This window comes from Limosilactobacillus reuteri (assembly GCF_002254085.1).
Lineage (GTDB): Bacteria > Bacillota > Bacilli > Lactobacillales > Lactobacillaceae > Limosilactobacillus > Limosilactobacillus reuteri_K.
The window spans coordinates 115344-173014 of sequence record NZ_NGPY01000011.1; the positions used below are offsets into that span (position 1 = coordinate 115344).

A 57671-nucleotide genomic window follows, 5' to 3' on the forward strand; every position below is an offset into this window, starting at 1 on the left:
CAATTTTAGCTGCTGGGATAAGATCAGTCATCCCATCAACCATTCCGATTCCTGCCCGAAGAATTGGAATAATCGCTACCTTTTTACCAGCCAATTCCTTTTGAGTTGTTTTAGCAATTGGCGTTTCAATTTCAACATCCTTCAATGGCATGTCACGTGCAACTTCATAAGCCATTAAAGTTGAAATTTCCTTGACTGTTTCCCGGAAAAACTTTGTCCCAACATTTTTATCCCGAATCATTGTTAGCTTGTGCTGAATCAATGGATGATCTAACACTTCAAATTTACCCATGCCTATATACACTCCTTTGAATTTCTTCACTATTCTACCAAAAAAATCAAGTCATGACAAAGGATCTTAACAACTTTTTATGTTCTATTTTTTTAGTTAATCGGATACTTTGTGGTTAGTTCATGCACACCTTTTGCTACTTCTTGTAGACACTCTTCATCGGTTGGGTTGGTTAAAGCTGTACTGATTAATTCCGCAACTTTTTGCGCATCCTCTTCCTTAAATCCTCGGCTGGTAATAGCAGGAGTCCCAATCCGCAAACCACTTGTAATAAATGGACTTCGTGGGTCATTCGGAATAGCCTCTTTATTGGTTGTAATGTGGACACGGTCAAGGAGAGTTTGCGCATCTTTCCCTGTTAAACCAGTCTTCGTAAGATCCAGAACGAGAAGGTGATTTTCAGTTTTTCCTGAAACCACCCGAATTTGTTTACTAGTATTAAATACTTTTTCCATTGTTTGAGCATTTTTTACAACTTGTTGGATATATTCCGCATATTCCGGTTGCAAATCTTCATAAAATGCTTGAGCTTTCCCCGCAATTACATGTTCCAGCGGTCCGCCTTGGATCCCAGGGAAAACGGCTGAATTAATTTTCCGTCCTAACTCAGTTGATTTAGAGAGGATCATTCCTCCCCGTGGACCCCGAAGAGTTTTATGAGTAGTAGTAGTAACGACATCAGCAATTGGAAGTGGACTTGGATGGGCACCAGTTGCTACTAATCCGGCGATATGAGCCATATCAACCATTAAGTAAGCCCCAACTTCATCAGCAATCTTACGAAATGCCTGCCAATCAATAATCCGACTATAGGCAGAAGCTCCCGCAACGATTAATTGCGGTTTTACTTTTTTAGCTAAATCCATAATTTCATCATAATCAAGCTCTTCAGTATCTGGATTTAAGCCATAGCCATACGTCTTATATAATTTTCCACTAAAATTAACTGTTGCTCCATGAGTTAGGTGCCCACCAGCATCCATTCCCATCCCTAAAATCACATCTCCGGGTTTGAGGAGTGCTTGATAAACTGCCATGTTAGCTTGTGATCCGGAATGAGGTTGAACATTTACATATGCTGCATTGAATAATTTTTTAGCATAATCAATTGCCAATTGTTCAACTTGATCTATAAACTCACAACCACCGTAATACCGCTTATTAGGATATCCTTCAGCATACTTATTTGTTAGAACTGATCCCTGCGCTTCACGAACAGCATCTGAAACGATATTTTCGGAGGCAATTAGCTCAATCGTATCTTGCTGGCGTTGTTCTTCATTCTCAATGGCTGCCCATAATTGGGGTGATTTTTTACCATAGTTCATTTACAACATCTCCTCTGGTTATAAATAAAGAGGCTGGGAATCCGCCTCAGTCTCTTTATTATTTTATTGAGATTTTAATTAGGGAGTGGTACCTCTTCCACTAGATTCCCTTATTATTTTACCGCATTACTATCAAAGTGCATACCACCAGCAGACTTATTTAACCGATTCATATATGCGCCCCCTAAATCATGCGCTGGAAACGCTTGAGTGACAATCGCCTTAACATTAGGCTGATCATCAAATTGTCGTAACCCATCGAATAAACGAGCACTGGCATCTTGAACATTCTTTCCTAATGAAAATTGAATAGCATTCATCGGCAATACCTCTTGTTGGAGGACCTTTTCTTCAGCCATCATCCCAACATCAAATGGTTGTTGTCGTATCCATTCAACAACTTTATCCCAATCAGTATCTTCATCAACAATATATACTTGGGCCTTAGGGGCATAGTGCTTGTATTTCATTCCGGGAGCTTTAGGAGTTTCATTTTTGCCCACTTTATGATGATTAAGGTCAATGGATCCAATCACTTTTTCAATGTCCTTCTTTGTAACAGCACCAGGACGTAAAATTACAGGATGATCTGTTGACATGTCAAGGACAGTTGATTCAACTCCTACCCGTGTCGGACCATTATCCACAATTCCAGCAATCTTACCATGTAAGTCATGATAAACGTGTTGGGCAGTAGTCGGGCTTGGTTTACCAGAAGTATTAGCAGATGGTCCCACCATCGGAACACCAGCTTCTTCAATTAAATCAAGGGTTGGTTGACAATCTGGATAACGAAAGGCGACAGTTTTTAAACCACCTGTAACGGTTTTTGAAAGAGCACCCTTCTTAATTTTCAAGATAATGGTTAAAGAACCAGGCCAAAATGCATCCATCAACTTTCGGGCATTATCAGGAATCTCGGCAGCATACCTTTCAACCATTGCGATGGAGTTAACATGAACAATCAATGGATTATCACTTGGCCGCCCTTTTGCTAAATAAACATTCTTAACGGCTTTTTCATTGGTTGCATCAGCCCCTAATCCATAAACAGTTTCAGTTGGAAAAGCCACTAATTCACCGCGCTTAATCGCAGCTGCTGCTTGGGCAATCTCACCATGTCGAAAAATCTTCGTATCCATTCTTACTATCTTCCTCCTGCGTTTGAAAAATCCCATGCGTGTATCATCCTCATTTTTCCTGCCACATCATGTCGTGGGCATATCTGTGCGTGTTTATCAGTTTGATGTAGTAATTCTTGAATTGACTCTTCTTGATCATAACCAGTTTCGCCAAATATTTGACCAGTCGTAGTTAAATACTGCCCTGCTTGTTTAAATAAGCGATGATAGAAGCCCAAACCATGTTCACTAGCAAATAACGCCGCTGCTGGTTCATTTTCAAGGACAGCTTGATCAATTTTATCAGTATCGTCCGGGTCAATATAAGGCGGATTAGTCACAATTAAATCATATTGCTGATCAATATTTTCAAATAAATCGCTTTTAATTAACGGCAACTCCAGGTTAAACTTAGCCATATTTTCCTGAGCAACAGCAAGTGCAGCGGGTGAGATATCACTTAAACTTACATGCCAATTTGGCCGTTCAAGTGCAAGAGTAATGCCTATCACTCCACTCCCCGTTCCTAAATCAAGGACCTTCAATGGGCGAGATGGCATTTCTTGCAATACCCAATCGATTAACTCTGCTGTCTCAGCTTCTGGAATCAAAACATTTTTATTAACCTTAAAAGTTCGTCCATAAAATGGGGCCTGCCCAACAATATATTGAGCAGGCTCATGATTAAGCAATCTTGTTATGGCATCCTTCCACCAGTCTACTTCGTCAGCCGGCATCTCATCACGATTATGTAAAAGTAAGTGCGTCGCATCCCAACCATGTGATTGCTGAAGTAAAAACTGAGGGGCACTTGGATCAATATCTGTTCCTTGTAATTGTTCTTTTGCCCATCGCTGCGCCATAAAATAGTTGATCGGTACGAAACTACTCATTCCGTAATTGCTCCAGCTTTTGTGTTTGGTCGGCAACAATCAATGCTTCAATAATTTCATCGAGGTCACCAGCCATAATCTTATCAAGCTTGTTTAATGTTAACCCAATTCGGTGATCTGTTACCCGGTTTTGTGGGTAGTTATAAGTACGAATCCGTTCTGAACGATCACCTGTCCCAATCGCGTCTTTCCGCTTTTGGTCATAGGCACTTTGTTCTTGTTGTTGGTAATAATCATAAACCCGTGACTTCAAAATCCGCATTGCCTTAGCCCGATTTTGCTGTTGTGAACGTTCATCTTGCATTGCAACGACGATTCCTGTTGGCAAGTGGGTCATTCGAACAGCTGATGAAGTCTTGTTAACGTGCTGACCACCAGCACCGCTTGAACGGTAAACATCAACCCGGATATCTTTAGGATCAATATCCACATCTACGTCTTCAGCTTCTGGCATTACCCCAACCGTTGCAGTTGACGTATGAACACGTCCAGCGGATTCAGTAACAGGAACCCGTTGAACACGATGCGCTCCGTTTTCAAACTTAAGCTTGGAATAAACTTTATCCCCAGTAATCATTAAAGCAATTTCTTTAAAGCCACCGACTTCAGTTTCATTTCGATCTACAACTTCTACTTTCCAACCTTGTTTTTCAGCATAGCGAAGATACATGTTATAAAGGTCAGCAGCAAAGAGGCTTGCTTCATCCCCTCCGGCAGCTCCACGAATTTCCATGATAATATTTTTATCATCATTAGGATCTTTCGGAATTAGTAGGACTTCCAGCTCTTTTTCTAACTGTGCTTGTTCTTCCCGCGCTTCTGCTAACTCTTCTTTAGTTAAGGCGGTTAAGTCATCATCATTCGTTTCACGTAATAGTTCTTCATCATCACTAATCGTTTGGGTGACTTTTTTATATTGATTATATTTTTCAACGGTTTCACGCAAGCTCCCCTCTTCTTTTGAAAGCTTCATAAAACGTTGTGAGTCGGCAATTACTTCTGGATCACTGATCAATTCGTTTAATTCATCGTAACGATCAGCAACCGCTTGAAGTTTATCGAAAATTTCTTCCATTTCCATTCTTGGTTATTCCTCCTATTGTTTTAATTGGGGATGAAAATAGTGCTTCCGGCATACTGGGTAATACGATTCATTTCCCCCTATCTGGACTTGTTCTCCCTCATATACTGGCTTGCCATTATGAATCCGTAAATTCATCGTAGCTTTGTGAGGACAGAACCAACAAATTGTTTTCATCTCTTCAATTTTGTCAGCATAGATTAATAAATACTTTGAACCTTCAAATAATTCATTACGAAAATCATTTTTTAGGCCAAAAGCCATTACCGGAATATTTAGCTCATCAACAATTTTGATTAATTGTAAGACATGCTCTTTCTTTAAAAACTGTGCTTCGTCGATCAAGACACAATATATCTTACGGTCCATCTTATTAACGTAATCGTAAATATTGGTGTCATCCATAATTGGTTTTACCTTACGCTCTAAGCCAATTCGACTAGCAATGATCCCTCGACCAGAACGATCATCAACGCCGCTCGTCATTAAGACAACCGGCTTTCCTTGTTCTTCATAGTTATGAGCAACCTTCAAAATATCGATTGACTTACCAGAATTCATCGCGCCATATTTAAAGAATAGTTGTGCCACTACAATTGCCCCTTTTTGTTTGCATAGTACTCTTCATTATATCCAAAAATTTGTGTCATTTAAATACTTCTACATTAGGAAAGAGTTTTTTACATTGAATAACTTTAATCTTATAATAATTTCAGTTTAATAACTTTCTTTTTGTTATCGTAAAGTTTAGAATTAAACGGTAATTTTAATCATTACTATTGTATCACTTACAATTGACACGAAAGGAATACATATATTCATGACAGTTCGAAGTTCATTTGCCGAATTTGCCGGGCGGTCAAGCTATTGGTTCCTCCATACTTTTATGAACGGAGGAAGTTCTCTTCCAGGAAAACTAACCTTAAAGCTTGATCCAAATATTCTCCAAGCCTTTAGCAAAAAGTACGACCTTGTTATTGTAACAGGGACTAATGGAAAAACATTAACCACTGCATTAAGCGTACGAGTTTTGCGGGAAAAGTATGACCAAGTTCTTACTAATCCGACTGGTTCTAACATGGAACAGGGAATCGTAACTACCTTTATTACAGCTCCCCGTCCAAAGAAAAAGGGCCTGGCCGTCCTCGAAGTCGATGAAGCAAATGTAGTTAAAGTATGCAAATACATCACCCCAATCGCTTTTGTCTTCACCAACATTTTCCGTGATCAAATGGATCGTTATGGTGAAATTTACACCACTTATAACAAGATCTTAAAGGGTGTTAAACTAGCACCAAAAGCAACCATCATTGCTAACGGGGATGAACAACTCTTTAACAGTAAAGATTTGCCTAACCCAATCATCTATTATGGTTTTAACCATGAAGAAAAAGAACCTTTTAATGCCCCAGCTAATACTGATGGCCTCCTTTGTCCTAAATGTCAGCATATTCTAAAATATCGGATGCGAACTTATGCAGGTTTAGGTAACTACTTCTGTCCAAATTGTGGTTTCCATCGACCAGAATTAACGTATGCTGTTACTAAAATTGACAAACTTACTCCAACACATTCCACTTTTGAAATTGATGGGCAAAAATACACCATCGGAATTGGTGGTCTATACAATATTTATAATGCTCTTGCCGCATACTCGCTTGGCCGTTTTCTCGGAGTGAGCCAAACACAAATTAAAGATGCTTTTGAGTCAGACGAACGAGTATTTGGCCGGCAAGAAGTTATTAGTATCGATGGAAAACAAGTTACTTTGATCTTAGTTAAAAATCCAGTTGGCCTTAATCAGGTTTTAGATATGATCGAGACGGATGACAAGCCATTTAGTTTTGCTTTCTTGCTAAACGCTAACTATGCTGATGGAATTGACACTAGTTGGATCTGGGACGGTGACTTTGAGAAACTTACCCAGCATCAAATTCCGCAATACATGACTGGGGGAGAACGCTATAAAGATATTACCACCAGATTAACAATGGCTGGAGTAAAAGACATGTGGCATGAACCAGACCTTACCCAGGTAATTGATAAGATCAAGGAAATGCCGACTGAACATGTCTATATTCTGGCAACCTATACAGCCGTTCTGCAATTGCGGAAACAACTAGCAGAAAAAGGTTATATTAAAGGAGGAATGGACTAATGGCAAAATATCACTTACACCTCGCCCACCTCTACGGCGATTTATTAAATACTTATAGTGATGTCGGCAATATCATTGCCCTTCAATATTACGCTAAACAGATGGATGCCGATATTGATGTCAAAGTCATTAGTATCGACAACGAGTTTAATCCGCAAGATTTTGACTTAGCCCTTTTTGGCGGTGGTCAAGATTACGAACAACTTGTCGTTTCCAAAGATCTTCCAAACAAAAAAGCGGGGATTGACCAATTTATTAACGCTGGCAAACCGCTCCTTGCTATCTGTGGGGGGTACCAGCTTCTTGGACACTACTATATTGGTGCTGATGGCGAGAAGATTCCGGGACTTGGAATCCTAGATCACTATACTTTAAGTCAGGATAATCACCGGTTCATTGGGAATATTACCATCAAAAATGAAGAAAGTAACCAAGAATACCATGGTTTTGAAAATCACAACGGTCGCACATTCTTAGGAAAAGGTGAACGGCCGCTCGGGAAAGTAATTTCTGGTAATGGGAATAACGGTGAGGATCATACCGAAGGGGCAATCTACAAAAATACTTATTGCTCTTATTTCCACGGTCCCATTCTTACAAGAAATGGTGAAATTGCTAAAAAGATTCTTTTAGCAGCTCTTGAGCATAAATATCCCGATGCAGACTTAAGTACGCAAAAAGCCCTAAAAATTAAGCCTACATTTTAATTAAGGTGACAAACAGTGAATCAAACTATAACATTTGTATTTACCATTATTTTTTTGCTGGAAAGTTTTTGGGAAGTCCGTCTTTTCTCCCAACTTCAAGCACTAGCCATCCAAAATCCAACTAGAATCCCACCACGCTTTGCAAAAGTTATCCGTTTGGAGCGTCGTTGGAACTGGATATCTTGGATTCTAATCATCTTATTATTCCTTACTTCATCAAATTTCACGATTTTATGGGTAAGCCTAATCACATTGATTGAAACCTATGTTGTCTGGCGAATGGATAACATGAAAAGTAAGATGACTAGCGAAGATTAGAACACAAAAAGGGATGAGATTGAAGGAAAGTAAAAATTCCTTCTAACCTCATCCCTTTTATATTTTAAAAATTAATCTTTCCAGTAATAATCAACACAAGTGCAATCACAGCTGCTAAGGCAATAATCGTTGCCAACCATTTCTCTTTCTTACTCATCTTATTAGGAGCGCCAGCAAACAACGGTATTCCTAGTGCAAAAATAATCGCACTTGCAAATACATATTCAAGCCCTGAAGCGACTAGCATATAGACAGAATAGATAGAGGCTAGCGTAGCAATAACCTTAAAACCAAGACTCATCTTTTCGCTAATTGCTAACTTCAATCCATATAACGCAGAGAGCAAGTAAGCAACTAGTGTCATTGTCGCAGCCAAAGTATAGGCAATTGTATAGGCCATTTGAAGTTGCGGAAGCAGTAAAACGAGTAAGCATACTTGCATAATAATTGTATATACAATTAGTGCAAAGCCAGGAACACCATGGCGGTTAACAAGTTTAAATACTCGCGGCATATCCCGATCATAACTGGTTACGTATGCAATTTCAGGGCCAATCATAAACCAACTCAATAATGCTCCTAGTAGAGAAATTAGTAAACCTATTTTTATAATAAGGCTTCCAACTATTCCCAATGCTGTATGACTAAGCGCTGCTGCCAGTGGAACTGAAGTCTGGCTAAGTTCTTTAGCAGGCAGAATCCCCATTGGAATAATAGAGATTGAAATATAGAGGACCAATACAATTACAAAGCTAATAATCGTTGCTAATCCCACATCACGTGGCTGTTTTGCCCGACGTGACATTGAAACAGCCGCTTCAATCCCAACAAAGCACCACACAATAGTACTCATCGCACCACTAATCTGGTCTTTAAATGCTACATGCGTTTGATTAACAGCAAGAATGCTTGTCCAATCAGGAACATTAAAAATATGCGGCTGAAATGCAAAAACACCAACAATAACAACTAATAAAAGCGGTAAGATCTTAATAATCGTAATGACGGCATTGAGGATACTTGCCTCACGAACACCAAACCATGTAATCGCAGTGTATCCCCACAGAATAATCGAACCTCCGATAAAACACATTAACGGCGAAAGTTGATGCGTCCCGAGCATACTATTTAAGGTCTTAAAGAAAAGCGAGATAAAGGCAATGTTACCAAAGACTGCTCCCATCCAATATCCCCAAAAGGAATTAAAACCAATATAGTTGCCAAAGCCTTCCTTTGCATAAGTATAAATTCCACCGTTCATCTCTGGCTTGATAACAGAAAGCTTATAAAAGACTAATACTAACATCAAAATTCCGAAGCCACCAATTAGCCAGGCAATTAATGCAGCCATTGGATTTGCTTTCAAAATTAAATCAGTCGGACTATTAAAAATCCCACCACCAATAATCGTTCCTACAATTAAGGTGATTAAGAGGAAGAGATTTAATTTCTTTTCTTTCACCTTAATCACCTCACTTATAAATATTCTTAAAATGTGGAATAATTATACATTATTTACCTAGCCAATGGCAATGGTTCCATTAGCAACAAGCCAAATTGCAATGATACTTAAGATTAAGATCAACGCCATTGTCCACTTTTCAGCAGTTGTAACTTTACGATCATTTTCTTTACATGCTAAGTAGTAAATGTAGAATCCAGGAATAAAACTAATTGAAACTAGTAATACTTCTTGCCATCCAGCAAGGAACATACATGCGAACATGAATGCAGCAGAGAGCAAACCAATTGTAAATTGTCCCCATTCTTGGTGTGCAGAACTGTATTTCATTTGGTAAAGTCCAACAAATAAGTATGAGAATAAAATTGCTGCACTACATAAAGAATATGCGAATTCATAGGCTTTATCAGTGAAAAGCAATGAGAACAAGAAGATTGTTTGCAATACCGCTGTAATCATTAGGGAAGCAGTTGGTGCTTTTTTAGCATTAACCTTTCCCCAGATTTTTGGCATTGCCTTATCATCAGCAACTAACATTGTTGTTTCGGCTGGAAGCATTGTCCAAGAAAGCCAGGAAACAATTGTTGAAATAATCAAACCAACATTAATCAAAATTGAACCCCAACTACCAACTGTTGCTTGAAGAACATGACCGATAGCTGGTTGACCCATTCCAGCTAATTCTGCCCGAGTTAATGCACCATAAGGCAAAATTGAAATTAATACATAGATAACCACTAAAAGGCCAAAACTAATAAGAGAAGCTTCACGAGCGGCTGTAAGCGACTTAGCCCGGCTTGCCATAACAGAAGCACCTTCAACACCGATAAATACCCAAATTAATGTCATTAGGGTACCTTTCATTTGTTCCCAGACAGAACCAGTTGTGGTACCACGAGAAGCATTATTGGCAACTCGTCCCCAGAAATCTGCTGTAAACATTCCGGCCTTGAAGCAAACAACCATCATAATAATAAAGATAACTAATGGTAAGACCTTGCAGATTGTTCCAATCATGTTAACAAAAGAAGCACTTTCAACGCCATTGTTAACTAAGATTGTCAATAGCCAACAGAAGATGATGGCAATAATAATCGATGGTAAATTTTGACCACCTTTAAAGGTTGGGAAGAACGTTCCAATTGAACTCATCAACATGGTGGCAAAAGCAATATTTCCCAGCCATGCGGATAACCAGTAAGACCATCCAGAAATAAATTCACCTAATGGCCCAAAACCGGCACCAGCATATGAGAAAATCCCTGAAGTAAGATCTGGTCGCTTTTCAGATAAATTATTTAGCGAGAGAACTAACATCAAAAAACCAATTCCAACAAAAATCCAAGCTAACAGGGCAGGGCCTGGTGCCGCCGCCGCTGCCACATCACTAGTAATACCAAATATTCCGGTACCGATACATGAACTTACAATTAAGGCGATCAATTCGCCTCTACCAATACCTTTCTTTTGTTCATCCATAAATATCCCTCCTATGCAGTTTATGAATGCATGTGTTGAATGATTAAGTCATAAACCATTTTAGCATCATCATTATCTTTACTAATGATAATCAAGGTGTCATTTCCAGCAAGTGTGCCCACAACTTCCGGAATATCAAGTTCATCAAACATTCCAGCCAAAATCGTCGCATAACTAGAATTTAGTGCAGTTTTGATTACGTTCATAAATTGAACAGTTTCAATTGTCCGCACATTATCATGAATTCCTTGGTATAATCGTTCAAAATTATGTTCGGGTGTCACATGGAGTTGAACATAGTGGGTATGACCATCGCCATCATTTGCTTTAACGATATTCAATGCATGAATATCTCTTGAAATTGTTGCTTGTGTTGTTTCGAAACCCGCCTCAGTTAACAACTTAAGCAATTCTTCTTGTGTTTCAATTTTACGATCATTAACCACTTGTTCAATATATTTTCTTCTTGCCTTTCGATCCATTCGTGTTCCCTTCTTATCATGTTAATTACACTAAAATGATACAAGAAAAAGCAGCAAAATTATACCCTTTCTAGATTACTCAGATAAATTTGCTGCTTTCATTATCTTATTTATTTCTTGAGATCTTCACGAACAATTGGACATGACATGCACCGTGGACCACCACGACCTCGTGATAATTCGCTTGAACGAACCTCGTGAACGAGAATACCATGCTTACGCAGCAAATCGTTTGAGACATAGTTCCGATCATAAGTTACAACTACACCAGGGGCAATTGCTAGCGTGTTAGAACCGTCATTCCACTGTTCACGTGGGGCAATAATTGGGTCACCGCCACCAGTAGGAATTAAATCAATTTCCGGCTTATCAAGTGCCTTCTTCAAAATTTCTTTAAGATTTGTTTCATGATTAATTGAAATTTCACCATTATTACCTGGGTGCATAATGTATGCATCAACATGTCCACCATCACGTAAGATTGCTGGATGAACTGTAAATTGATCATAGTTAATCATTGTAAACACAGTATCAAGGTGCATCATTGCGTGATTGTGAGGAATATGGATAGCAATTACTGTATCATAATCAGACTTTTCAAAGAGACTTTCAGCTAATTCTGTAATAGCCTTTGCAGATGTTCGTTGAGAAATACCAATTGCTAATACATGATCGCTGAGAACTAATTCATCTCCACCTTCAATCCGGCCTTCAGGATAACGGTTTCGCCATACTTCAACACCCTTGTCAGCAAAACGCTTATTGTGCTTAATGATGTACTCAGTAAAGAGAGATTCGCGTTGACGTGCCTTAAAGGTCATGTGATTAATGGTAATTCCATCCCCAATACATGCTTGCTGGTCACGAGTAAAGTATGCATTTGGCATTGGATCCATATAGAATGGGTAATCCTTATCTTCTGCTAATTCGGCAAGCGAAGCATACTTTGTTTTAATTTCATCTTTACGTACACCAGCAATAATCTTGTTAACCATATCCTTAGTACTGAAACTAAGCAAGAATTCCTTTAAGCCATCATAGATTGCTCCAGCAGCATAACCAGATTCAGCGATGATCTTTTCAAGGAATTCATCTTTGATATTATCATCTGCCAGTGCGTCTGTTAATAAATCTTCAAGATACAAGACTTCTGCGCCGTTATCACGTAATGTTTGCGCAAAAAGGTCATGTTCTTCTTGAGCGATCGGTAAGTATGGAATATCATCTACAAGCATCCGGTGAAGAATTTCAGGATAAACATTTTCGATTTCCTTACCTGGTCGATGCAACATAACTGTCTTAAGCTTCCCAATTTCTGATGTAACATGAATTGGACTTTGCATACAATATCACTCCTTTTTTGAAGTATCACTTGGCTACAACTACATCATATTAATTTATGTAAACGTTGTCAAATGCCGTCAAATCAATATTTAGTGAATTATATAAAAAGAAGTTATTAATATAAATTATCAACAGTTTTTATACATTTTTTACCCCTAAAGCGCATATTCTGTGAAAGCGGTTATTCAATTGATTGCATATAAATTTCACAAAGTTTTTTCTCTTTCTGTTAAATAAATTGCAAAAAGTTGGTCACGAGCAGCTAAAAATTCTTGGTTTTTGGCACTTGGATGAACACGATTAGTTAATACAATAAAGCCTTGGTCAGTTTGACGATCTAACACCATCCAAGTTCCCGTAAACCCAGTATGGCTAATCAAAAGGTGATGATCTTTAGCATGAAATAGTTTCCATCCCAGAGAACGGCTATGCGGACCAGGAATTCGTGTTTGATCTGTAAAAAAAAGATCAATTGTTTCAGAAGTAAGAAGACCATTTAAATTATTTTCAATCAACGCATGACTAAAAATCTCCAAATCTTTCAACGATGCAAAAAGGCCAGCACATCCGCAACTTGCTCCCAAAATGTACCCTTTAGGATCATGGGTTGTTCCCCTAATCAAGCCACGTTTTGTTTGTACTTCTGTTGGCACGCAATTAGCTGGGGTAGGATTAAATGTTGCAGTTGGCAGATTCAATGGTTTGAGAACCTGTTCTGTAATAACATTTTGAACTGGTTGATCATAAATTCGTTCAATAATCCATCCTAAATACAAATAGTTTACATCCGCATATTTGATTTGGCGGTTCAAGCTATCCTCCACATGCATTTTCGTCAAAAAAGCATTCTTTAGTTCGGAGGCAGTCAATTCATTACGATGTGGAATATAACCAGCAATCCCCGAAGTATGAGTAAGCAGGTTACGGATAGTTGGTCGGTCATCGTTAAACTCAGGTAAATATTGCTTTATTGGATCATCTAAAGACAATGTTCCTTTCTGAATAAGCCGGGCAATAACCGGAACTGTTCCTACTACTTTCGTTAGTGAAGCAACATCATAGAGCATACCTGGTTTTAATATTTCAGTCTCGGGATAAACTTGGGCCATCCCTGTTACTTCCCTAATCGTATGTTGATGATCAAAAATCAAATAGCTAACTCCGGGAACAACTCCTTCTTTAACCATTTGGTGTAATTTAGTAATTGTTAAATCGTATTTATTCATCTTTTAATTCACTTCCTTAATAAGGTTTATTTTAACGTAAATAGGGCAAAGGAAAAATATCCAGAAATTTATTAAACAAAATCAGTCAATTATGACAAATAAGTCAAAAATGTTACAAAATCATTTCAAAAGGCGGTATAATAAAAGTGTAATGATGTTATAAAAATAAGAGAGATTGAGGGGGTCATTAAAATGATGAAGATGACAAATAAAGTTTTAGCAAGTTCATTAGTAATTTTAGCAGCCCTTGGACTAGCTGGGTGTACCAATAGCGTAGCAGCTCCAACAAAGACATCTACTTCTGCGACAAAAGTAAGTCAACAAACAAGCAAAAAGGCGGCCTCCTCCACTAGTAGCGAAAAGGCAAAGGATCAAACCTCTACATCTACACCTACTAGTGTACAGTCCACTTCTTCAACAAATACAAGCTCAACAAGCGCAAATTCAAAGGTAGCTAACAGTTCAGAAAAATCAACTAATCAAACGGTAAAAGCTCCTAGTTCATCTATAACTAGTAGTTCTAGCAGCCAATCAGCAACTACCAATTTCACTTCCTCAGCACAAACCGATCAACAAGTCCTAACGAGTTTCGCCAAGACAAGTGGCGTTCAACAAGATGGCAATCATTATTACATGACTAAGAATAATCAAAATAATAATTATCAAATTGAAGTTCGCAATAACCAAGGCGGCGATCCAAATGTAGCTCACCTTACTGGTACCTATCAATATGACCCCGCTACAAATCAAATCCATGAAATGAACCCAATCACCGGCAATTATGATAATTAATATTTTTAACGCAAAAAGGAGTACAGAAGTAATAAACCGCTAATGGTAAATTCCTTCTGTACTCCTTTATTAATTCATTTATTTAAAATAGCCTTTAAATGCAGCAAAGATTCCCTTTTTATTTCCAGTTTTATCATCATCGTTCGACTTAATTTGTTCGATTATTGATTCTGTCTCACCGTTGCCATGAGGGGTTACTGCTACTAACTTCTTTAAGGTAATAGTATAGGTCTGTTCTCCGACCGCAAAATGATGATCGGCAGGGAAACTATTCTCATCAAGCACATATCCCTCATCTTCAAATGACTTAATTTGTGGAGTTGGATCGTAGTTAAATTCTTCACCGGTTACCCCAGTAAGTTCCTCGGATGTTAATTCTGCACCAGTTTGGTCAATAAATTTAACCAGAATTTTAGCTGGTTGTGGAGTGTAACTGATCTTTTCATTTCGATCGCTCGCATTTTCATCAACCTGTTCAGCTGGAATAGCAGGTGCATCATACCCCGCGATTGGTGCTGGAATATATTCAGGGATCACTCCTTTGCTCCACTCTTGCCAAATGTCACTACCAAGCACTTCATCATGAACGCCAGAACGAGTAGCAATTGCTTCCTGAGTTACAACTTGTTGTGTTTGATCAGGCATTGTAATCTGGATAGTTCGCGTTACGTGATGTTCCTTCTTTAGGGGAGTAGTTTGGTGAGTGAGGTAAACGTAATATTGTTGTTCTGGACTACCAGCAAAGTACTTACCCTTTAATGCCCCTTTGTCAGCCTTAAATAGTTCGTATCCGGCACTTTCAAAATCCCATAGTTTATTATTGTATGTTTGTCCTTCTGTAACATTTAATCTCTGAGTTCGATTATCAATAATTCGACCGGAAGAAGGCTTAACAATTGGTAACCGATCATCAGGAACATCAACATAAAAGACGGTAATTTGTTGTATTTGTGAATTCTGTTTACTAATAATAATCTTGTATTCTTTTTCCTGCTCGCCGTCTTCGGCCATTAAGCGGGCATTTTGTGGCAATTCATTATCTACAATCACATATCCTTCATCAGCAAGACGGTCAGTTTCAACTGTTGGTTTATGACTGATCAAATCGCCAGCAAGTCCTGAAATTATTTGCTCATCAATTTCATTTCCAGCTTCATCGACATATTTAATCTTAACCTTAACTTGCTTTGGATGGTAGATAACATTAATATTGCTATCTTTTGAAGTTAATGAGATTGGTTCAGCATCAACATTTTTGACCGTATATCCTGGTACATGAGGTGCAGTCACTGCGGGAAGAGTAGCTTTACTCCAATCACTCCATGTTTGTTCATTGGCCGTTTTATCAGCAATTCCCAAACGCTGAATTTTTCCAATTTGCTTAATAATTTGCTTAGAACCATCTGGCATATTAAATGTAATCGTTCGTGTTACTTGGTGATCTTCGGCAATCTTTTCAATTTTATGAATAAGGTAAACATAATAGTCCTTAGTAGGTTGTCCTCCAACATATGCTCCTGATTTAGCACCTTGTTCATATTCATAAATCTCAAAGCCGTTTTCTTCACCCCAAAGTTGGTTATGATACTCTTCATCACCTTTACCGGTAAAAGTTTGGGTTTGATTTTCAAGAATTTTTCCATCACTTGGCTGTAAATCACCTTTTGCTTTATTAGGAACATCAACTAAGTCAACATAGTAAACATTAATTGTCTGTTTATTTTCAACCATCCTTACCTTTGCCGGCGAAGTAATTAACATATCATTATCTTCACTTCCATTAAGGAAATAGCCAATAATGACATTATAATCGCCAGGCGTTGCATCTACTAATTCAGAATTATCAACAATAAATGTTTGTTCAGGGCTAACCGGAAGCTCTTCATTAGTTGAAGAAAGGCCACAAACTTTTTCAACACCACCAAATGAATTCCAATCATCTTTTGCCTCTGCCTTAAGAGTAAATGATTTTGTAATAAGAAGTTGATGGATGACAATATAAGGAATAAAGTCAAAATTTTCAAAATCAAGATAAGTAGGTTGAACCGTAAACGCGGCAGCCCTCATTAACTTTCGTCCCGTCTTGTCAACATCGACTGAAAATCCTTTTTCTTGAATCGCACTTTGAATAACGGCCAGCTTAAAGAAGTATTGACCGCCTTGCCACATTACATTATCCTCATCAATCTCAAATGAAACTTCATCGTTAAAGTTACTGATTGCATATGATACTTCACCCAAAGTTGGCATCATTGCTTGAACATCTTCTGAAAATACCTCATCACCGTCTTCAGTTCGGCTAAGTGCCATGAATGGGATATTTTGATAGGCATCATGAGCAAAAACAGGCGTGCTTAAGCGGAAGTTTAATTGTGACATTGTGTGCTTATTAACTGTTAAATCGTAAAAGGCATACTCATTTAAATTAAATTGCTCTTGAGTATTAATATTTTCTAGATTTGTAATCTTAAAAGGAAATTCAACACGGTAAGAACTGTTTGGTAATAAAGAACCAAATACCATAATCGCTGTTACTTTTTCCCAACTAAAGTCATCACGCTGCTTAAGAGTATCAATCGTCGAATACTCTCCTTCGTGTCCTTGATAACTATAGGTAATATCAAATCCAGGAATTACATTCCCCTTTTCATCCTTGTATTCAAGACCGTCGAATTCATTAATCCGCGCCCCATCAAGTACAACTTGTGCCGTTCCTTGCTTTCCTTCAAATGTAGGCAGCGTATAGACAACTTCAACTGATTTGGTAGTTTCTGTATCATTCTTTAAATGACCATATCCACTAAAATCAGTAGCTGCGCGATAATTAACTAATGATGCCGTTTCACTCATTGAATTACGACTTACAAGCGAACGATCTTTAGCATGGCTTTCACTATTAGTTGCCTGTAAGTAAGTCCCATGCATTAAGCCACCTAAATCATCAATTAGTTGATATTCACCTAATGCTGGATTATTTTTTATTACCGGTTCTTGGCCGTTCAATTTTTGTTGTTGAGCCGCAAAATTTGGCGCTGCTTTATGCATTTTTTCCAATAATGGCGTTCTATTGAGTAAAGCAACGCTTGAAGCAGATTTTTCCCCTAATTTTACTTGTCCGCCAACAGTTTCAACCGGGGCAAGCTCAACACCAAGTACCTCATTTTTTTTGATCTCATCTGTATCAAGCATCTTTTTTCTCCCCCTTAAAGACTTTTATAATTCGATAACTATTATTTAGTATTGAGTATAATATACTTCATTCTTATTTCAATACTGATAAATTATTCAGGAATATATTTTTTAATATTTTCTACCTTTTTATCCTTGATATATCAATATTTTTCCACCGTTAATGATAATAGAAAAAGAACAAAAGAATAATTTTTCATATGAAAAAATTATCTTTTGTTCTTTTAAAAATAGTTTATTCTTTTATCATTAGATATTTAATTATGAATAGAAATTAATATTGTGGACCATCGCTAACATAGCCATTGTTTTCTTGACTATAGGCAGGAGTACTTGATTCTTGCGCAGGAGCAGTCGGCGTACTGTTACCAGAGGTCCTATTTCCACCGCCATTGCCACTATATCGTGGACGAGAAGTATTGTAGTTTCTTGAGCTTCCTCCATTATTCGATGAAGCTGCTGTTGTGCTGCTTGAACTTTCGCTGTTACTTTGCGCCGTGGAAGCAGTCGAGCTTGAAGACGAGGAAACCGTACTACTACTACTTGCTGAGGAAGCGACTGAAGAAGAACTAGAACTTATCGAACTGCTACTTGATGAACTTTCTTGAGTATTATCGTTGCCCTTAACCTTTAACTGCTTGGTCACCTTTTGATCACCACGTTCTGCAATAATATCATAAGTGCCAGCTACATCAAATGTATAAGTATGGTTAACTAGTGATTCGCCCTTACTTGCTTTAAACGTCTTAACAATCTCTTTGCTCTTATGTCCCCGGATTGTCAAAGTAGTTTGTGGAGAAACCTTAAACTTAACTTTTGCTTCTCCATTATCATTTAAAGTAACTTTCCGATCAAACTGAACTGAGACTTTTCCCAAATTATCACTGTCGGAAGCAGCGTATTCAACATTTTCGGTCTTATCAGTTTGAGCTGGCTTTGCTTCTTGGCGATGTGAATGAATGCTACCAAAAACTATTCCCCCAACACAAATTACCAAGACAGCGACCAATGTCCAGTTAAAAAAGACACGGCCCCCACTTACGAAATTATTACCGTTGCGGTTTTTCCGTAACTGAGAAAAATATTGAGCAGCTAAAATAATAATCGCAATAACTGCTAATACTATCATTAAATTCATTACTCGCATAATTAACTCACCAAATCCATCCTATTCTTTTTCTATTTACACAAATCCATCATAGCATCAATTAAACCTTTTCTTAACGCTTTTACTAAATTTGTAATATAAATAAAAAAGTCTGTTACTAAATGAGTAACAGACTCAATCATATTCACCCGCACGGGGATCGAACCCGTAACTCCGCCTTGAGAGGGCGACGTCTTAACCAATTTGACCAGCGGGCAATAACGTACAAATAAAAGTATACGTTAATTTTAATTTTTCGTCAACTTAAAATCAAATTAATTTAATATTCATTTTCAGTGTCAAGTAAAATTGATTCAGCCAATAGAATTTCGTTATAGAGTTCAAAAAGATAGTCACGACGATTCTCCTTTTGAGATACCATATCAAGGTACTGTCTTTCAGCTTGGAATGCCCATAATAAGGCTCGTTGCTCCAGTTCCTTTTCCTGCTCATTGAATTCTGGATAGCGACTTGCTTTAGCCCATTGATGCCAAAAATCTGCAAATGAATTGGCACTCTTTTGATCCCGCAAATCATAAACAACACTTTCTCTAATTTTTTCTGGAAGGTATATCTTTTCTACTGCCTTCAATCCCTCTTTAACCATCTCTTGCCGTAAACGCTGAATTTGTTTGCCAGCTTCTTTACTCGACATATCATGGTCAAGAATAAAACGAAATACGATTGAAGGTACCACCATACTCAAAATAATAACAAGCATTTCTGCTAACACAATCATATCAAACTGCGCAGAGCTTACGTTGTTAATAATCATATATACTAAGGCGAGTGTTACTGCGCCATGGACTCCCCCAAGGGCAAAAATTATACTTCCCTTATTACCCATCTTTGATAGTAGTCCATAGAAATAACGAACAAGAAGATTAGTAAGATAAAGTAAAATACCAATCACAATCCATTGCGAATTTGTATTTCCAATAATCAAGTCATCGCGAATGATCCTGACAACCAATAATCCTAAAATAACAAAGACGGTATTATTCAAGACTTCTCGAAGTAGCCTTAAAAGTACTAATCCGTTATGAAATTGCCGGGGTGTTATAAAGCGACTTCGGATACTTTCACTATTCTGCATTAAGCCTGCACAAACCACGGCAATAATCCCAGATACTTTTAATTCTTCAGCTATAAAGTAAATAAAGAATGGCGTACTAACAAATAATAATATTTGCGCATTATAAGCATCATGGTTAATTCGCCCTAAAAATTGACGAAAACTGATCATTACAAGGGCTGCCAAAATACCAATAATTATCCCGCCACCAGCTGAACGCAAAAAGTCAAAAAATGTTTGTTGATAGTTGAACTGCCCGTTTTTTACCCACAGTGCCATTGCAGTAACAAGGATAATACCAGAAGCATCATTAAATAATGACTCCATTTTTAGAATATTTTCTTGTCTTTCAGGGACAATCAACCCCTCCGAAACAGATTCGGTTGCAGTAGCATCAGTTGGTGTACTTAAAGCGCCCATCAGAAATGCCAGAGCTAGCGGAATTCTCAAAAGCGATACACTAAAACCGGCAAATACCGTTCCGACAATTACTAAAAGAACAGCCGTCTCAAGGATTTGTCGCAATCTTTTTCCAATCAGATTAATTCTCGTTGATTGCCCCTCAAAATAAATTAGTGGAGCTACTATATACATAAATACTTCTGTGTGGAAGGGAAGAATCCGACCATTCAAAAAAGGAACTAAGCCAATAATTAGGCCAACGAAAATACTAATATAATTAATTGAGAAGTGCGGAAAGAAGCTGGAAATAATACTACTTAAAACTGCCGCTACCATTAAAACAATCGTTGAAACAAGCACTACAAAACTCTCCCTTTATAGCAAATAAGCTGTGACACCTTTTGTCGCAGCTTAAATCGCATTATTCAAATGATAATTCTAATAAATATACTTTCTTTTCTGGAATATGACAGGTCGTCGCCCAAACATCATGGTAATTTTTCTTCGTTCCATTGGTCATTGAAAAATAACTATCAAGAAGGTCGCCATTCTTTGCCACAAAATCATTTGACAAACGATTGACCATAAAACGATCAACAGGAAAATAAAATGAAGCATCGGCTATCTTTAAGGAGTCATCAAAAAGAATCAGAACCGTATTAGTATAACGTGGTCTAATGCTTTTGATTAACTCTGGATGGTGCTTTAGTTTTGTTAAAACATAATAAATTGAATCAGAATTACTAGCCATATTCGTCCCCTCACTTGACTGTAATTATAACAAATAACTTTTTTATCAACAAAAGACCTGCTAGCTAATCTAGCAGGTCTTTTGTTAGAAGTTGGGCATACTGGTCTCGAACCAGTAAATTATGGATTCAGAGTCCACTGCCTTACCAGTTTGGCGAATGCCCAATAAAATAAACTTACAACGATATATACTATACATGGAAGTGGCTTAATAGTCAACTCTTTTTTATCATTTCTCTTCAGCACGTAATCGTTGGTGTTGACGGGCACAACGCCATTTTGTAATCAAATCGATAACGGGATGTTTTTTAGAGTCACACCAATAATCAACATCGGCCCAGATTTGTTTTTGTGTCCACTTGTCATAATCATGATGTAAGAAATTATAGTTTTTTAAGGCTGACTGCTTTTTCCAGATAGTTGCCATTATAAATTGGCTTCGTGTCCGTTGCACAGTTTTTTTAACCTGTGCCAGATCAACTGCTTCTACCCCTATTACTTTTGCCGTTCCAATTGGCGGAATGGGCTGACCACTTGGCAAGTATGGCGCTAAGGGAACATTGATCAATGCATCAAGAATCACCTCTTGCCAATCTTCTCGTGTCTCATAACGATGCATTAACCCCGGCTCAACATCATTAGCAATTAAATAATCACATGTTTTTCCCCAGCTTAGTTGAGTGTGAACCAAAAATGCTGTTGCCATTTTAAATACTCCTCCATCACTTTTATTAATATTTTACCGCAAAATCCTTTTACTTTGTGCAAAATATAACAAAAAAGAAGCTAAGAATTATATTCCTTAACTCCTTACTATCTGATTTAAGCTTGAACAACATTCTCTCCCGCAATCTTAGTTTTATTTAGCAACAAGGAAGAACTAACAACAGAGACAGAACTAAAGGCCATTGCTAGACCGGCAAGCTCTGGACTAAGAGTAAAGCCCATAAATGCAAATAGCCCTGCAGCAATTGGAATACCAATGACATTATAAATTAGCGCCCAGAAGAGATTTAATTTAATCCGGTTAAAGGTCTTCTTAGAAATATCAAGTGCCCGCACAACTCCTCGTAAATCATTTCGAACGAGGACAATTCCACCAGAGTCAATTGCAATATCAGTTCCGGATCCCATCGCAATTCCAACATCAGCTGTCGATAACGCAGGGGCATCATTAATTCCATCACCAACAAAGGCGACTTTTTTTCCCTTGTCCTGAAGTTCCTTAATTTGTTGAGCCTTATCATTCGGCATTACTTCAGCGATCACTTTATCGATATCAACTTCATCAGCGATTGCTTGAGCTACCCGTTTATTATCACCAGTTAACATCACAGTCATTAATCCACGCGCCTTTAGCTCCTTAATTGCATCTTTTGAACTCGGCTTCGGAACATCTTGAATAGCAACTAGGCCGATTATTTCCCCATCAAGGCCCACATAAACAACTGTTTTAGCTTCGTTCTGTAATTTTTCTGCACGTGATGCCATTTCCCGGGAAATATTCACATCAACCAAAAGCCGATTGCTACCAACAAATGCTACTTGACCATTATAATTTGCGCGCACACCCTTACCTTCAATTGCTTCAAATTTCTCTACCTTTACTAGTGAGATCTCTTTATCTTTCGCTTTTTGAAGGATTGCTGATGCTAACGGGTGCTCAGATGATTCCTCAAGACTAGCAGCTATTGTTAATACTTTTTTAGCATCGCCAACAATATCGGTTACAACTGGTTTGCCGACCGTAATTGTCCCCGTTTTATCGAACACAACCGTATCAATATTGCTTACTTCTTGAAGGACTTCACCATTCTTAATAAGGACACCCATCTTGGCACTTCTTGCAGTTCCAACCATTAATGCCGTTGGGGTTGCTAAACCTAATGCACACGGACAAGCAATCACAATTACTGAAACAGCAAATAATAATGCTTGAACAAATGTTGCACCAACAAAGGAATACCAAATCATAAAGGTTAGAATGGCAACTATCATTACTGCCGGAACAAAAATATTTGAAATTTTATCTGTTAAGTTCTGAATAGGAGCATGACTGGTTTGCGCTTTTTTTACTAAGTCAACAATTTGGGCGAGCATCGTATCGGATCCAACCTTTGTGGCCTTAAACGTAATCGTCCCATTATTATTAATTGTTGAACCAACAACAGTATCGCCAACTTTTTTCATTACTGGCATACTTTCACCAGTAACCATCGACTCATCCAAGGAAGTTACCCCTTCTAGAATCGTTCCATCTACGGGTACTTTTTCACCAGGCTTGACCCGAATAAGGTCGCCAACTTGGACTTGATCAAGTGGTACTTTGACAAATTTACCATCTTTTAAGACCTCAGCATCTTTTGCTTGAAGGCCCATCAATTTGCCAAGAGCATTGGAAGCATTGTTATGCATCTTCTCTTCCATCGCATCCCCCAGCAAAACAAAGACAGTAACAAAAGCAGCACTTTCAAAGTAAACCGCCCTATCAGTTATCATTGCAAAAATACTATAAAAATAAGCGACAGCTGTTCCTGTGGCGACCAGGGTATTCATATTTGCACTATGTTTCTTAAATGCAGCGATCGCACTTTTCCAATATGGAAATGCTGAAATTGCCATAATAATAGTGGTAGTAATTAATGCTATCCAATTATAGGCAGGCATCATCCAGTGAAAAGGCATCGCAAACATTTGTATTAACATTGGGATTGATAATACAAATGAAATCCAAAATCGCTGAATGTTTGTGAGCTTCATTACTTTACAACAACCTTTCCATGAAACATATCCATTCCACAAGCGTAGTTATAAGTTCCCGGCTTATCAGTTGGAATATCAACAGTAACTTCTTTTTTGCCGTCTAACTTCTCATCAATACCAAGTTCCTTAAAGACGACTTCATTCATACATCCCATGTTATCAGAAGGGATAAATTTTAATTGCGCTGGCTTTCCTTGTTTGAAAGTAACCGTTTCTGGTTTGTAGCCATGATTTTCTGCATTAACAACAACTTTTTTAGTTTGATCTTTTGAAAAAATATTCATTATTTAACAATCACCTTTCCATGAAACATATCCATCCCACAAGCAAAATTAAAAGTCTGGGCTTTATCTGTTGGAATATTAATCGTCGTAATCTTTTGCTTTGTTAAGTCCTCATTAACTCCTAGCTGTTCAAATACTACATGTGATAAACAAGCCGTCGAGTCATGCATATCAAAGTTAACTTGAGCCGGAATTCCCTTTTTCAAGATAACGGTTGATGGAGAATAACCACCATTAACGACAATCGTTGCAGTTTGTTCATCATTAACAATAGTTGACTTTCCCGCCGACTCTGTATGTTTTCCAAAGAACCACCAAACAATAAATGCAATTAAAATCAGTGCAATAACTATAGCGGCAATTCTCAATATTTCCACCTTCTTTTAGTTTACAACTGTAATCATATTATAGGTACAGCATACTATTAAAGTTTACAATTGTCAACAATAAAGAAAAATATTAAATAATGGACGTTTTACTCTTTTTTAATTAGAATTTGAATACTAGGGGGTGTGACTGATTAAGAAGTCTAATTTCTTATTAACCTTATTTTATTTATTACTCTTTGGCGGAATCATTTGGTTTTATCAAAATAATTCTACCTTTCAAGAACAATTTAATATCGGCATTCATAATGCACAAGTGCTTACTCAATCGTGGTTACACCGAATAACTGGTAAAGAAGTTGCAACCCCAACTAAACAAAACGCTGACCAGCAAACCGGGACTCAAGATACACCTGCTGATGCACGCTGGGAACAAAATACCGCAACGATCTATATTAATGTCAGTAATCCAGTATTAAAGAATGCAACAGAAACCGCAATTGCCCAATGGAATAACACGAAAGCATTCACATTTAAAATCGTTAATGATAAGAATGCAAATATTAGTGTTTCCGCTGTTAATGATCCAAATAACGGGGCAGCGGGGCTTACCAATACAAGCATGAATTCCGCAACGGGATATTATCTGCACGCAACAGTAGAACTAAATTCTTACTACCTATTGAATCCTGCCTTTGGATACTCACAAGAACGAATCGTTAATACTGCTGAACACGAATTAGGGCATACAATTGGTCTACAGCACACGAACAAGATTTCTGTGATGCAGCCAGCTGGATCATATTATCCCATTCAATCACGGGATATACAGGCTGTAAAGGCTTTATATTCACGAACTCCACAACCAATCATTGCTGAAGATAATTCCAACAGGTAGTCAAAATTAAAAGGTCGAGCTCACTTTTCATAGAATTGGTATGGTAAAATAAAATAGCAATTCTAATTGGAAAGAGTATTTTTATGTCAAATAAAAAAGTTTTAGGTACAGCAATGATTATTACTGCCTGTACCTTTTGGGGTATTTCAGGGCTTTTTGCGAAGGCCCTTTTTAATGTTAGTAGTTCGATTACATCAATGTGGTTAACGCAGGTTCGAATGGTTTCAGCTGGAATTATTTTAGTCTTATTAAGTCTAATTCGTGGGGAGAATCCCTTTCAAATTTTTAAGGATCTTCATTCTGCATGGATTATCTTTGCATATGGTGTTTTTGGGTTAGTTCCGGTTCAGTACGCTTACTTTATGGCTGTCCAATATGGGAATGCTTCGATCGCAACCATTCTCCAATTCATCGGGCCCTTTTTTATCATTGCTTATCAAGCTATGTTTCGACACCTGCCACCACGACGAATTGAAATTATTAGTGCAATTATCGCCTTTTTTGGTGTTTTTATTATCGCAACTCATGGTCAATTTAACCATTTAGCAATGACGCTTAGTGTTCTAATATGGGGATTAATTTCTGCAATTGGTGTTGCAACGAATACCTTAATTCCACAAAACATGCTTCGCGAAGGTCGGGTTCCCTCATTAATTATTACGGGATGGGGGCTACTATTTGCTGGATTAACCTTAGTGCTTATTCACCCTAGTCAGCCTCATATCCCCAACATTCCTTCAGTTTGTTTATATGTGTTAGGTATTCTAGTAATTGGGACCTTAATTCCCTTTCAGCTAGCTAATAACTCATTAAAATATATCGATGCAACTACATTTAGTTTAATGGATGCATTCGAACCTTTATTAGCAACAATCGGTTCAGTCCTAATTTTTCATTTACAAATGACGGGTGCAGATATTCTTGGGTCGATTTTAGTTATCGTTGCAGTACTTGCGATTAATATTCGTATTCCGCAAAAAATTTAAAGAGTAACTAAAAAAAGAAGGTAGGGACTGTGACATAAGTTAAGTTACTTTCATAAAAAGCAAATGCGCAGTACAACAATGGCCTCCAACGTCCGGCAAAACCGAACATTGGAGGCCTATTGTTGCTTACGGGGGCTCGAAAACGAAGTCACAAGTGACTTCTGTCTCGCTCCCTCTTCTTTTTAGTTATCACGAATAACTGTCCCGACTTTACCGGCAAGAGCATCATCAAGACCATCTAATGAAGTGATTAATGCTTCTCGTTCTGGATGACCTTCAACAAATGAAAGACATGCTTCAATCTTCGGCAACATACTACCAGCAGCAAACTGTCCTTCCTTCATGTATTTCTGAGCTTCTGCAACGTTTAACGTCTTAAGGGCTTTTTCATCCGGCTTTCCATAGTTAACATAAACATGATCAACGGCAGTTAAAATAATCAACTTATCTGCATCGATCTTGTCAGCCAGCAAGGCACTTGAACGGTCCTTATCAATAACCGCTGGAACTCCTTCAAGTCCTTTATCAGTGATGATTACAGGTACACCACCACCACCACCGGCAATAACAAGATTGTTAGCGTCAATCAATGTTTTAATGCTATCAAGTTCCATAATCTTCATCGGTAGTGGAGAAGGAACAACTTGACGGTATCCACGTCCCGCATCTTCTTTAAAAGTGTAGCCCTTTTCTTTGGCAATTTCATCAGCTTGTTCTTTAGTGTAGAAGTCACCAACAGGTTTTGATGGATTTTCAAAAGCAGGATCATTAGGGTCAACTGCAATTTGCGTTACAATCGTTGCCACACTCTTATTCATCCAACGACGGTGTAATTCATTTTCTAAACTTTGTTGCAAATGGTAGCCAATATAACCTTGACTCATTGCACCACATTCTGGGAAAGGAAAAGCAGCAGTTTTACCGTGTTCAGCAGCAAAATTCATCCCTAAATTAATGGCACCCACTTGGGGACCATTACCGTGACTAATAACTACTTGGTTTCCTGCAGCAATTAACCCAATTAATGAAGAAGCAGTATTTTTTACTAACTTTAATTGTTCTTCAGGTGATTTGCCTAATGCATTTCCCCCTAAAGCAACGACTACTTTAGCCATGGCAAATGCCTCCTAATTAGTTTTGTTCACCTAAAGTTGCAACCATTACAGCCTTGATAGTGTGCATCCGGTTTTCGGCTTCACGGAAGACAACTGAGTGTTCACTTTCGAATACTTCGTCAGTAACTTCCATTTCCTTTAAGCCAAACTTCTTTTCAATTTCCTTACCAACTTCAGTGTCGAGGTTGTGGAATGCAGGAAGACAGTGTTCAAAAAGAACATTAGGATTTTCAGTAGCCTTCATAACATCCATTGTTACTTGGTAAGGCTTAAGAAGGTTGATCCGCTTTTCCCACATGTCATCAGATTCACCCATTGATACCCAAACATCAGCATAGATTACGTCCATACCTTTGACACCTTCTTTGATGTCATTAGTAACAACAATCTTAGCACCAGTCTTGGCAGCAATTTCGTTAGCCTTATCTAAGGTTTCCTTAGTTGGTTCCAATTCCTTAGGAGTAACAACGTGGTATTCCATACCCATTACAGCGGCACCAAGCATCAATGCGTTTGAAACATTGTCTTGACCGTCACCTACAAAGGCAAACTTGATGTCCTTGTAAGGCTTCTTCAATACTTCGTGAGCTGTTAAGAAGTCAGCAAGTACTTGTGTTGGGTGGTCTTCGTCAGTTAAACCATTCCAAACTGGTACACCAGAGTACTTAGCTAAAATTTCAACATTACGTTGTGAGAATCCACGGTATTCGATACCATCGAACATTCCACCAAGAACTCGTGCAGTATCCTTAACAGATTCCTTGTGACCAATGTGTGAGCCTGATGGGCCAAGATAAGTTACATGAGCACCTTCATCCTTAGCACCAACTTCAAAAGAACAACGAGTACGGGTAGAACTCTTTTCAAAAATCAAAGCAATGTTCTTACCTTCAAGATTCTTGCCTTCATAACCAGCATATTTTGCCTTCTTTAAATCTTCAGCAAGATCAAGCATGTATTCCATTTCCCGAGTGTTAAAATCTGCAAGAGTTAAGAAACTACGATTACGTAAATTAAAAGCCATTTTTATTTCCTCCTAAGGTCTTAATACAAGTACTATAATAGGATTAAGTTTCATAATACTTCAAAAAGATTCCATAAATAACAGAAAAAATTTAGCGATTTTTTTACAACAATCTCCTTATTCACAATGATGTAAGCGGAAACACCTACACATTTGTAAAATATCAACTCTATTGTCTATTATCTTCCCAAAGAGTAAAATGAAATAGTGTTTCATAATACTTCAAAGAACATCAAGAAATCGGTGAAAATACATGAATTTTTATATTTTAGATAATGATAGTAAAATTATTCATTTATTATCCAATATTATTGAAAATGATTTCAACAATACTGTTGTCGGAACAACCTCTAATCCGCAACAGGCCTATGATGATGCAATGCGTCTAGGAATTGATATTATGTTTATTGATTATGCAATGCCAGCGATGGATGGAGTTCAACTTATTCAAAAAATTCAGGACAGTCATTATTATCCACACTTCATTATGACTGCTCAAGCAATTTTGCCCTCTGTCAAAACAAGTGCATATCAACATGGGATTGATTTTTTTATTGAAAAACCACTAAACATTGCAGAAGTTAAGTCCGTTATTAAACTAGCAGCACAAAATATTAATATGTCTAATCGCCTTCTTCAAGTTTTGGACCTTGTGAGCGGTGCTGCGACGAATAATAATACAGTTACGATTAGCGGAAAAAACAAGAAAAAAGAAAACGCTCAGTCCATCTTACGTTTTCTCGGTATTACAGCTGGAAATGGCGCTCCTGCAATTAATAAACTTATTAATACGATGATTGAACGGGAAATTAGTTTTGATGAGGTTAATTTTGAAGAATTTTTCCAATGTGATGAGCATGGCAAAAAGATAATTTTCCAACGGATTCGACGCGATATAAAAACTGGTCTTAATAATCTCGCACATATGTGTATGGATTATCCAGAAAACGACATTATTTTGGAATATGCGAATAACTTATATGAATATAAAAATGTCCACAATGAAATTTCATTTCTCAAAGGAGAGCGTACTAATGGTGGGCAAGTGTCACTAAAACACTTCTTTAATGGATTGATTCAAGAAATAAATTAACAATAAAATAACGGAGAAAACAACTGCCTTAAGGTCATTTTCTAAGTTGTTTTTATTATCTAAGTTCTTTTGAAAGCGCCTTACCGTTAAAAGTTTTGGTAAGGCACTTTTATTAATCCCAACTATTTCGTAATTTCATAATATCGTGACTAAGATCTTTAGTTTGGTCATAAACACGATGATATATCTTATAAAGCGCATTATATTTTGCTACTATTTCTGGCTGTGGCTCATAGGTTTTACCAAAATGAACGAACTTCTTCGCACAATCTTGAAGTGAATCAAACCATCCCAGACCTACTGCAGCTAACATCGCAGCACCAAGACCTGGCCCCTGTTCATTTGTTAACGAAACTACTTTTTTATTAAAGATATTAGCTTGTAGTTGCAGCCAAAATTCACTCTTAGCTCCACCACCAATAGCGACAACCGTATCAAAATCTTGACCATGTTGATCATAAATATTTAGAATATCACGGAAACTAAAAGTAATACCTTCAATCACTGAACGAACAAAATCATACTTGTTTTGCATACTGTCAACACCAATAAAGCTCCCCCGAACATCAGCATCAGCGTATGGCGTTCGCTCACCGACAAGGTATGGCGTGAAAATCAAACCGTTAGCTCCCAATGGCCGTTCAGATGCCCTATTAACCATTGCTGTGAAATCTTCATCTTTTGCAAAAGTATGTTTGAACCAGTTTAACGAATGGCCGGCAGCAAGGGTTACTCCCATTGAATAGTAAGTATCAGGAATTGCATGACATTCATACTGTAAGGCACCGTGATAATTTACATTTGCATCGGGCTCATATTTCAAAACCACGCCTGATGTTCCAATACTGCTCATTACCATATTTGGCTTTAGAATACCTGCTCCAACGGCTCCACAAGCATTATCACCGCCACCGCCAAAAACTTTAGTGGTCGTCTTTAATCCTGAGAACATCGAATAAGAATCAGTAACTGTCCCCGCTTCATCAATTGAACGAATTAATGGGGGACACATCGACATAGGGATGCCAAATTCATCACAGATTTCTTTACTCCAAGTATTCTTCTTGATATCAAATAGAACTGTTCCGGTGGCATCGGAATAATCAATTGCCTGTTTACCAGTCATTACATAACGAACATAATCTTTAGGCAATAAGAAACTTTTTGCTTTTGTCCAAATTTCTGGTTCATTTTCTTTAACCCACAAAAGCTTAGGCAAAGTGAATCCTTCCAAGGCGCGGTTACCAGTAATCTCGATAAATTTATCGCCCATTTTTTCTTTAATCTCTTCACATTGCTTAGTCGTCCGCGTATCATTCCATAGCATCGCTGGTCGCAATACTTGTCCATTAGCATCTAGCAAAACCAGCCCGTGCATTTGTCCTGAGAATGAGATTCCATCAATTTCTTCAGCCTTTAATCCATCTCTTAAAATTAATCGATCAATTGCAATCGTTGTTCCATAAAGCCAATCTCGCGGATCTTGTTCGCTGTAGCCAGGATGAGGCTGATGGAGATCATAGCCATAGCTTTGTTGCGCAACAATCTTGCCATCACGGTCCATCGCTGAAACCTTGACTGCACTTGTACCTAGGTCGACCCCAATTACATATTCGTTCATTATAATTTCATTCCCTTCTTAACCAAAAAGGGTCGGGGCAAAGTTGATTGCCTCGGCCCTTTTATTATATGACTTTTTTTCGTACTGAGTGAATGCTTGTCATGTTGTATTTTTTTTGGATTGATAGGAGATGTTTACTTAGCAAGCGTTTCAATCATGTAGTGGTTAATTGTGTCCTTAATTTCTTCAAGATGGTCTGAATGTGTGGCTGCTAACAATTCGCTTTGTGGAGTATCAATTACTTTTTCTTCAAGACTAGCAAAGTTTTCATTACCGTCTTCAATACTCTTACCTAAGCCTTCATCCCATGTGGAGTAACGTTCTTTAATAATATCATCTAAGAAACCGTCTTCCTTCATAGCAGCAGCAACCCGTAAGCCAGCAGCAAAGCTATCCATCCCAACAATGTGACCATAGAAAAGATCTACAGGCTTAAACGATGTCCGACGTGGTTTTGCATCAAAGTTTAATCCACCACGAGGTCCGATGCTGCCGTTTTGAATAACTTCCCACATAGCAGCAGTAGTTTCATAAAGGTTAGATGGATATTCATCAATATCCCAACCAATTAACTTATCACCTTGGTTAGCATCAAGAGAACCAAGTAATCCGGCTTCACGAGCAACCCGAATTTCATGTTGGTACGTGTGACCAGCTAAGTTAGCATGGTTACCTTCAAGGTTAAGCTTAAAGTCCTTATCAAGACCATATTCACGCATGAAGTTGATTGTTGTTGCAGCATCAAAGTCATATTGGTGAGTAGTTGGTTCCTTTGGCTTTGGTTCAAGAAGCATTTGAGCGTCAAAACCAATTTCATTAGCGTAATCTTTAGCCATGTGGAAGAACTTAGCAATATGAGATTGTTCACGCTTCATATCTGTGTTCCAAAGTGATTCATATCCTTCACGTCCACCCCAGAAGACATAGTTCTCTGAACCAACGCGCTTACCAACTTCAAGACTGTGCTTTAATTGAGCAGCAGCATAAGCGTAAATTTCTGCTGAAGGAGCAGTACCAGCACCTTCTAAGAACCGTGGATTTGTAAAGAGGTTTGAAGTATTCCAAAGAACTTTCATGCCGGTAGCTTTTTGATATTCAACAATCTTATCAACTACTCGATCCAAATTCTTGTTTGTTTCGCGAAGTGTGTCACCTTCTGGAGCTAAATCACGATCGTGGAAACAAAGGAAATCAACACCTAATTTGTTATAAAATTCGAATGCATAATCAACCTTTGCTAAAGCGCAATCCATTGGGTCACTGTATTTATCATATGGACGTTGAGCAGTTCCATCACCGAATGGGTCAACTAACCGTTGATCGAATGTGTGCCAATATGCAACTGAGAAACAAAGCCAATCCTTCATTTTCTTACCTAAAATTACTTCATCCGGGTTGTAGTATTGGTAGAACAAACCAGACTTAATACTTTTATGTGGTCCCTCGTATTCAATTTTATCAATATTATTCCATAAATCAGCCATATTTACGGCCTCCCATTCATTTAGTTTGTATAAACAACTAACTTACAATTCTTAATATATACCCTTAAAACAATTTTGTAAACCCTTTCTTTGAATTTTGTGCAAAAAGTTCAAGAAGATAATATAAAATACAACACAATATACACAAAAACTCACAGTAACTAAATCTAGTTTCCTGTGAGTTTAGCGTCTCTACTTATTATTGATTTCTATGCTTCTTTGTCGTCAATGATAAAACGGTCTTGACTATAAATAATTTGTTGATTATAAAAATTATCTTTCCCAACTAACTCTTTAAGTGATACTGGCGTAAATCCATCTTTAAGTAGAAACTTAATTAGAGGTTCAATAGCATCTGAATCAGCAGGCTGAAAATCATGCATTAGAACAATATCTCCATTATGAATTTGTCTAATATTTTCCAAAACTTATCCTTATCATGATGATCCCAACTTTTTTGTATCTAATGACCAAATAATTGTCGGTCGATTAAGGTAAGATAATACGTCTGCATTAACTGAACCAAACGGGGGTCTAATTACTTCCGGTTGCTGACCTGTAATTTTTTCAATTACTTCATCATTTTTCGCAATCTCATTTTTACCTTCTTTAATTGATAATTTAGTCAAATCTTTGTGATGATAAGTATGATTACCTAAAGTAAATAGTAAACACTTTGCTTCCTCTTTTAATAATTCTGGATACTTTTCTGCATGTTCATCCCAAATCATAAATGTAGCCGGTATATGATACTTTTTTAAATTTCTAATACATGCGGAGTAGTGGCTTGCCAAGGTCCATCATCAAAAGTTAATGCTACTTTTTTCATATTTTATTATATCTCTTTTTAAAATAGTCTACTACTTGCTTCGTTACCTTTAGCAAATGGCCCTGCTGTCACTTTAATTCCTTCTCGATGAGTACCAAAGAAATCAGTGTTAAATATAATTGGAGTACCATCAGGGTTTTCATATTTTTCTTCCGGTTCAAATGCCATCATGATTGTATCAGTAGAGATAACGCCATCTGTTTTTGCAGGCACCGCATTAAAAAGATTGGTTTTAAGAAATAGTCCCTCATCTCGTTGTTCAAGTTTTAATTGAATTTTTTTATCAGAAATAATGGCATCTTTTTCCATATTACATGGTTCTGCACCATTAAAGTAAATATTGCCCGCGCTCCAAATTGGCAAATGGTTATAATAATGATCACTATTTGGTGCATAAATTCCACAATATCCATCAAACTGTTTCTTCCATTCTTCAAATGTTGGATAGTTATCAAATGGTTTTGTACCAACCTTAAAGTTATAATCATCCCAATCATCTGGTTCATCTTTCTTCATATTCGCTAGTTTTTGCATTTCTGGGCGTAACTTTTGTTGGACAAAAATATTATTGTAAAATTTGTTATCTCCATGTTGAATGGTCATAAAGCCCATTACCTTAGTACCATGAATTTCATGATATGGTGTAAATCGATTAGACGGTAAATTAACAGAATTGTTATCAGTACCACGTCCAGTTGCCGTAAAACTTCCTGCAATTAAATTATGAACAAATGCTACCCCTTGAGCTGCTAAACGAACAGATCGATCAGAAAGCAAGAGATTATTATCAATCAATGTTGGCCCATGAGAAACTTCAATCCACATATCTTCCCCGAGACCAGATAAAACATCATCTAAATTATCTTTTGTAACCTTAAAGTCATTTGGTAAACTATTATGATCAAACACATTTTGAGTTACTCGTGTTCCTTGAGCCTGCCAGTCCAACCATAAGCCACGAGTACAATGATGAATATGATTATGACGATATGTTACATCAATTGCAGCGTGCATCTTAATACCACCTATTTCAGCACCTGCAAGATTCTGACGAACGTTAATATCATGAATATCATTATCTTCAATCAAAGAAAATACTCCACCTAAATGGCCAACGATACCGGTTTGACCACAGTCATGAATATGATTTTGACGAACAATATGAGACCCAACATGCTCTTTATCCCATCCCTCATAAGAAGCTTGACAAATGGCATCACGTTCTGTTTGGGTACCATCTTTATACTTCCATTTTGACCATTTATTATCATTATTGGGTTGAAGATACTTTCCTAATGAAATTCCTGAACACTTTGAATGGGAAATATCACATTTTTCAATAATCCATCCTTTTGACCAGTGAGGCCCAATCATCCCCTCTTGGTAAGCTGTTGGTGGTGCCCATCGAGTTGCGGCTTTGGTTACACCGAATCCCGATAATGTAATATACCCTATCCCTTCTGCTTGAGGATAGAAACAATTCTCGCGAACATTAATTTCTACATTTTCTTTATTGGGATTATTTCCCTGGAAATTAGCATAAATGATTGTTTCGTTATTACGATCATCCTGCTCAGTAAACCATGTATATAAAGTATCATTGGGATACCACGATTTCTCATTACGGACTGGTTTTTTCACTTCATCTAATGAATTAACTTCATATAATGCTTTATCATTCAGATACACTTCACCTGTATGAGCAATAATACGTGCATCAAACCAATCACCATAAACTTTAGTTATGTACGGATTATAATCTGCAAAAACACCATTAGGAATATTAACTTTCCAAACGTTGTCATCAATCTTTTCCCAACTTGTTACTCGTTCTGCTCCGGTAATCACAGCACCCAAGTTTTCTGATGACTTATACGTAATTCGTTTACTTGAAGTTCCACTATTTTTTGGATTAACATTTTCCCGATAAATTCCAGGAGCTACTAAAACAGTGTCGCCAGGCTGAGCAATGTTGGCTGCTGCTTGAATTGTTTTGAATGGATGAGTTTTCTGTCCATTCCCATCAATAGGTACGTTTTTGTCTACATAAATATTCATAGTTAGATGTCTCCTTTAATTAATTCTTAGTAGCATTTCTCTTGGCTTCGATTTCATGGTTGATTTTGTCAACTTCTGGATCGCTTAAAGGATATTTGCTCATAACCCACATACCAATAACTGCTAAAACAATTGGAATCCAGATCATCGAAATAGAAATACCAGTTAACGCTGAAGCAGGTTGAGTAGTCTTTGTTCCATTAAAGTGACAAAAGGCATTAATATATCCTGGAATAATTCCCCCTAAGGCTAGTCCGATCTTAAAGAACCGTCCCATAATCGAATTGATAATCCCAGCTACCCGTTTCTTAGAATGCCATTCACCGTAAGATATAACTTCAGGAACAAGTGACCACATATAACCCGTAGCAGCAGTAATTCCCCATTGCATGATAAAACGCCCAATATATCCTAAAGTAATATTGTTCTTAAATGCTGGGAAAGACCAAATCCATAAAATTAATTGTCCAATAATAAAGAATGTTAAAAATAAGTAGAAAAAGCCTTTTTTACCAATGCTTCGGCGAATAAGCGGCCAAAGAAAGACAAGGAAAATTCCTGGAATTGAACCAATTAAATTAATTGATGCCATCCATTCTGAATGACCAATATTATATTGCAAGAAAAATGGCCATACCGTATTACCAAAAAACATAAACGTAAAACTGATTAAGAAGAACCAACCTAAGACTTGAAGTGGTTTATTTTCAATTAACTCGTTCCATAAATCAGAAAACTTAACTGATTTAGTTTCCTCTTCTGTTGGTAAAACCCGTTCTTTAATTCCAAAATAAGTACATAACAACATGATAAATCCAATTATCATATAAACTATCATTACTTTGAAATAAGCATTAGCAGCATGAGGAGAAGCATAATTCCCTAAATCTAATCTGATACCAAACAAGCCAATACTTTGTAATTTTTTATCTGGAGATGCCAATTGAACAAATAGTGGTAAGAAAGTATACACTAATAGATTCCCAATATTCGCTTCTGTCATTCGAACTGTTGTTAAAGTTGAAACTTCATCATTATCGCGTGTTAATGATGCATTTAATGATCCATATGGAATATTAACAAATGAATAAATTAATGCAGTAGCTAAATACATAAAGAATGCATAAAATACATTTCCACGAACAGCAGGAATTGGTAAGAAAAGCAGTGCACAACAAATTGTTAGCGGAATTCCAAAGTAAATTAAAAATGGCCGATACTTTCCACCATGTTTAAAATGACTCTTGTCAACAACTGTTCCAACCCATGGATCCCAAAAAACATTTACCCAACGTACGATTAAAAAGATTGTTGCTCCAGCGGCTGCAGAAATTCCAAATACAGTAGTGAGATAGAACAATAACATTGAACCAATTGTTCCAAAAATTAAGTTCTGTGCTAAATCTCCTGCTCCATAGCAAATTCGTTCACGCCATGAAAGTTTTGCAAATTCATTCACTTTTTCTTGAGAGATAGGTTTCTCTGTCTCACCAATTTTTCCAGTTGGTACATTCTCCATTTGATTTCACCCTTTCAGTTTATCTCATGTAAGTTAGTTGTATAAACTGACAGATATTTCCATCTAAATTCATTGTATCCGCTTTCATAAAAAGAAAATAGACCATATACTGACAAGTATTTGTCAATTTATGATCTATATTTACTCACCTATTCAAAATATCCTGTTTGATTTTTTGACCTTACTGAGCGTTTCTTTATAATTTGCTTACGATATTCACTGGGCGAATATCCGGACCATTTCTTAAACTGCTTACTAAAGATTGAAACGTTAGCTGCTCCTACCATATAAGCTACTTCTTCAATTGAATTTCCAGAATATTCTAAGAGTCGTTGAGCTTTTTTATACTTTTCACGATCAATAAAATGCAAGGGGGTTGTACCATAAACTTTCTTAAAAACTCGATGTCCATACCCACTACTAATTCCTAACTCTTTACATAAATCACTAAAGTTAAAGGATGGCTTTTCATCATCGTTATTAACTCGGTTTTCAATCGCAATTACTAAGTCGCGACTAATCTGTGCTTCCTTATTAGAAAAAGGAAGCGAGCTGTTGTGACTATATTTCTCTTTAATTAATGAATTAACCTGCTTTAAATATTTAAGCAAAAGGATTTCAATTTCGACTTGAATACTAAAATCACTAGAAAGGCTTTTATTACGGCAAAGCTTAATAATTCCATTTAACATTCTTTGAGAAGCTTTTGCTAACTGTGAGCTTGCTGGAATCAACTGATTACTAATTAAACTAATAATTTGTGATCGTAACTGAATATCCTCAAAGTCAAAATGTAAACACATATATGTCATCGGGGCAGTTTTACTCATATTACTATTAGTATGTAATGTACCAGGAGCAATAATAATCCCATCCCCTGGTCCCAAAATCATTGAATCGTGGTCACGAATCTCTGTTAATTGATAGCCATCAATTACTATCATTACTTCAAATACTTGATGCTTTTGTTCAAAAAAGCTCCAACCACCATTAACAGTGTGTTGATGCCCTCCAAACATATATAGGCCTGACTCAATTGTTGGAATAGATATAAACTTTTGCAAAATTACTACCCCTTTCTTCATCCGTATCTCCTATATATGTATATTATCACTTATCTTCATTTTGATTGTTAGCGCTTTTTATAACTTATTTTTGTCATTTTATGATTGATACACAATGTATAATTCAACAAATTTAAGAGATAAATAAAAAAGAAAGCACTTTCAAAAAATAATAATAAATGTTATACTCTCTTATGAAGGTTAGTTTTTTATCCAAACTAACTAAATACAAACAACCAACTTACACTAATTATTGCTGTCTGTATATATAGTTAGGAGATTCAACATGAAACATAAATTATCAGCAAGTTGGATTTACTTCTTTGCTGCTTTGGGTGGTTTGCTTTTTGGATATGATACTGGTTCAATTTCAGGTGCTATTCTATTCATCGAAAAGCAATTATCACTGAACTCTTGGCAACAAGGATGGGTTGTTTCGGCAGTGCTTGTCGGTGCTATTATTGGGGCGATTACAATCGGTCCCTTCTCAGATCGATTTGGACGTCGTAAGTTGCTATTATTAACATCTATTCTATTTTTCATCGGAGCTTTGGGTTCAGGCTTAGCTCCAGAATTTTGGACTTTGATTTTTACACGAATTATCCTTGGTTTAGCTGTTGGTGCTGCTTCTTCATTAATTCCAACCTATTTAGCCGAATTAGCGCCGGTCGCTAAGCGTGGAATGATGTCAGGAATGTTCCAATTCATGATTATGTCTGGTTTACTTCTGGCATATATCCTTAATTATTCTCTTCAAGGAATATATACTGGTTGGCGATGGATGCTTGGTTTTGCGGCACTTCCAGCAGCAATCCTATTTATCGGGGCAATTATCCTTCCCGAATCTCCACGTTACTTGGTTCGTAATGATAAAGAAAACGTTGCGCGCGAAGTTCTTATGACAATGAATAATAATGATGCAGATGTTGTTAATGGAGATATTGCAAAAATTAAGGAGCAAGCGGAAATCGTTTCTGGCGGATGGAAAGAACTATTCGGGTTAATGGTTCGTCCAGCTTTAATTGCGGCAGTTGGTTTAGCTATTTTTCAACAGGTAATGGGCTGCAATACAGTTCTTTACTATGCACCAACTATTTTTACTGATGCTGGTTTTGGTGTTCATTTTGCCTTACTTTCCCATATTTGGATCGGTATCTTTAATGTTATTGTAACCTTTATCGGAATCTACCTTATGAATAAAGTTAGTCGCCGTAAAATGTTAATCGTTGGTGGTTGGTTAATGGGGATCACTCTCTTTATTATGTGCTGGGGATTAATGTATTCTAGTGATTCAAAATTTGCTGCCGATATCGCTGTTATTTCAATGGTTATTTACATTGCCTCTTTCTCCGGTACTTGGGGTCCTATTATGTGGACAATGATTGGTGAGATGTTCCCACTTAACATTCGTGGTCTTGGGAATTCTTTTGCTGCTGGTGTTAATTGGACTGCTAATGCAATTGTTTCATTAACATTCCCTCCTCTACTAAGTCTCTTCGGTAAAGGTACTCTCTTTATCGGTTATGGAATCTTTTGTCTTCTTGCTATTTGGTTCGTCCACTCCAAAGTCTTTGAAACACAAGGCAAGTCTCTGGAAGAAATTGAACAGTGGCTACGAACTCAAGTATCAAAGAAGCAAAAAGATGCAGCACCAGAAGCTACTTCAATTCAAAAAGAAAATTAATAAATTTAGTCTGACTAGATAGTTGGTCTGACTTTTTATATTTATAAATAAAATTATGGTATACTGAAATTAAATTCAACGATGGGAAGGAGAAAGTTAATGATAGCATATAAAAATTGTAGTCCAAGTGAGCTCAACTATACTTTAGGAAAAGGCGGAAACGTCACAATCAAGGTTAATGGAAAAACCATTACTCTTACATTTAAAGATGTTCCGGCAGAAAATCCTAAATATATGAATGTTAAGATTTTTTCTGATCCTAAACATATAATGGCATCGATGGTAGTCGACGCATATCTAAAAGATGATAAAAATGATGCCGACGTTAATCAAAAAGTCAAAGAAAAATTAACAAACTGCATTAATACAGCAGTAAGAAATCGGTTCGGCCTTATTTAAAAATTAAGAGCGTAAGTAAAAACTCTATGGTTTAGATAATAAGTTTTTACTTGCGCTCTATTTAATTAATGTTTTTTACTTCTTTTGGCCATCGAAAATGCAGTAGATAATCATCTAATCCTAAGGCACGATGGATTGCTAATGAACTTGCTCCCAGTAAAGAAGTCATTCGTGAACCTTTTATCATTTGAATTGGAGAAAAGATTCCTAATTCTACAAGTCGATCTCGTACCATTTCATACATTACAGGCAAATCTTCGAATAATGTTGAATTAAAATATATTTTTTCTGGTCCATAAGAAACAATCGCATTATAAGAAACTTCAGCAATCAACTGCGCTGCATGATTTAAGATCTGTTTTACTTGATCGTCTTCGCGGTAGAGTTTAACTAAGTCTTCACTCGTAAGTTTCGTTAAGTTTTTAGCGTTCATTACTTGTCGGATAATGGCATCTTCTGAACATAGCGATTCTACCTTAACAAGTTGTCGTGACCCGCTGTCTAAATCATTTGTCATTAAACTGCGGCCAATTTCGCCAGCCATCCCGCGATAACCTCGATACAGGTTATGACCAGCAATAATACCTACACCAATCCCCCGATGAATGCTAATTGTAATTAAATCGCGTGTCTCTTGGTTAGTTCCAAAATCTTGTTCAAATACTGCCGATAAATTAGCTTCATTTTCTAACACAACCGGAACATTAAACTCTTTACTAAAATACTCTTCCAAGTCTATTCCTTGTAGTGCTAAGAAAGGTGAATCTATTATTTTATTATTGAACACTATTCCATGAATTGAAAAAGCAATAGCTAATAGCCCATGTTGAGTTGAATCAACTTGCTGAAGTTTTTTTATCTCTTCTTTTATCATTTGCATAATGTTTAAAATATCAAATTTTTCTATTGGTTTACGATTATATTGAATAATCTCACCATTAAGATAATTAAACATCGAGGCCATATATGATGTCCCAATATTAAAACTTGCAACATATCCATAATTACGATTTAAACGGACAAGGTGAGGCTTTCGACCACCACTACTTGTTGATTCTCCTTGTCGCACTCCTTCAATAAATCCATCTTCATTTAATTCATCGTATATTGACGAAACAGTTGATTTATTTAAATTTAATTGGCGTGCTATTTCTGCTCGTGATGTTTCAGCATTATTAAATAACTGTTGTAATACGAGTTTTTTATTTTGTATTCGGGAAAGGTTACGATGGTCATTTATCATTTTTATCCTCTGCACATTTTATAATTTTATTTATACTAATAGTGTACACATTTCAGTACCTTATGAGTATATTATAACATAAAACGGTTTATTAACTAATCACCTATTAATGTATAAAATTTTAAATTCTAAATAACACCACAAGATAATTAGTAAAATACTATAAGCGGCAGAAAGCCATACTACATATTTTAAGAACGCCAAGATATGAAAAACAGTTAATATTTGCAGACAAATTGTTAAAACAATCCATACTACTAAATGATCTTTTACCCGATCCCGATGTTCAATTAATTCTTCTTTTTTCATAAAAATACTCCAGATAAAAGGAGAGAATAGCTATGTCGTAACAGCTATTCCCCTTCTTGATTATATTTAATTTATTCTAATCGTTCTTATCCATCTTAGCTCGTAATTCTTTACCAATTTCTTCATATCCTGGCTTACCAAGCAATCCAAACATGTTAGTCTTATAAGCTTCAACACCCGGTTGGTTAAATGGATTAATACCGTTTAAGTAACCTGAAATTCCCATCGCAACCTCAAAGAAGTAAATAAGGTAACCTAAAGTATATTCGTCTTCTTGTGAGATATGAACAGTCATCACTGGTACTCCACCATCAGTATGAGCAGCAACTACCGCTTCATAAGCCTTGGTGTTAACGTAATCCATTGTCTTACCTTCCAAGTAGCCTAAACCATCAAGATTATCCGGTTCTGTTGGAATTTCCATGTCATAATTTGGCTTATCAAGCTTAACAACGGTTTCCATTAAGAAACGGCGACCTTCTTGGATGTATTGACCAAGTGAGTGAAGGTCGGTTGTGAAGTTAGCTGAAGAAGGATATATTCCCTTTTGATCTTTTCCTTCTGATTCCCCAGCTAATTGTTTCCACCATTCAGCAAACATCCGCATGTTAGGCTCATAGTTTTCGAGTAATTCTGTTTCATAGCCCTTACGATAAAGAATATTCCGGTAAGCAGCGTATTGGTAGGCTTCGTTCTTGGTTAGGTTAGGATCAACATAATCCTTTTCCGCTTGTGCAGCTCCTTCCATCAGCTTATCAATGTCCGCACCAGAAGCAGCGATTGGCAAAAGACCTACCGCAGAAAGAACTGAATAACGTCCTCCAACCCCATCAGGAATAACAAAGGTTTCATAGCCATGAGCATCTGCTTCAGTCTTTAAGGCACCCTTAGCCTTATCAGTAGTAGCATAAATCCGCTTATTAGCTTCATTTTCACCATACTTCTTAATTAAAAGGTCCTTAAAGATTCGGAAGGCAATTGATGGTTCAGTGGTTGTTCCTGACTTTGAAACAACATTGATGGAAAAGTCTTTGTCACCAATTAATTGGATCAAGTCATGAACATAGGTTGAACTCAAGGAGTTACCAGCAAAGACTACTAATGAAGCTTTCCGGTCTTTTGCCTTTTGAGCTTGATAGAAAGTATTGTGTAAGAAGTCGATTGCCATTTGGGCACCAAGGTAAGAACCACCAATCCCAATAACAACTAAAACATCTGAATCACGTTGAATCTTATCAGCTGCCTTCTTAATACGGGCAAATTCTTCTTTATCATATTCAGTTGGTAAATGGAGCCAATCACGGAAGTCGGCGCCAGCACCAGTCCCATTTCGTAATTCATCATTAGCGGCGTTAACCATTGCTTGCATCTCACCAAGTTCGTTTTCATGAACAAATTGCTTTAATGCGCTACTGTCAAATTTAATGTGTGTCATTCCAATAGCTTCTTTCTATTTTTATTTTTTAGACATTTAAATGATAGCGGATAATGAAGTCGGTTTCAATCAGAACTAGCAATTTTTTCTCATTAATGAAAATTGACAATTTAAGGTTAATTAGGCATACTGGGAATACACATCGTATCCGCTTACATAATTTGAAGGGAATAATTATTCATGGATAAAAATACTGAAAATATGTTAGCTGGGAATCCTTATCGTCCTGGAATACCAGAATTAAATAGGTTTTCTTACCTTGCTCATCGTCTTTGTCGTGACTATAATTTAACAACCGATGAAGATACTGTTGAACGAGAAATGATTATTGATCGCCTATTTCCTCAGCATGATGACGGAATATATCTTCAAGGACCTATTCATATTGATTATGGTCGTTTTACTAAAATAGGTAAGAATTTCTATGCTAATTTTAACTTTACCATTTTAGATACATGTCCTGTTACTATTGGAGATAATGTAATGTGTGGCCCAAACGTCTCGATCATTACAGCCATGCATCCCCTCATGTATCAGCAACGTAATATTCGGCAACAAGCTGACGGTCAGTTCGATGACGTTGAATATGGCAAGCCAGTTACAATTGGCGATAACTGTTGGCTTGCAAGCAATGTAACAGTTTGTCCGGGCGTAACAATCGGCAATGGTTGCGTTATCGGAGCAGGTACTGTCGTTACTAAAGATATTCTTGATAACTCCCTTGTCCTTGGAGTCCCAGGCAAAGTGATTCGTCCTATTACTGAAAAAGATCGCTTGGAAAATTTTCCTTATTAAATAATAATTCCGATATTAAAAGACCTTCATCAAAATCCGATGAGGGTCTTTTTAAGTTTAGTTTTAATATAATTTAAGCAAAAATAGTTAAAATACTTCCGGCAACAATAAAGATGATTCCGGCAATTGTAAATGACATTTCCCGCCGAGTCTTGTGTTCATGAAGAACTAAGATACCACCAATCGTTGCAATGATAACGTTCATTTGCGTGAAGACAAAGGCCGTATTAATTCCTAATGCCCGTCCAGCAAAGATATAAGCTAAGGCCGCAATTCCCCAAGAAATACCACCCCAGATATTGAGGTATTGTTCCTTTTGCTTGAAGGAATCAATATTTCCTGAACAAATAGCATAAATAACAGATCCAAGTAAAATACCAAGCATTTCTGGAAGGAAAATTCCTAAAGAACTATCATTAGCAACCATTGGCATCTTTGGGAATGCTGAGTAAACCCAGTAACCAATTGTTGTAATAAGTAAGAAGAAGAAGTTTTGAACAGTAATCTTCTTCCCCGTACTTTCATCAGAGACAGAGGTCATCAAAGCCCCAACAATAACGATTGCTAAAGCGATAAAGCCAATAGTAAGGGCACGTGCTCCACGCCATTCTCCAAAGATAATAACCCCGATTAAAGAGTTACCAACTAATTGAAATACTGTCGATAGTGGAATCGTGTTTGAAACACCCATCCGCTTAAATGAAACGAATTGTCCAATTTGACCAATTGTCCACAAAGCACCACACAGTACTGAGAACCAGAATCCGGTCGTCGTTACCGTTGGATGACCAATAATGAATGCAACCAACCCAACAATCGTAGCACCGGCACCAATACCAAACATTTGGTTAATCGTTGAACCACCGATTTTACCAGTGATCAGTGGCATAATCCCCCACCCAATCGCAGGGATTAAAGCAAGTAAGTAGTTCATAAAAAATTCTCTCCTATCAATCCGTAATATTATTACGAGGTATAAGTGTATCATATGGTAAACGCTTCCGCAAGCGCTTTCTTTAAATTTATTTGAATTATAAAAATTGGTCTACAAAAAAATAAACGCTTTATTATCATAGTTAAAGCGTTTCACTCAAATTATTGGCTTACTTTTTATCTTTATTATTTGTAGGCTGAATATTATGAGGAGCATATTCACGATCAGGGAAAAAGATTGTAAATGTCGTCCCCTTACCATACTGACTTTTTACGTCAATTTCTCCCCCATGAAGGAGAACTAACTGCCGTACAATCGCAAGCCCTAAGCCGGATTCCCCGTACTTAGTATTCATCCGTGAACGATCAGCCTTATAGTATCGTTCCCAGATATTTTCAAGTTGTTCAGGAGTCATCCCAATCCCATTATCTTGAACTTCAAATTGGCTTCCCTTTTCCACACGTTTTCCACGAATGTCAATAATTCCGTTATCAGTGAATTGGATTGCGTTTTGAATGATATTGAACATAATCTGCACAAACCGATCATAGTCTGCATATACTCGTAAATTCTTTTCCACATCTAAGTGCAGAGTATCTTTCTTCTCTTTTGCCTTTTTCGCTAACTGCTCTCGTAAATTTTCGAGTACTGCGGATGCGTCAAATACTTTCCGTTCCATCGCAATTTGGTTAGTGCGAATCTTTTCATAATCCAAATTATCATTAACCAAGCGAATTAAACGGCGAGTATCGTTCTGCATTAATTGAATACTATGCTTTTTGTCCTCTTCTGGAATCGCATCATACTGTAACCCTTCAAGAATGCCATTAATAGTTGTTAATGGCGTCCGCATTTCATGGGCTGCATTGGCCATAAATCGGCGTCTCCGCTCCTCTTGCCGACGAATTTCTTGTTGCGATTCACGTAACGAAGCAGTCATTTGGTTAAAACTCCGACCAAGGTCTGCCACTTCATCACGCCCATTATCGTCCACTTCAACATTGTAATTTCCTTGCGCAATTTGGTGAGTAGCCATCCGTAATCGATCAATTCGTTTGGTAATTGACCGTGCCAAGAAGTAACTAACTGCAAGCGTTACAAGACTAGCAGTCAGTAATGCCATTATTAAGTTAATCTTTATTTGATGCATATTTTGCTCAATTGTCGAGACGAAAGTTGCAATCGAGACTACCGCAATCATCTTTCCTTTATAGAAGTATGGTCGTGAAACTTCGGTCATTCGTGGGGAGGCACCCTTCGATACTCGTGAATTAATTTTAGGAGTAATTAGTTTAGTACAGACGGTTTCTCCCTTTTTTAATTTCTTCCAATCACTTTTACTCATACTTGGAGCAAAGCCGTTACTGGCAAAGATTTTCCGGTGAGTTGTATCATAAATTGCAAAGTGAACATTTTGCCGTGTTAAAAGATTGGCATTGCTATTCAATGATTCTGTAGCAAACCCTTCAAAACTTTGGGTTGCCATATTGTAACGAATAGAATCCTGAATTAAACTATCAGAATAACTTTTCAATTGTTGCCACGTATTATGATACATAGTGTTATTAGTTACATTTATAAACGAAATACTAACAATCACCATTAGCGTCAAAATAATCGCAAAAAATGAAAGCATCAACCGATACATTAATTTCATTAGTCGTTACCCTCGTCATCAAACTTATAACCGACCCCCCATACAGTCTTAATCACTTGAGGTCCAATATCTTCTAACTTCTGCCGTAACTTTTTAATATGGGCATCAACGGTTCGTTCATCACCGTAATACTCATAATCCCATACTAATTGTAAAAGTTGTGAACGGGTAAATACTTGACGTGGTTTCGAGGCAAGTGTCTTTAATAAGTCAAATTCTTTAGGTGTTAGATCACTAACAGGCTTTCCGTATAAGAATACTTCTCTTGTCTTAGTATTCATCTTAAAGTTCTTTGTTTGAATATCAAATGTATCATCACTATCAGTCTCTTGAACTTCCTCAAGCTTGTTTAAATGTGTTCGCCGATAAAGAGCCTTGATCCGTGCAATCAAAGTAATCGTACTAAACGGCTTGGTTACATAATCATCCGCACCAATTTCGAGTCCTAATACCTGATCACTTTCAGTATCACGAGCCGTTAGCATAATTAAAGGAACTGTTGGTGATACCCGTCGAATGTCAGCAGCGACCTGCATCCCGTCCTTTTTAGGAAGATTAAGGTCTAATAAAATAATGTCCCATTTATGAGGGTCGACATTAAACTTTTCTTCTGCTTCAACACCATCATAGGCAAATTCATATTGCCATTTTTCTTTTTTGAAAAACATTGCCATCATTTCACAGACAGAATGGTTATCCTCAATCATTAATATTTCCATTTAATTCATTCCTTTATATTTTATCTGAACTCTATTTACTAATTTTTACATAGGAATAACTTCTTATGAAACCCCACTAATTATCCTAATATTCTTAGCATTAAAAAAGACTGCCATAAACCAACGGCAGTCCTTATAGGCATATAGTGGAGATGACGGGAGTCGAACCCGTGTCCAAGCATATCGCCATTTCAATCTCTACGTTCATATCTCAACTATTTAGATTTCACTAACCAAAACGCCGTTGATCAGGGCAACCATGGTTAGCTAGCTTGATTAATCTCTTCTTATTACTTCAAACGGGAGCAATAAGCGTAGTCCACTAAGTATAAAACCCATTGCCGCATCATGGACGAACCCGGAATGGATCTACGCGCGCTACTTGTTAGGCAGCGTATGCGTAAGAGTTTGAATTATTGTTTGCAGTTATAATTTAAAACTGAGCGTTTTTACGAAGACGCAACCTTCGAAACGCAATTGAAACTCGACCTATACCTGTCGAATCCATAAACATCCCCATAAGAGGTATACTTATTATACCACATTTGTACAAAAAAGCGAGACTATGAAGATCAGCTTCTTAGTCTCGTTTTGCTTTTTAGTCTAAATTTTAGTACCAGCCGTTAGCTTGCCAGTGAGCCTGAGCATTTTGCCATGAACCGTAACGACTTGCAACATATTGGTCAGCAACCCGTTCTTGGTTAGCTGCTGAGTAGTCACCGTTAAGGTATGATGCTGATAATTGGTACTTACCAATGTATTGACCGTTAGTAGCACCGTAGTTACCACCAGATTCACGAGCGGCAATCCAGGCCTTAGCAGCAGCTTCTGAACCTGAAGCATTTGAAGTATAGCTTTGGCTAGCTTGACTTTGAGCTTGTTGAGGTTGTGCTTGTGTAGCTTGAGTATTATTGTCAGCTACATTTGCATTAGCTGCGTTCTGAGCGTTGTATTCTTGAACTTCACCATCGCTCTTGATGATTAACTTTTGACCAACGTAAATCTTGTTAATATCTTGAATATTGTTCTTCTTAGCAAGATCATTGACCATACTGTTGTCTTTTGCGAATTTGTAAGAAATACCTGAAAGTGTGTCACCACTTTGTACGGTGTAGATAGTGTCGGCATTAGCAGCAGTAGCCGTTGCACTAACACCTAAGGCTACTGCACCAAGAGTAGCAGATACTTTAGCAAAGTTTTTCTTAGAAATCATAAATTAAACAACCATCCTTTATTATTTAGCAAATTATCTTTTCCGTTTCAACACCCTATATATTACACTCTTAATATTACTAAGCTGTAACAGCACCATTTCTATTTACTACTCTTCGTCGGCTTTTTGTAATATTTTGTAATATAAGCTGTCAATTAATATGATTATAAAACTTGCAATCCCTTGTGCTAGTTAACTTTTAGGGAGTCATAACTTTTCTCAAAAATTCATTAAATAATACATAAAAAAGAGTGTTTTTTTAGCAAAAGTTTCATATTTGCGCCAAAAACACTCTTTATTTTACTTTTTATAACAATCTTTATTACAAAAGTGTTGCAAAATAACGTTCACAATACCTTGCAACTCCATCATTATCATTTGTATCTGTGATTGCTGTTGCCACTGCCTTAACGTTAGGAAGACCATTTTCCATTACAATTCCTTGAGCCGCAGCTTTGATCATTTCAAGATCATTATCAGCATCCCCAAATGTCATCAAATTACTAAAATCTTCCCCGAAATGATCTAGTAATGCCTTCAATCCCACCGCTTTATTTAATTTTTTAGGCAAAAATTCCATTATCATTGCCTGAGATTGGACTGCGTGATAATGTGCCTTAAGCTCAGCCGGCAGTTCTTTTATAATAGGGGATAATTTTTCAGGGGTGATTGCCATTACAGCTTTACTATAAGTTATTTCCGGCACATCACTCATTGGCAAAGATTGGAATTCAATATTCTTTAACACTGTCCGATATACGGATCCTGGATAATCATTTAATTCGTATACTCGTTCAAAGTCTAGAATATTGAGAGGAATCTTTTTGCTCTTAACATAAGAAAATAGAGGAAGTAAATCAGTCTTTTTCATTCCTAATTCAAAAAGATGTTCGCGTGATTCATTATTAATAACTAATCCACCATTAAATGTAATTGTATAATCATCTGGATTAGTTAAACCAAGCTGTTCAATATATGGCCAAATTGCATTGATAGGACGGCCAGTACAAAGCACTACCTTAATCCCCAGTTGATGTAATTGTTTTAAGACTCGTTCATTACGTTGACTTATTTCTTTATTACTATTCAAAAGTGTATTATCCAGGTCTAAAGCAACCATTTTAATCATTTTCTTATTCCTTCTTTCGAATTTTACCCTGAATTATTTGTTGATTAAAGTCTTCAAAAAGTGTTAAAAACTGATCAGCACGATCTTCACCATAAATTTGAACCCAATTGGCAAACCGGTGATTAATCCTCTGCCAAATCTCACTTTCGACATCCTTACCTTTTTTAGTTGCAACTAAGAACATTCGCCGTCGATCGGCTGGATCAGCTTTTTGTTCAACATATTTTTGCTGAAAAAGGACTTTTAATTGGCGAGAAACCGCACTCCTTGTTACCTGCCGTTGCTCGGCGATATCCATTAGCTTGATATTAGGATGGTTAATGATTTTTCGTAAAATCAAAAATTGTTCAAAAGATAAATTATATTCACTCGCCGGTTCAGAAATAAAGCTTTCGATGCCCTTTAGTCCCGTTAAGTAAATATTGATAGCTTTGTCTAATAATTGATCTTCATGTGTCATTACTAACCTCCTATTTTTTTGTCAAGATCGCTTTGGCAATTAACCGTGCAAAATGATCATTTCCGCTTGATCCCATATGTACATTGTCACTTGCAAACCAATCAGAGTGCCCTTGACTTGCCTTATTCCAATCGACCACATGGATATTCTTATGCTTCTTGGCTAAATCTTTAATTTCGTTATTAACTGTTTGCTGCCATGGCTTTGTTGGAACATGGGCAGTTACCCAATAGATTTGGTGTCCAGATCCAATTGCACTTAAAATATTATCCAACGTACCTTGAGTCATCGAGCCGTTTGTTCCCAAATTTAAGATAACAATCTTGTTTAAATGCCCATCTGCCTTTAATTGTTTGATAACATCAGGAGCCGCAGAACCTTGACGTCCAACTTGTGCATCAACATAAGCATTTGGCATTAATTTCTGAATACTATCTGCGGCATCAGCCATCACCGAATCACCGATGGCCGTTACCTTTAACTTCTGCGCTGCTTTTATTTGCGCCGGAGTTAAATCATACTGTTTCTGAAGCTTAAAAGTATTACCACTAGCTTCTGCAACATTATCACCCTTTGCAATCTTCTTATTGTGTTCTTCAGCAGCCTGATGATTTTGCTCTATCCGTTGCTGAACCGCTGTTTTCTTTGGTGCACGGTTTGGCTGGCAAAAACCGATAAATGCAATAACAACAACTAATGCACTTACCATCATTTTAGCCCCGCTTTGCCAACTAAAGTGATGCGTTTCTAACACATGCTGAAGATCAGCCGGTAATTTTGACCACTGATACTGGGCAAATGGTCGTTCAATTAACCGGTAAGAAACTTCACTTACTACTAAAATAATAATAATTTCCACGAATGCATTGAGAAGTGGATGATTGCCGACATTGATTAATCGTTCATAAAAGACCATAACGGGATATTGATAAACATAAATCCCATAAGAACGCTGACCAACCCAATGAAAGACAGGATTTGTAAACCATTTATTCATCTCCGCTCCTGGGTGAATAATAGTAGCCATTAATATCATTCCAATAAAGCTATAGAGAAACATTCCCCCGCGGTAAGTAAAAGATGACTGTCCATTCAATGAGAAGAACCCAACAATGGTCAATACTGTTGCAATAATTCCTATAATATTAAGTAAACGGCGACTATTTACCTGTAAATTAGGGCGAAGGCGATTTAATGGCCATGCAAGCCCTAACCATGAGCCAAGTAAAAGTGAAAAGGCCCGTGTATCAGTTCCATAATAAACACGATTAATGTTTGCTGGATCATAAAGAACAGCCATTTCAATTGCTGACAATACAGCCAATATAAAAACTACCCGCCGCACATTCTGCAACTTTTTAAAAACCACAAACAATAACGTAATAATCAAAGGCCACAAAAGGTAAAATTGCGCTTCAACCCCTAAAGTCCAAAGATGGGTAAAAGGTGAAACGCCACCAAATTGATCAAAGTAGGACTGCCCGTGACTTATTTCCCACCAATTATATACCCACGTTAAATTAGTAACAATTACCGCCCGAATGTTATGGAGTAATTCTCGCGCAAATAATGTAATGTACGCTGTTGTTAAAATTAACATCGCAATTAATGTCGGATATAGTCTCCGAAACCTTTTTAGATAAAAGTGCCCTAAATTAATATGACCACCATACTTAAGCTGCCGACTAAATTGATAGGTTACAAAATATCCAGAGACTAATAGAAAAAGCGGCACTCCTAAATAACCACCCATTAAAACATTGGGTAATAGGTGGTAAATAATAACTCCTAAGACAGCTAATGTTCGTAAGCCGTCTATCCCTGTAACGAAATAGTGCGACTTCATCCCCTGTGATGGATTAAAATTTGGCTTCATTGCCTAACCTCCACATTTTTATATCCATTTTTAGTACTACCAAATAATTCAGCCTCCTGTTTTATCCAATATGATTTTCTTTTAAGATCGTTTGAACAACCTCTTCAATCTCTGGGGGACGTTTCCATTCTTCCCAATGATCCATTGCTTCAGTTTGCATCTTATAGTGAGTATTTATAAAGTGTTCATATTTAATAACATTTTTAGAATGAGGGATATTTAGTTCTAAAATACGAACCTCTTTAATAAAATCCCGTTCAGCTGCTAATTCTGCACGCCCATTTTGAACCATATTACCAATTTCATAATATTTTGAGCCGTCATTACGGGTAATTTTCTCAATTAATGTTAACGTTTCGTGTTGTTCTTCCACGTTGTTCTTCCCCTTTCAATCCTTATCATTATAGCGAGTTTAAATAAAAAAATCACCGTCTAAAAGACGATGATCGGCATAAGAGAGAAAGAGAATTGATTAGAAGGTAATTACTTTATACCTTGCAACTATTATGATAGCGCTTCCATAAATGTAAGTCAACCCTTTTATTAAACAAATTCAAAGGAAACATCAAATTACTTTAAAAATAAAAAGAAGTTGAAAAACCAACTAAGGCATTTCTAACTTCCTTTATAATTTTATTGAACTGTAACAGATTTTGCGAGGTTACGTGGCTTATCAACATCAAGTCCCTTACCAAGACTAGTGTAGTAAGCCAACAATTGTGCTGGAATTACGCTAAGAAGTGGTGTCAACACTTCATCTACATCTGGAAGAACGAATGTATCGTCTTCTTTTGCAAGGTGCCGTGAAACAATTGTAATTGCATTGGCCCCACGAGCTTGTGTTTCTTCAAGATTACTCCGTGTTAAACCAGCAGTCCGATCTTGGGTAATGATCCCAATCACTGGAGTCTGATCTTCAATTAAAGCAATTGTTCCATGCTTTAATTCACCAGATGCAAAACCTTCCGCTTGGACGTATGAAATTTCCTTTAACTTCAAAGCAGCTTCAAGTGATACTGACCAATCCATTCCCCGGCCAATGTAGAAGGCGCTTGGAGATTTAGAGAGATAACGAGAAGCAATTTCTTCGACTTTCTTTTTGCTATCAGTAATTGATTGCATACCATTAGCAACTAATCCTAATTGGTGCTTAACATCAAAGTCTTTAGCTGCTTGCTTATCCATGTAGACACCCAATGCTTGAGCAAGAATAGCTTCGACAGCAATTTGGGCAGTGTAAGCCTTTGTTGAGGCTACGGCAATTTCTGGACCAGCGTAAAGTAATTCAGTGTAAGTTGCTTCACGAGAAAGCGTCGACTTATCAACATTAGTAATTGTTAAGCTTGGCCAGTTATGCTTATTAACATTAACAAGTACTTCCCGACTATCAGCAGTTTCCCCACTTTGACTTAAGAAGATAAAGAACGGCTTCTTAGAAAGAAGTGGTTGTTCGTAAGCAAATTCTGATGAAATATGAACAGATGTAGGAATTCCACAAAGTTTTTCAAAAATGCGCGCACCGACTAAGCCAGCATGATAACTTGTACCAGCACCAACGATGTAAAGGTGGTCAGCATTTGCCATATCTTTTAACATCTCTTCATTAATTTGTGCTACATCATTGTCACCAAAGTATTCTTGAACTAACTTCCGCATAACAGCTGGTTGTTCGTCAATTTCCTTTAACATATAGTATGGGTAGGCACCTTTATCTGCGGCATTAGCATCCATATCAACCTTAAATGTTGGCCGATCAATTTCATTACCATCAAAGTCTTTAACAGTAACGTGATCTGGCTTAACGATTACCAACTCGTGGTCACCGATTTCCATAAAGGTATTAGTTTCTTTAATCATTGACATTGCATCAGAACCAACCATGTTGTAACCATCAGCAATACCGACTAGTAATGGACTCTTATTTTTAGCAACAAATAATGTATCTGGTTGTTCTTTATCCATCAATACAAATGCATATGAAGAATCTGGGCTGATTAAACGAAGAACCTTAAGAAGGGCTGCTTCTGTTGACATTCCAGATTCAACTACAAATTTATCAACTAATTGAACAATTACTTCTGTATCAGTTTGACTAACAAATTTAATGTCAGATAAGTATTCTTTCTTTAAATCAGCATAATTTTCAATTACACCGTTATGAACTAAGTAGAACCGTTCGTCTTGAGAGTATTGAGGGTGAGCATTGGCTTCATTTGGTTCACCGTGAGTAGCCCACCGGGTATGACCAATTCCTGCTAAACCGTGAACTTCTTCTCCGAGGGCCGCTTCTAGATTAGCAATCCGACCCGGCCGCTTTACAAGGTAATCATGTCCTTGTTGATCATTCACATAAACTCCTGCAGAGTCATATCCACGATATTCAAGGCGCTTTAATCCATCAATTAGAATTGACAAACTCTTGTCAGTTCCTGTAACTCCAACAATTCCACACATAATTAAATTCCATCCTTTAAATAAAATTGGTATAGATAACTAGTGATTATCACTAAATCTAATCAACTGTATTGTATAGTACAGTTTTTAGATTATCTTGTCAATCATTTTATTAGATTGGTCTATATGATTTAAAATTTATTAAAAGATTAAAAAGCGAGGCTAGAAGAATAAATTTTCTTCCAACCTCGTTTTTTCACTCTTCAAGTTATTCTACTTCTAGTTCCGCGCGGGCAACATCACCGATCCGTTCAACATATTCATGAACTAATTCTGGTGTAGCCGCTTCAGCCATAATGCGCAAAAGAGGTTCTGTTCCACTAGGACGAACAAGAACCCGTCCATCCCCGTTCATTTCTTTCTCGACTTGCGCAATAATTTCCTTTAATTTTTGATTCTCCATTGCAGTAGTTTTATCTGCTACTTTAATATTTAACAACTCTTGTGGATAAGTTGTTACATCATTTGCCAATTCAGCGAGTGTCTTCCCAGAATCTTTAACTACAGACAAAAGTTGAAGGGCAGTAAGCATTCCATCCCCAGTTGTATTGTGATCTAAGAAAATAATATGTCCTGATTGTTCACCACCAAGGTTATAACCATTTTTTAGCATTTCCTCAACAACATAACGGTCACCAACCTTAGTCTTAACACTCTTTAAGTTGTGTGCTTCTAAGGCTTTGTACATTCCCAGATTACTCATCACAGTTGTAACCACTGTATCTTTCTTAAGCAATCCTTTCTTATCCATGTACTTACCACAGATATACATGATCTTATCACCGTCAACAATATTTCCCTCATTATCAACAGCAATACAACGGTCACCATCCCCATCAAATGCTACTCCAAGATCAGCATCATTTTCCACAACTGCTTTTTTGAGACTCTCTGGATGAGTTGATCCACAATTTAGGTTAGTATTTAAGCCATCTGGTTGATCATTAATTGGAATAAAGTCAACATTCATATCAGCAAAAAGATTAGAGATAAAGCCACTTGTTGCACCATTAGCAGCATCAACTACTACCTTTAATCCTTCAAGATCATTTGAAACAGTTTGTTCTAAGAAAGAAGTATATTTTAATGCTCCCTCATGATAATCAGCAACTGTTCCTAAGCCAGCATCAGATGGACGTGGTAATGTATCTTCTTCAGCATCAAGTAATTGTTCAATCTCATATTCTAGTTCGTCAGATAATTTAAATCCATTACCCCCAAAATATTTAATCCCGTTGTATTTAATTGGGTTATGACTAGCAGTAATCATTACTCCAGCATCAGCTTCTTGTGCACGAACAAGGTAAGCAACCCCTGGAGTAGTTACCACTCCTAATCGTAAAACTTCGATACCAACAGATAATAACCCCGCAATTAGTGCATTTTCTAACATTTCACCTGAAATCCGAGTATCACGAGCAACTAATACTTGAGGCTGCTTCCGTTCTGAATGCCGAGTAAGAACATATCCTCCCGCACGACCAACACGGAATGCTAATTCTGGACTTAAATCTTGATTTGCAACACCACGAACTCCATCGGTTCCAAAATACTTTAACTTCATTTCACTTCTCCTCTATGTGTATCTTTATTGTTGACTTCTACTACTTGAACTTGAATCTTCATTACTTATGCTGCTTGAAGATTGGGATGTTTCAGATGAAGAATCTGAAAAGTCATTTTGCGTCATCACTCTCGAACTACTCTTTGTATCTTCACTCTCTTCACTACTACTTGATGAACTATCACTCGAACTACTGCTCTGTGAACCTGCAGAAACGGGAATTGACACATTAGTAGTAGTTGGTGAAATCACAACATTAAGCGTTTGACCATTTCGATCAATTGCTTGTAGAGTTACTTGTCGTGCAATATTCTCTTTGGCATCATGAGGAATTGCTACAAACGCAACAATTCGATTTACCTTATTAACTTCATCTCGTGAACCAGTAACCTGAACAGTTTGAATATCACTATGTGGTCGTCCAAGCTTATAGCCATTATCCAAATCCTTGTTACTTAAACGAACAGTTACTTTCATTGTAATTGTCTTACGTTGTTGGATATTAACATTAATGTACTGTGGCTCAATTTTAGAAGTTAATTCTGAATTTAACCCGCTTGTTTTTAACTTTACTCGATGTTTACCAGGAGTCAAGTCAGACAAATCCGCGTACACCTTAAAATTTTGAGTATTAGAGGTGGTTGTAACCAATGCGGAAGGACCGGTTACCTTAACCTTAACGTATTGAGGATACCCACTAACAATATATTTATTATTATCAATTGTTACATCAAGGGGCATTCTAAGGGTAACTGATTTATTTGACATCAATGCACTACTCTGGTTATTATTCCGAGTATTTTGACGAAGGAAGCCGCTTTTGCTTCCATTTACATACATGAATAAAAAAAGTGCCAGGATTAATGAAATAATTCTTAAAAACCATTTCCGGCGAAAAAAGCCTTTAGTGTCCTTGCCCATGCCGGCCACCTCCTTTACGTTGAAACTTAGCATAAAGTTCTGTTACCAAGTTTTCGTGTTGAGGCTCATGCGTATACAACTGAGCACGCAAGAACTTTAGGTATTCATCTCGCGACATATTTCGAATCAATTCATTATCTTTCGTAATTGAAACTTCGCCGGTTTCTTCTGAAATAACAATTGTCAATGCATCTGTCACTTCACTAATTCCAACGGCTGCCCGATGACGTGTCCCTAATTCTTTAGGAATCAATTTACTATCAGATAAAGGAAGATAGGCAGCCGCTACAGCAATTCGATTATCTTTTATGATCACTGCCCCATCATGTAAGGGCGTATTAGGAATAAAAGTATTAATAAGCAATGCACCCGAAATATCAGCATCGAGTGGAATACCAGTTTCAATATACTCTTCTAGACCAGTTTTCATTTGAATACTCATTAAAGCACCAATTCTTCGCTTTGACATGTACTGAATCGCTTGGTCTAATTGCTTAATCATATCTTCTTCTTTCTCATTTGCGGTTTGATTATGAGTAAAGAAAGTTCCTCGACCAAGGTGCTCTAAT

Annotated in this window: 53 protein-coding genes, 2 tRNA genes and 1 other RNA gene (2 of these 56 cut by a window edge); 10 read left to right on the plus strand and 46 right to left on the minus strand. The window is 37.1% G+C overall.

Going from position 1 to position 57671, the window contains the following annotated elements:
• From upp to CBG10_RS03130, 6 genes are all read right to left on the minus strand, one after another.
• Nucleotides 1–292, minus strand: partial view of a uracil phosphoribosyltransferase gene (gene upp / locus CBG10_RS03105; protein ID WP_003676152.1) — the start only. The gene continues 344 nt to the left of window position 1, outside the view; the window shows 292 of its 636 coding nt (coding positions 1–292); it begins with the start codon at nt 290–292; its stop codon lies off the left edge, out of view.
• Between the two features lie 92 nt (nt 293–384).
• Entirely contained in the window at nt 385–1620 is a 1236-nt protein-coding gene (glyA, locus tag CBG10_RS03110; RefSeq protein WP_094501893.1) for a serine hydroxymethyltransferase, read from the minus strand.
• A 113-nt stretch (nt 1621–1733) separates the two neighbouring features.
• Complete coding sequence (locus CBG10_RS03115) at nt 1734–2762, minus strand: L-threonylcarbamoyladenylate synthase (protein WP_094507926.1); 1029 nt, start codon at nt 2760–2762, stop codon at nt 1734–1736.
• 5 nt (nt 2763–2767) lie between these two features.
• The gene (gene prmC / locus CBG10_RS03120; protein WP_019251349.1) at nt 2768–3634 is read right to left on the minus strand and encodes a peptide chain release factor N(5)-glutamine methyltransferase; all 867 of its coding nucleotides are present in this window, start codon (nt 3632–3634) and stop codon (nt 2768–2770) included.
• Nucleotides 3627–4709: a peptide chain release factor 1 gene (gene prfA / locus CBG10_RS03125; RefSeq protein ID WP_003676159.1), complete on the minus strand. Its 1083-nt coding sequence runs from the start codon at nt 4707–4709 to the stop codon at nt 3627–3629. Before prfA ends, prmC begins: the two co-directional genes overlap by 8 nt.
• A gap of 21 nt (nt 4710–4730) precedes the next feature.
• A complete protein-coding gene (locus CBG10_RS03130; protein ID WP_003667548.1) occupies nt 4731–5306 on the minus strand; it encodes a thymidine kinase in 576 nt (191 codons plus the stop codon).
• Nucleotides 5307–5535: 229 nt separating this feature from the next.
• On the opposite strand from CBG10_RS03130, the gene CBG10_RS03135 reads away from it, so the two are divergent.
• Genes CBG10_RS03135 through CBG10_RS03145 form a run of 3 tightly spaced genes read left to right on the plus strand, consistent with a single transcriptional unit; the run spans nt 5536 to nt 7898 of the window.
• Entirely contained in the window at nt 5536–6873 is a 1338-nt protein-coding gene (locus CBG10_RS03135) for a Mur ligase family protein (protein ID WP_094501897.1), read from the plus strand.
• Nucleotides 6873–7580, plus strand: a complete 708-nt coding sequence (locus CBG10_RS03140) for a type 1 glutamine amidotransferase (RefSeq protein ID WP_094507922.1) — start codon at nt 6873–6875, stop codon at nt 7578–7580. The genes CBG10_RS03135 and CBG10_RS03140 overlap by 1 nt, the downstream gene beginning before the upstream one ends.
• A 15-nt stretch (nt 7581–7595) precedes the next feature.
• The gene (locus CBG10_RS03145) at nt 7596–7898 is read left to right on the plus strand and encodes a hypothetical protein (RefSeq protein ID WP_003667545.1); all 303 of its coding nucleotides are present in this window, start codon (nt 7596–7598) and stop codon (nt 7896–7898) included.
• 64 nt (nt 7899–7962) lie between these two features.
• On the opposite strand, the gene CBG10_RS03150 is transcribed toward CBG10_RS03145, so the two are convergent.
• The 5 genes from CBG10_RS03150 to CBG10_RS03170 form a co-directional block, all read right to left on the minus strand.
• A complete protein-coding gene (locus CBG10_RS03150; RefSeq protein WP_094501901.1) occupies nt 7963–9369 on the minus strand; it encodes an amino acid permease in 1407 nt (468 codons plus the stop codon).
• 48 nt (nt 9370–9417) lie between these two features.
• On the minus strand, nt 9418–10839 hold the full coding sequence (locus CBG10_RS03155) for a basic amino acid/polyamine antiporter (protein ID WP_019253949.1): 1422 nt from the start codon (nt 10837–10839) through the stop codon (nt 9418–9420).
• 20 nt (nt 10840–10859) lie between these two features.
• Complete coding sequence (locus CBG10_RS03160) at nt 10860–11321, minus strand: arginine repressor (protein WP_003666533.1); 462 nt, start codon at nt 11319–11321, stop codon at nt 10860–10862.
• 110 nt (nt 11322–11431) lie between these two features.
• A complete protein-coding gene (arcA, locus tag CBG10_RS03165) occupies nt 11432–12664 on the minus strand; it encodes an arginine deiminase (protein ID WP_094511640.1) in 1233 nt (410 codons plus the stop codon).
• Between the two features lie 207 nt (nt 12665–12871).
• Nucleotides 12872–13891, minus strand: coding sequence for a serine hydrolase domain-containing protein (locus CBG10_RS03170; RefSeq protein ID WP_094511641.1), 1020 nt, complete (start codon nt 13889–13891; stop codon nt 12872–12874).
• A 192-nt stretch (nt 13892–14083) separates the two neighbouring features.
• Here CBG10_RS03170 and CBG10_RS03175 point away from each other — a divergent pair, with 192 nt between their 5' ends.
• Entirely contained in the window at nt 14084–14683 is a 600-nt protein-coding gene (locus CBG10_RS03175) for a hypothetical protein (protein ID WP_094501909.1), read from the plus strand.
• 78 nt (nt 14684–14761) lie between these two features.
• Here CBG10_RS03175 and CBG10_RS03180 read toward each other — a convergent pair whose 3' ends face one another.
• The 10 genes from CBG10_RS03180 to CBG10_RS03225 all read right to left on the minus strand — a co-directional run bounded on the left by CBG10_RS03180 (nt 14762) and on the right by CBG10_RS03225 (nt 24670).
• The gene (locus CBG10_RS03180) at nt 14762–17872 is read right to left on the minus strand and encodes a mucin-binding protein (RefSeq protein WP_094511642.1); all 3111 of its coding nucleotides are present in this window, start codon (nt 17870–17872) and stop codon (nt 14762–14764) included.
• 274 nt (nt 17873–18146) lie between these two features.
• Nucleotides 18147–19019 (minus strand): hypothetical protein, encoded by an 873-nt coding sequence (locus tag CBG10_RS03185; RefSeq protein WP_094511644.1) that lies wholly within the window; start codon nt 19017–19019, stop codon nt 18147–18149.
• 145 nt (nt 19020–19164) lie between these two features.
• A tRNA-Glu gene (locus CBG10_RS03190) sits at nt 19165–19237 on the minus strand.
• Nucleotides 19238–19299: 62 nt separating this feature from the next.
• The gene (locus tag CBG10_RS03195; protein WP_225361501.1) at nt 19300–20856 is read right to left on the minus strand and encodes a cation:proton antiporter; all 1557 of its coding nucleotides are present in this window, start codon (nt 20854–20856) and stop codon (nt 19300–19302) included.
• A 61-nt stretch (nt 20857–20917) separates the two neighbouring features.
• Complete coding sequence (locus tag CBG10_RS03200) at nt 20918–21247, minus strand: hypothetical protein (RefSeq protein ID WP_003666524.1); 330 nt, start codon at nt 21245–21247, stop codon at nt 20918–20920.
• 91 nt (nt 21248–21338) lie between these two features.
• Nucleotides 21339–21411: transfer RNA gene (locus CBG10_RS03205), tRNA-Gln, on the minus strand.
• 64 nt (nt 21412–21475) lie between these two features.
• A complete protein-coding gene (locus tag CBG10_RS03210; RefSeq protein WP_019251325.1) occupies nt 21476–21952 on the minus strand; it encodes a DUF7679 family protein in 477 nt (158 codons plus the stop codon).
• Nucleotides 21953–22068: 116 nt separating this feature from the next.
• Entirely contained in the window at nt 22069–24006 is a 1938-nt protein-coding gene (locus CBG10_RS03215) for a copper-translocating P-type ATPase (RefSeq protein WP_094511645.1), read from the minus strand.
• Entirely contained in the window at nt 24006–24293 is a 288-nt protein-coding gene (locus CBG10_RS03220) for a cupredoxin domain-containing protein (RefSeq protein ID WP_094511646.1), read from the minus strand. Before CBG10_RS03220 ends, CBG10_RS03215 begins: the two co-directional genes overlap by 1 nt.
• Nucleotides 24293–24670 carry a cupredoxin domain-containing protein gene (locus CBG10_RS03225; protein ID WP_019251323.1) on the minus strand — a complete coding sequence of 126 codons (378 nt, stop codon included), beginning with the start codon at nt 24668–24670 and terminating at the stop codon, nt 24293–24295. The genes CBG10_RS03220 and CBG10_RS03225 overlap by 1 nt, the downstream gene beginning before the upstream one ends.
• 265 nt (nt 24671–24935) lie before the next feature.
• Between CBG10_RS03225 and CBG10_RS03230 the strand changes: the two genes are divergently transcribed.
• Nucleotides 24936–25517, plus strand: a complete 582-nt coding sequence (locus CBG10_RS03230) for a matrixin family metalloprotease (RefSeq protein WP_094511647.1) — start codon at nt 24936–24938, stop codon at nt 25515–25517.
• Between the two features lie 83 nt (nt 25518–25600).
• Nucleotides 25601–26503 carry a DMT family transporter gene (locus CBG10_RS03235; RefSeq protein WP_094511649.1) on the plus strand — a complete coding sequence of 301 codons (903 nt, stop codon included), beginning with the start codon at nt 25601–25603 and terminating at the stop codon, nt 26501–26503.
• Nucleotides 26504–26685: 182 nt separating this feature from the next.
• Here CBG10_RS03235 and arcC read toward each other — a convergent pair whose 3' ends face one another.
• The gene (gene arcC, locus CBG10_RS03240; protein ID WP_094501924.1) at nt 26686–27618 is read right to left on the minus strand and encodes a carbamate kinase; all 933 of its coding nucleotides are present in this window, start codon (nt 27616–27618) and stop codon (nt 26686–26688) included.
• 16 nt (nt 27619–27634) lie between these two features.
• Nucleotides 27635–28642, minus strand: a complete 1008-nt coding sequence (gene argF / locus CBG10_RS03245; protein WP_003670402.1) for an ornithine carbamoyltransferase — start codon at nt 28640–28642, stop codon at nt 27635–27637.
• 253 nt (nt 28643–28895) lie between these two features.
• On the opposite strand from argF, the gene CBG10_RS03250 reads away from it, so the two are divergent.
• Nucleotides 28896–29735 (plus strand): DNA-binding domain-containing protein, encoded by an 840-nt coding sequence (locus CBG10_RS03250; RefSeq protein WP_094511650.1) that lies wholly within the window; start codon nt 28896–28898, stop codon nt 29733–29735.
• Between the two features lie 112 nt (nt 29736–29847).
• On the opposite strand, the gene xylB is transcribed toward CBG10_RS03250, so the two are convergent.
• The 7 genes from xylB to CBG10_RS03285 all read right to left on the minus strand — a co-directional run bounded on the left by xylB (nt 29848) and on the right by CBG10_RS03285 (nt 38331).
• Nucleotides 29848–31356, minus strand: coding sequence for a xylulokinase (gene xylB / locus CBG10_RS03255; protein WP_094511651.1), 1509 nt, complete (start codon nt 31354–31356; stop codon nt 29848–29850).
• 134 nt (nt 31357–31490) lie between these two features.
• The gene (xylA, locus tag CBG10_RS03260) at nt 31491–32840 is read right to left on the minus strand and encodes a xylose isomerase (RefSeq protein ID WP_094511652.1); all 1350 of its coding nucleotides are present in this window, start codon (nt 32838–32840) and stop codon (nt 31491–31493) included.
• 209 nt (nt 32841–33049) lie between these two features.
• Nucleotides 33050–33265: a polysaccharide deacetylase family protein gene (locus tag CBG10_RS03265; protein WP_225357405.1), complete on the minus strand. Its 216-nt coding sequence runs from the start codon at nt 33263–33265 to the stop codon at nt 33050–33052.
• Between the two features lie 12 nt (nt 33266–33277).
• Nucleotides 33278–33634: a polysaccharide deacetylase family protein gene (locus CBG10_RS03270; protein ID WP_094511654.1), complete on the minus strand. Its 357-nt coding sequence runs from the start codon at nt 33632–33634 to the stop codon at nt 33278–33280.
• A gap of 53 nt (nt 33635–33687) precedes the next feature.
• Nucleotides 33688–35727: a right-handed parallel beta-helix repeat-containing protein gene (locus tag CBG10_RS03275; protein WP_003676203.1), complete on the minus strand. Its 2040-nt coding sequence runs from the start codon at nt 35725–35727 to the stop codon at nt 33688–33690.
• A 19-nt stretch (nt 35728–35746) separates the two neighbouring features.
• The gene (locus CBG10_RS03280; RefSeq protein ID WP_094511655.1) at nt 35747–37246 is read right to left on the minus strand and encodes an MFS transporter; all 1500 of its coding nucleotides are present in this window, start codon (nt 37244–37246) and stop codon (nt 35747–35749) included.
• Nucleotides 37247–37395: 149 nt separating this feature from the next.
• Complete coding sequence (locus CBG10_RS03285; RefSeq protein ID WP_094511656.1) at nt 37396–38331, minus strand: AraC family transcriptional regulator; 936 nt, start codon at nt 38329–38331, stop codon at nt 37396–37398.
• 265 nt (nt 38332–38596) lie between these two features.
• Here CBG10_RS03285 and CBG10_RS03290 point away from each other — a divergent pair, with 265 nt between their 5' ends.
• The gene (locus CBG10_RS03290; protein WP_094511657.1) at nt 38597–39994 is read left to right on the plus strand and encodes a sugar porter family MFS transporter; all 1398 of its coding nucleotides are present in this window, start codon (nt 38597–38599) and stop codon (nt 39992–39994) included.
• A 99-nt stretch (nt 39995–40093) separates the two neighbouring features.
• Entirely contained in the window at nt 40094–40393 is a 300-nt protein-coding gene (locus CBG10_RS03295; protein WP_019251314.1) for a hypothetical protein, read from the plus strand.
• 61 nt (nt 40394–40454) lie between these two features.
• On the opposite strand, the gene CBG10_RS03300 is transcribed toward CBG10_RS03295, so the two are convergent.
• The 3 genes from CBG10_RS03300 to CBG10_RS03310 all read right to left on the minus strand — a co-directional run bounded on the left by CBG10_RS03300 (nt 40455) and on the right by CBG10_RS03310 (nt 43380).
• Entirely contained in the window at nt 40455–41636 is a 1182-nt protein-coding gene (locus CBG10_RS03300; protein ID WP_019252520.1) for an ROK family transcriptional regulator, read from the minus strand.
• Between the two features lie 99 nt (nt 41637–41735).
• The gene (locus CBG10_RS03305) at nt 41736–41945 is read right to left on the minus strand and encodes a hypothetical protein (protein ID WP_003666488.1); all 210 of its coding nucleotides are present in this window, start codon (nt 41943–41945) and stop codon (nt 41736–41738) included.
• Between the two features lie 76 nt (nt 41946–42021).
• Nucleotides 42022–43380 carry a glucose-6-phosphate isomerase gene (locus CBG10_RS03310; protein ID WP_094511659.1) on the minus strand — a complete coding sequence of 453 codons (1359 nt, stop codon included), beginning with the start codon at nt 43378–43380 and terminating at the stop codon, nt 42022–42024.
• A gap of 180 nt (nt 43381–43560) precedes the next feature.
• Here CBG10_RS03310 and CBG10_RS03315 point away from each other — a divergent pair, with 180 nt between their 5' ends.
• On the plus strand, nt 43561–44175 hold the full coding sequence (locus tag CBG10_RS03315) for a sugar O-acetyltransferase (RefSeq protein WP_094511660.1): 615 nt from the start codon (nt 43561–43563) through the stop codon (nt 44173–44175).
• Between the two features lie 73 nt (nt 44176–44248).
• Here CBG10_RS03315 and CBG10_RS03320 read toward each other — a convergent pair whose 3' ends face one another.
• The 13 genes from CBG10_RS03320 to cdaA form a co-directional block, all read right to left on the minus strand.
• Nucleotides 44249–45109, minus strand: a complete 861-nt coding sequence (locus tag CBG10_RS03320; protein WP_003666481.1) for a GRP family sugar transporter — start codon at nt 45107–45109, stop codon at nt 44249–44251.
• Nucleotides 45110–45278: 169 nt separating this feature from the next.
• Nucleotides 45279–46766 (minus strand): sensor histidine kinase, encoded by a 1488-nt coding sequence (locus tag CBG10_RS03325; protein WP_019252524.1) that lies wholly within the window; start codon nt 46764–46766, stop codon nt 45279–45281.
• Nucleotides 46766–47485 (minus strand): response regulator transcription factor, encoded by a 720-nt coding sequence (locus tag CBG10_RS03330; protein WP_094511661.1) that lies wholly within the window; start codon nt 47483–47485, stop codon nt 46766–46768. The genes CBG10_RS03325 and CBG10_RS03330 overlap by 1 nt, the downstream gene beginning before the upstream one ends.
• Before the next feature lie 144 nt (nt 47486–47629).
• Nucleotides 47630–48003: a transfer-messenger RNA gene (gene ssrA, locus CBG10_RS03335) on the minus strand.
• Nucleotides 48004–48095: 92 nt separating this feature from the next.
• Entirely contained in the window at nt 48096–48698 is a 603-nt protein-coding gene (gene apf / locus CBG10_RS03340) for an aggregation-promoting factor (protein WP_094508089.1), read from the minus strand.
• A 322-nt stretch (nt 48699–49020) separates the two neighbouring features.
• Nucleotides 49021–49827, minus strand: coding sequence for a Cof-type HAD-IIB family hydrolase (locus tag CBG10_RS03345; RefSeq protein ID WP_094508091.1), 807 nt, complete (start codon nt 49825–49827; stop codon nt 49021–49023).
• 4 nt (nt 49828–49831) lie between these two features.
• Nucleotides 49832–50287, minus strand: coding sequence for a MarR family winged helix-turn-helix transcriptional regulator (locus CBG10_RS03350; RefSeq protein WP_094508093.1), 456 nt, complete (start codon nt 50285–50287; stop codon nt 49832–49834).
• A 10-nt stretch (nt 50288–50297) separates the two neighbouring features.
• Complete coding sequence (locus CBG10_RS03355; RefSeq protein ID WP_094508095.1) at nt 50298–52163, minus strand: acyltransferase family protein; 1866 nt, start codon at nt 52161–52163, stop codon at nt 50298–50300.
• 61 nt (nt 52164–52224) lie between these two features.
• Nucleotides 52225–52536 carry a hypothetical protein gene (locus tag CBG10_RS03360; protein WP_094508097.1) on the minus strand — a complete coding sequence of 104 codons (312 nt, stop codon included), beginning with the start codon at nt 52534–52536 and terminating at the stop codon, nt 52225–52227.
• Between the two features lie 260 nt (nt 52537–52796).
• Entirely contained in the window at nt 52797–54617 is a 1821-nt protein-coding gene (gene glmS, locus CBG10_RS03365) for a glutamine--fructose-6-phosphate transaminase (isomerizing) (protein ID WP_003676224.1), read from the minus strand.
• 208 nt (nt 54618–54825) lie between these two features.
• On the minus strand, nt 54826–56181 hold the full coding sequence (gene glmM, locus CBG10_RS03370; protein WP_094508098.1) for a phosphoglucosamine mutase: 1356 nt from the start codon (nt 56179–56181) through the stop codon (nt 54826–54828).
• Between the two features lie 24 nt (nt 56182–56205).
• Nucleotides 56206–57102, minus strand: coding sequence for a CdaR family protein (locus CBG10_RS03375; RefSeq protein WP_094508100.1), 897 nt, complete (start codon nt 57100–57102; stop codon nt 56206–56208).
• A protein-coding gene (gene cdaA, locus CBG10_RS03380; protein ID WP_094501952.1) for a diadenylate cyclase CdaA crosses the window boundary here: on the minus strand, nt 57086–57671 show its 3' portion. It continues 266 nt past the right edge of the window; only the last 586 of its 852 coding nucleotides appear in the window; its start codon lies beyond the right edge, outside the window; the stop codon is at nt 57086–57088. Before cdaA ends, CBG10_RS03375 begins: the two co-directional genes overlap by 17 nt.

Excerpts from the sequence above, each read along its gene's own strand:
- glyA (WP_094501893.1), bottom strand. The coding sequence starts at position 1,620 with ATGAACTATGGTAAAAAATCACCCCAATTATGGGCAGCCATTGAGAAT.
- CBG10_RS03115 (WP_094507926.1), bottom strand. The coding sequence starts at position 2,762 with ATGGATACGAAGATTTTTCGACATGGTGAGATTGCCCAAGCAGCAGCT.
- prmC (WP_019251349.1), bottom strand. The coding sequence starts at position 3,634 with ATGAGTAGTTTCGTACCGATCAACTATTTTATGGCGCAGCGATGGGCA.
- prfA (WP_003676159.1), bottom strand. The coding sequence starts at position 4,709 with ATGGAAGAAATTTTCGATAAACTTCAAGCGGTTGCTGATCGTTACGAT.
- CBG10_RS03135 (WP_094501897.1), top strand. The coding sequence starts at position 5,536 with ATGACAGTTCGAAGTTCATTTGCCGAATTTGCCGGGCGGTCAAGCTAT.
- CBG10_RS03140 (WP_094507922.1), top strand. The coding sequence starts at position 6,873 with ATGGCAAAATATCACTTACACCTCGCCCACCTCTACGGCGATTTATTA.
- CBG10_RS03155 (WP_019253949.1), bottom strand. The coding sequence starts at position 10,839 with ATGGATGAACAAAAGAAAGGTATTGGTAGAGGCGAATTGATCGCCTTA.
- CBG10_RS03160 (WP_003666533.1), bottom strand. The coding sequence starts at position 11,321 with ATGGATCGAAAGGCAAGAAGAAAATATATTGAACAAGTGGTTAATGAT.
- arcA (WP_094511640.1), bottom strand. The coding sequence starts at position 12,664 with ATGCAAAGTCCAATTCATGTTACATCAGAAATTGGGAAGCTTAAGACA.
- CBG10_RS03170 (WP_094511641.1), bottom strand. The coding sequence starts at position 13,891 with ATGAATAAATACGATTTAACAATTACTAAATTACACCAAATGGTTAAA.
- CBG10_RS03175 (WP_094501909.1), top strand. The coding sequence starts at position 14,084 with ATGATGAAGATGACAAATAAAGTTTTAGCAAGTTCATTAGTAATTTTA.
- CBG10_RS03180 (WP_094511642.1), bottom strand. The coding sequence starts at position 17,872 with ATGCTTGATACAGATGAGATCAAAAAAAATGAGGTACTTGGTGTTGAG.
- CBG10_RS03185 (WP_094511644.1), bottom strand. The coding sequence starts at position 19,019 with ATGCGAGTAATGAATTTAATGATAGTATTAGCAGTTATTGCGATTATT.
- CBG10_RS03200 (WP_003666524.1), bottom strand. The coding sequence starts at position 21,247 with ATGGCTAGTAATTCTGATTCAATTTATTATGTTTTAACAAAACTAAAG.
- CBG10_RS03210 (WP_019251325.1), bottom strand. The coding sequence starts at position 21,952 with ATGGCAACAGCATTTTTGGTTCACACTCAACTAAGCTGGGGAAAAACA.
- CBG10_RS03215 (WP_094511645.1), bottom strand. The coding sequence starts at position 24,006 with ATGAAGCTCACAAACATTCAGCGATTTTGGATTTCATTTGTATTATCA.
- CBG10_RS03220 (WP_094511646.1), bottom strand. The coding sequence starts at position 24,293 with ATGAATATTTTTTCAAAAGATCAAACTAAAAAAGTTGTTGTTAATGCA.
- CBG10_RS03235 (WP_094511649.1), top strand. The coding sequence starts at position 25,601 with ATGTCAAATAAAAAAGTTTTAGGTACAGCAATGATTATTACTGCCTGT.
- arcC (WP_094501924.1), bottom strand. The coding sequence starts at position 27,618 with ATGGCTAAAGTAGTCGTTGCTTTAGGGGGAAATGCATTAGGCAAATCA.
- argF (WP_003670402.1), bottom strand. The coding sequence starts at position 28,642 with ATGGCTTTTAATTTACGTAATCGTAGTTTCTTAACTCTTGCAGATTTT.
- CBG10_RS03250 (WP_094511650.1), top strand. The coding sequence starts at position 28,896 with ATGAATTTTTATATTTTAGATAATGATAGTAAAATTATTCATTTATTA.
- xylB (WP_094511651.1), bottom strand. The coding sequence starts at position 31,356 with ATGAACGAATATGTAATTGGGGTCGACCTAGGTACAAGTGCAGTCAAG.
- xylA (WP_094511652.1), bottom strand. The coding sequence starts at position 32,840 with ATGGCTGATTTATGGAATAATATTGATAAAATTGAATACGAGGGACCA.
- CBG10_RS03275 (WP_003676203.1), bottom strand. The coding sequence starts at position 35,727 with ATGAATATTTATGTAGACAAAAACGTACCTATTGATGGGAATGGACAG.
- CBG10_RS03280 (WP_094511655.1), bottom strand. The coding sequence starts at position 37,246 with ATGGAGAATGTACCAACTGGAAAAATTGGTGAGACAGAGAAACCTATC.
- CBG10_RS03285 (WP_094511656.1), bottom strand. The coding sequence starts at position 38,331 with ATGAAGAAAGGGGTAGTAATTTTGCAAAAGTTTATATCTATTCCAACA.
- CBG10_RS03290 (WP_094511657.1), top strand. The coding sequence starts at position 38,597 with ATGAAACATAAATTATCAGCAAGTTGGATTTACTTCTTTGCTGCTTTG.
- CBG10_RS03295 (WP_019251314.1), top strand. The coding sequence starts at position 40,094 with ATGATAGCATATAAAAATTGTAGTCCAAGTGAGCTCAACTATACTTTA.
- CBG10_RS03300 (WP_019252520.1), bottom strand. The coding sequence starts at position 41,636 with ATGATAAATGACCATCGTAACCTTTCCCGAATACAAAATAAAAAACTC.
- CBG10_RS03305 (WP_003666488.1), bottom strand. The coding sequence starts at position 41,945 with ATGAAAAAAGAAGAATTAATTGAACATCGGGATCGGGTAAAAGATCAT.
- CBG10_RS03310 (WP_094511659.1), bottom strand. The coding sequence starts at position 43,380 with ATGACACACATTAAATTTGACAGTAGCGCATTAAAGCAATTTGTTCAT.
- CBG10_RS03315 (WP_094511660.1), top strand. The coding sequence starts at position 43,561 with ATGGATAAAAATACTGAAAATATGTTAGCTGGGAATCCTTATCGTCCT.
- CBG10_RS03320 (WP_003666481.1), bottom strand. The coding sequence starts at position 45,109 with ATGAACTACTTACTTGCTTTAATCCCTGCGATTGGGTGGGGGATTATG.
- CBG10_RS03325 (WP_019252524.1), bottom strand. The coding sequence starts at position 46,766 with ATGAAATTAATGTATCGGTTGATGCTTTCATTTTTTGCGATTATTTTG.
- CBG10_RS03330 (WP_094511661.1), bottom strand. The coding sequence starts at position 47,485 with ATGGAAATATTAATGATTGAGGATAACCATTCTGTCTGTGAAATGATG.
- apf (WP_094508089.1), bottom strand. The coding sequence starts at position 48,698 with ATGATTTCTAAGAAAAACTTTGCTAAAGTATCTGCTACTCTTGGTGCA.
- CBG10_RS03345 (WP_094508091.1), bottom strand. The coding sequence starts at position 49,827 with ATGATTAAAATGGTTGCTTTAGACCTGGATAATACACTTTTGAATAGT.
- CBG10_RS03350 (WP_094508093.1), bottom strand. The coding sequence starts at position 50,287 with ATGACACATGAAGATCAATTATTAGACAAAGCTATCAATATTTACTTA.
- CBG10_RS03355 (WP_094508095.1), bottom strand. The coding sequence starts at position 52,163 with ATGAAGCCAAATTTTAATCCATCACAGGGGATGAAGTCGCACTATTTC.
- glmS (WP_003676224.1), bottom strand. The coding sequence starts at position 54,617 with ATGTGTGGAATTGTTGGAGTTACAGGAACTGACAAGAGTTTGTCAATT.
- glmM (WP_094508098.1), bottom strand. The coding sequence starts at position 56,181 with ATGAAGTTAAAGTATTTTGGAACCGATGGAGTTCGTGGTGTTGCAAAT.
- CBG10_RS03375 (WP_094508100.1), bottom strand. The coding sequence starts at position 57,102 with ATGGGCAAGGACACTAAAGGCTTTTTTCGCCGGAAATGGTTTTTAAGA.